The sequence below is a fragment of the Methanobrevibacter arboriphilus JCM 13429 = DSM 1125 genome (genome assembly GCF_002072215.1).
Classification (GTDB): domain Archaea; phylum Methanobacteriota; class Methanobacteria; order Methanobacteriales; family Methanobacteriaceae; genus Methanobinarius; species Methanobinarius arboriphilicus.
This window is the reverse complement of the sequence record NZ_JXMW01000010.1, coordinates 57,672-109,578: the sequence shown is the minus strand read 5'-3', so window position 1 is coordinate 109,578 and position 51,907 is coordinate 57,672. Positions and strand designations below refer to the sequence as shown.

General features: G+C 25.1%; 55 protein-coding genes (1 of these 55 running past the window's edge). 48 read left to right on the top strand and 7 right to left on the bottom strand.

The annotated features are described in order from the left end of the window. Both MBBAR_RS10280 and MBBAR_RS06325 read left to right on the top strand, forming a co-directional pair. Nucleotides 1-644: hypothetical protein (locus MBBAR_RS10280; RefSeq protein ID WP_158082549.1), on the top strand; the 644-nt coding region annotated here is incomplete at its 5' end. A 736-nt stretch (nt 645-1,380) separates the two neighbouring features. Continuing rightward, nucleotides 1,381-1,725 (top strand): hypothetical protein, encoded by a 345-nt coding sequence (locus tag MBBAR_RS06325; RefSeq protein ID WP_080460458.1) that lies wholly within the window; start codon nt 1,381-1,383, stop codon nt 1,723-1,725. Nucleotides 1,726-1,735: 10 nt separating this feature from the next. Here MBBAR_RS06325 and MBBAR_RS06320 read toward each other — a convergent pair whose 3' ends face one another. Together MBBAR_RS06320 and MBBAR_RS06315 are read right to left on the bottom strand one after the other, a co-directional pair. Next, the gene (locus tag MBBAR_RS06320; protein WP_080460457.1) at nt 1,736-2,923 is read right to left on the bottom strand and encodes a glycosyltransferase; all 1,188 of its coding nucleotides are present in this window, start codon (nt 2,921-2,923) and stop codon (nt 1,736-1,738) included. 72 nt (nt 2,924-2,995) lie between these two features. After that, the gene (locus tag MBBAR_RS06315) at nt 2,996-5,209 is read right to left on the bottom strand and encodes a glycosyltransferase family 39 protein (RefSeq protein WP_080460456.1); all 2,214 of its coding nucleotides are present in this window, start codon (nt 5,207-5,209) and stop codon (nt 2,996-2,998) included. A gap of 405 nt (nt 5,210-5,614) precedes the next feature. Between MBBAR_RS06315 and MBBAR_RS06310 the strand changes: the two genes are divergently transcribed. Further along, nucleotides 5,615-7,588, top strand: coding sequence for a glycosyltransferase family 39 protein (locus tag MBBAR_RS06310; RefSeq protein WP_080460455.1), 1,974 nt, complete (start codon nt 5,615-5,617; stop codon nt 7,586-7,588). A gap of 39 nt (nt 7,589-7,627) precedes the next feature. On the opposite strand, the gene MBBAR_RS06305 is transcribed toward MBBAR_RS06310, so the two are convergent. Both MBBAR_RS06305 and MBBAR_RS06300 read right to left on the bottom strand, forming a co-directional pair. Continuing rightward, nucleotides 7,628-8,482, bottom strand: coding sequence for a UbiA family prenyltransferase (locus tag MBBAR_RS06305; protein ID WP_080460454.1), 855 nt, complete (start codon nt 8,480-8,482; stop codon nt 7,628-7,630). 287 nt (nt 8,483-8,769) lie between these two features. Further along, nucleotides 8,770-10,227 carry a glycosyl transferase GT4 family protein gene (locus tag MBBAR_RS06300; RefSeq protein ID WP_211272919.1) on the bottom strand — a complete coding sequence of 486 codons (1,458 nt, stop codon included), beginning with the start codon at nt 10,225-10,227 and terminating at the stop codon, nt 8,770-8,772. An 826-nt stretch (nt 10,228-11,053) separates the two neighbouring features. Between MBBAR_RS06300 and MBBAR_RS06295 the strand changes: the two genes are divergently transcribed. The 20 genes from MBBAR_RS06295 to MBBAR_RS06200 all read left to right on the top strand — a co-directional run bounded on the left by MBBAR_RS06295 (nt 11,054) and on the right by MBBAR_RS06200 (nt 37,611). Then, complete coding sequence (locus MBBAR_RS06295) at nt 11,054-12,148, top strand: inositol-3-phosphate synthase (RefSeq protein WP_080460453.1); 1,095 nt, start codon at nt 11,054-11,056, stop codon at nt 12,146-12,148. Nucleotides 12,149-13,014: 866 nt separating this feature from the next. Beyond that, complete coding sequence (gene oadA, locus MBBAR_RS06290) at nt 13,015-14,733, top strand: sodium-extruding oxaloacetate decarboxylase subunit alpha (protein ID WP_080460452.1); 1,719 nt, start codon at nt 13,015-13,017, stop codon at nt 14,731-14,733. 626 nt (nt 14,734-15,359) lie between these two features. Continuing rightward, nucleotides 15,360-15,659 (top strand): translation initiation factor eIF-1A, encoded by a 300-nt coding sequence (gene eif1A / locus MBBAR_RS06285; RefSeq protein ID WP_042703145.1) that lies wholly within the window; start codon nt 15,360-15,362, stop codon nt 15,657-15,659. A gap of 250 nt (nt 15,660-15,909) precedes the next feature. Beyond that, complete coding sequence (locus MBBAR_RS06280) at nt 15,910-16,695, top strand: serine protein kinase RIO (RefSeq protein ID WP_080460460.1); 786 nt, start codon at nt 15,910-15,912, stop codon at nt 16,693-16,695. Between the two features lie 581 nt (nt 16,696-17,276). Further along, nucleotides 17,277-17,879 carry a KH domain-containing protein gene (locus MBBAR_RS06275; RefSeq protein ID WP_080460451.1) on the top strand — a complete coding sequence of 201 codons (603 nt, stop codon included), beginning with the start codon at nt 17,277-17,279 and terminating at the stop codon, nt 17,877-17,879. Between the two features lie 841 nt (nt 17,880-18,720). Then, on the top strand, nt 18,721-20,388 hold the full coding sequence (gene top6B, locus MBBAR_RS06270) for a DNA topoisomerase VI subunit B (RefSeq protein WP_080460450.1): 1,668 nt from the start codon (nt 18,721-18,723) through the stop codon (nt 20,386-20,388). 21 nt (nt 20,389-20,409) lie between these two features. Beyond that, nucleotides 20,410-21,492 (top strand): DNA topoisomerase IV subunit A, encoded by a 1,083-nt coding sequence (locus MBBAR_RS06265; protein WP_080460449.1) that lies wholly within the window; start codon nt 20,410-20,412, stop codon nt 21,490-21,492. Nucleotides 21,493-21,935: 443 nt separating this feature from the next. Next, nucleotides 21,936-22,454, top strand: a complete 519-nt coding sequence (locus MBBAR_RS06260) for a DUF2284 domain-containing protein (protein ID WP_080460448.1) — start codon at nt 21,936-21,938, stop codon at nt 22,452-22,454. 415 nt (nt 22,455-22,869) lie between these two features. Then, a complete protein-coding gene (locus MBBAR_RS06255) occupies nt 22,870-23,883 on the top strand; it encodes a phosphorylating glyceraldehyde-3-phosphate dehydrogenase (RefSeq protein ID WP_080460447.1) in 1,014 nt (337 codons plus the stop codon). Nucleotides 23,884-24,100: 217 nt separating this feature from the next. Further along, the gene (locus tag MBBAR_RS06250) at nt 24,101-24,937 is read left to right on the top strand and encodes a TIM barrel protein (RefSeq protein WP_080460446.1); all 837 of its coding nucleotides are present in this window, start codon (nt 24,101-24,103) and stop codon (nt 24,935-24,937) included. 621 nt (nt 24,938-25,558) lie between these two features. Beyond that, nucleotides 25,559-26,221, top strand: coding sequence for a peroxiredoxin (locus tag MBBAR_RS06245; protein ID WP_080460445.1), 663 nt, complete (start codon nt 25,559-25,561; stop codon nt 26,219-26,221). 848 nt (nt 26,222-27,069) lie between these two features. Further along, nucleotides 27,070-27,441 carry a DUF2283 domain-containing protein gene (locus MBBAR_RS06240; RefSeq protein WP_080460444.1) on the top strand — a complete coding sequence of 124 codons (372 nt, stop codon included), beginning with the start codon at nt 27,070-27,072 and terminating at the stop codon, nt 27,439-27,441. An 885-nt stretch (nt 27,442-28,326) separates the two neighbouring features. After that, the gene (locus MBBAR_RS06235) at nt 28,327-28,545 is read left to right on the top strand and encodes a histone family protein (protein ID WP_080460443.1); all 219 of its coding nucleotides are present in this window, start codon (nt 28,327-28,329) and stop codon (nt 28,543-28,545) included. Between the two features lie 504 nt (nt 28,546-29,049). Continuing rightward, nucleotides 29,050-30,174: an AAA family ATPase gene (locus MBBAR_RS06230; protein ID WP_080460442.1), complete on the top strand. Its 1,125-nt coding sequence runs from the start codon at nt 29,050-29,052 to the stop codon at nt 30,172-30,174. Between the two features lie 908 nt (nt 30,175-31,082). Then, nucleotides 31,083-32,363, top strand: a complete 1,281-nt coding sequence (locus MBBAR_RS06225; RefSeq protein WP_080460441.1) for a site-specific integrase — start codon at nt 31,083-31,085, stop codon at nt 32,361-32,363. Between the two features lie 197 nt (nt 32,364-32,560). After that, nucleotides 32,561-32,797 carry a hypothetical protein gene (locus MBBAR_RS06220; protein WP_080460440.1) on the top strand — a complete coding sequence of 79 codons (237 nt, stop codon included), beginning with the start codon at nt 32,561-32,563 and terminating at the stop codon, nt 32,795-32,797. 70 nt (nt 32,798-32,867) lie between these two features. Beyond that, entirely contained in the window at nt 32,868-33,407 is a 540-nt protein-coding gene (locus MBBAR_RS06215; protein WP_080460439.1) for a hypothetical protein, read from the top strand. Nucleotides 33,408-33,519: 112 nt separating this feature from the next. After that, on the top strand, nt 33,520-34,761 hold the full coding sequence (locus MBBAR_RS06210; protein WP_080460438.1) for an XRE family transcriptional regulator: 1,242 nt from the start codon (nt 33,520-33,522) through the stop codon (nt 34,759-34,761). Next, entirely contained in the window at nt 34,758-35,297 is a 540-nt protein-coding gene (locus MBBAR_RS06205; RefSeq protein WP_080460437.1) for a DUF4411 family protein, read from the top strand. The genes MBBAR_RS06210 and MBBAR_RS06205 overlap by 4 nt, the downstream gene beginning before the upstream one ends. 481 nt (nt 35,298-35,778) lie before the next feature. After that, nucleotides 35,779-37,611 (top strand): DUF4041 domain-containing protein, encoded by a 1,833-nt coding sequence (locus tag MBBAR_RS06200; RefSeq protein ID WP_080460436.1) that lies wholly within the window; start codon nt 35,779-35,781, stop codon nt 37,609-37,611. A 359-nt stretch (nt 37,612-37,970) separates the two neighbouring features. Here the strand turns inward: MBBAR_RS06200 and MBBAR_RS10080 are convergent, their stop codons facing one another. Next, entirely contained in the window at nt 37,971-38,156 is a 186-nt protein-coding gene (locus tag MBBAR_RS10080) for an AbrB/MazE/SpoVT family DNA-binding domain-containing protein (protein WP_158082548.1), read from the bottom strand. Nucleotides 38,157-38,333: 177 nt separating this feature from the next. On the opposite strand from MBBAR_RS10080, the gene MBBAR_RS06195 reads away from it, so the two are divergent. The 11 genes from MBBAR_RS06195 to MBBAR_RS06155 all read left to right on the top strand — a co-directional run bounded on the left by MBBAR_RS06195 (nt 38,334) and on the right by MBBAR_RS06155 (nt 43,523). Next, nucleotides 38,334-38,564, top strand: coding sequence for a hypothetical protein (locus tag MBBAR_RS06195; protein ID WP_080460435.1), 231 nt, complete (start codon nt 38,334-38,336; stop codon nt 38,562-38,564). Continuing rightward, entirely contained in the window at nt 38,564-38,725 is a 162-nt protein-coding gene (locus MBBAR_RS10275; RefSeq protein WP_158082547.1) for a hypothetical protein, read from the top strand. Before MBBAR_RS06195 ends, MBBAR_RS10275 begins: the two co-directional genes overlap by 1 nt. 162 nt (nt 38,726-38,887) lie before the next feature. Next, a complete protein-coding gene (locus MBBAR_RS06190; protein ID WP_080460434.1) occupies nt 38,888-39,133 on the top strand; it encodes a hypothetical protein in 246 nt (81 codons plus the stop codon). Then, the gene (locus MBBAR_RS06185; RefSeq protein ID WP_080460433.1) at nt 39,133-40,191 is read left to right on the top strand and encodes a hypothetical protein; all 1,059 of its coding nucleotides are present in this window, start codon (nt 39,133-39,135) and stop codon (nt 40,189-40,191) included. The genes MBBAR_RS06190 and MBBAR_RS06185 overlap by 1 nt, the downstream gene beginning before the upstream one ends. Continuing rightward, complete coding sequence (locus MBBAR_RS06180) at nt 40,188-40,448, top strand: SWIM zinc finger family protein (RefSeq protein ID WP_080460432.1); 261 nt, start codon at nt 40,188-40,190, stop codon at nt 40,446-40,448. Before MBBAR_RS06185 ends, MBBAR_RS06180 begins: the two co-directional genes overlap by 4 nt. Next, nucleotides 40,448-40,618 (top strand): hypothetical protein, encoded by a 171-nt coding sequence (locus tag MBBAR_RS10270; RefSeq protein WP_158082546.1) that lies wholly within the window; start codon nt 40,448-40,450, stop codon nt 40,616-40,618. The genes MBBAR_RS06180 and MBBAR_RS10270 overlap by 1 nt, the downstream gene beginning before the upstream one ends. Nucleotides 40,619-40,623: 5 nt before the next feature. Then, nucleotides 40,624-41,028, top strand: a complete 405-nt coding sequence (locus MBBAR_RS06175) for a hypothetical protein (RefSeq protein WP_080460431.1) — start codon at nt 40,624-40,626, stop codon at nt 41,026-41,028. Then, nucleotides 41,028-41,510 (top strand): hypothetical protein, encoded by a 483-nt coding sequence (locus MBBAR_RS06170; RefSeq protein ID WP_080460430.1) that lies wholly within the window; start codon nt 41,028-41,030, stop codon nt 41,508-41,510. Before MBBAR_RS06175 ends, MBBAR_RS06170 begins: the two co-directional genes overlap by 1 nt. Nucleotides 41,511-41,808: 298 nt before the next feature. Next, a complete protein-coding gene (locus MBBAR_RS06165) occupies nt 41,809-42,096 on the top strand; it encodes a hypothetical protein (protein WP_080460429.1) in 288 nt (95 codons plus the stop codon). A gap of 3 nt (nt 42,097-42,099) precedes the next feature. Then, nucleotides 42,100-42,819, top strand: coding sequence for a hypothetical protein (locus MBBAR_RS06160; protein WP_080460428.1), 720 nt, complete (start codon nt 42,100-42,102; stop codon nt 42,817-42,819). 125 nt (nt 42,820-42,944) lie between these two features. Then, nucleotides 42,945-43,523 carry a hypothetical protein gene (locus MBBAR_RS06155; protein ID WP_080460427.1) on the top strand — a complete coding sequence of 193 codons (579 nt, stop codon included), beginning with the start codon at nt 42,945-42,947 and terminating at the stop codon, nt 43,521-43,523. 198 nt (nt 43,524-43,721) lie between these two features. On the opposite strand, the gene MBBAR_RS06150 is transcribed toward MBBAR_RS06155, so the two are convergent. Continuing rightward, on the bottom strand, nt 43,722-43,928 hold the full coding sequence (locus tag MBBAR_RS06150) for a KTSC domain-containing protein (RefSeq protein WP_080460426.1): 207 nt from the start codon (nt 43,926-43,928) through the stop codon (nt 43,722-43,724). A gap of 146 nt (nt 43,929-44,074) precedes the next feature. On the opposite strand from MBBAR_RS06150, the gene MBBAR_RS10635 reads away from it, so the two are divergent. The 8 genes from MBBAR_RS10635 to MBBAR_RS06115 are packed head-to-tail and all read left to right on the top strand — an operon-like array spanning nt 44,075 to nt 46,467. Next, a complete protein-coding gene (locus MBBAR_RS10635) occupies nt 44,075-44,206 on the top strand; it encodes a hypothetical protein (RefSeq protein WP_263640793.1) in 132 nt (43 codons plus the stop codon). After that, nucleotides 44,206-44,736: a hypothetical protein gene (locus tag MBBAR_RS06145; RefSeq protein ID WP_080460425.1), complete on the top strand. Its 531-nt coding sequence runs from the start codon at nt 44,206-44,208 to the stop codon at nt 44,734-44,736. The genes MBBAR_RS10635 and MBBAR_RS06145 overlap by 1 nt, the downstream gene beginning before the upstream one ends. Further along, nucleotides 44,733-44,975, top strand: a complete 243-nt coding sequence (locus MBBAR_RS06140) for a hypothetical protein (protein WP_080460424.1) — start codon at nt 44,733-44,735, stop codon at nt 44,973-44,975. The genes MBBAR_RS06145 and MBBAR_RS06140 overlap by 4 nt, the downstream gene beginning before the upstream one ends. Further along, nucleotides 44,972-45,256: a hypothetical protein gene (locus MBBAR_RS06135; RefSeq protein WP_080460423.1), complete on the top strand. Its 285-nt coding sequence runs from the start codon at nt 44,972-44,974 to the stop codon at nt 45,254-45,256. Before MBBAR_RS06140 ends, MBBAR_RS06135 begins: the two co-directional genes overlap by 4 nt. A 2-nt stretch (nt 45,257-45,258) precedes the next feature. After that, a complete protein-coding gene (locus MBBAR_RS06130; RefSeq protein WP_080460422.1) occupies nt 45,259-45,471 on the top strand; it encodes a hypothetical protein in 213 nt (70 codons plus the stop codon). A 55-nt stretch (nt 45,472-45,526) separates the two neighbouring features. Beyond that, on the top strand, nt 45,527-45,796 hold the full coding sequence (locus tag MBBAR_RS06125) for a hypothetical protein (protein ID WP_080460421.1): 270 nt from the start codon (nt 45,527-45,529) through the stop codon (nt 45,794-45,796). Between the two features lie 14 nt (nt 45,797-45,810). Then, nucleotides 45,811-46,023: a hypothetical protein gene (locus MBBAR_RS06120; protein WP_080460420.1), complete on the top strand. Its 213-nt coding sequence runs from the start codon at nt 45,811-45,813 to the stop codon at nt 46,021-46,023. Between the two features lie 21 nt (nt 46,024-46,044). Then, entirely contained in the window at nt 46,045-46,467 is a 423-nt protein-coding gene (locus tag MBBAR_RS06115; RefSeq protein WP_143746148.1) for a hypothetical protein, read from the top strand. Here the strand turns inward: MBBAR_RS06115 and MBBAR_RS06110 are convergent. Next, nucleotides 46,457-47,062, bottom strand: a complete 606-nt coding sequence (locus tag MBBAR_RS06110) for a hypothetical protein (protein ID WP_080460418.1) — start codon at nt 47,060-47,062, stop codon at nt 46,457-46,459. The genes MBBAR_RS06115 and MBBAR_RS06110 overlap by 11 nt on opposite strands. Before the next feature lie 100 nt (nt 47,063-47,162). Between MBBAR_RS06110 and MBBAR_RS06105 the strand changes: the two genes are divergently transcribed. From MBBAR_RS06105 to MBBAR_RS06080, 6 genes are all read left to right on the top strand, one after another. Continuing rightward, the gene (locus MBBAR_RS06105; RefSeq protein WP_080460417.1) at nt 47,163-47,528 is read left to right on the top strand and encodes a hypothetical protein; all 366 of its coding nucleotides are present in this window, start codon (nt 47,163-47,165) and stop codon (nt 47,526-47,528) included. A 337-nt stretch (nt 47,529-47,865) separates the two neighbouring features. Next, nucleotides 47,866-48,147, top strand: coding sequence for a hypothetical protein (locus MBBAR_RS06100; protein ID WP_080460416.1), 282 nt, complete (start codon nt 47,866-47,868; stop codon nt 48,145-48,147). 15 nt (nt 48,148-48,162) lie between these two features. Then, nucleotides 48,163-48,603: a hypothetical protein gene (locus MBBAR_RS06095; RefSeq protein ID WP_080460415.1), complete on the top strand. Its 441-nt coding sequence runs from the start codon at nt 48,163-48,165 to the stop codon at nt 48,601-48,603. A gap of 316 nt (nt 48,604-48,919) precedes the next feature. Further along, entirely contained in the window at nt 48,920-49,438 is a 519-nt protein-coding gene (locus MBBAR_RS06090; protein ID WP_080460414.1) for a hypothetical protein, read from the top strand. Next, on the top strand, nt 49,383-50,762 hold the full coding sequence (locus MBBAR_RS06085) for a terminase large subunit domain-containing protein (RefSeq protein WP_080460413.1): 1,380 nt from the start codon (nt 49,383-49,385) through the stop codon (nt 50,760-50,762). The genes MBBAR_RS06090 and MBBAR_RS06085 overlap by 56 nt, the downstream gene beginning before the upstream one ends. A 6-nt stretch (nt 50,763-50,768) precedes the next feature. Beyond that, on the top strand, nt 50,769-51,907 hold the 5' portion of the coding sequence (locus MBBAR_RS06080) for a phage portal protein family protein (RefSeq protein ID WP_080460412.1). 187 nt of this gene lie beyond the right edge of the window; the window shows 1,139 of its 1,326 coding nt (coding positions 1-1,139); the start codon lies at nt 50,769-50,771; its stop codon lies beyond the right edge, outside the window.

Sequence of the window (51,907 nt, the reverse complement as noted above, 5' to 3'; positions counted from 1 at the left end):
AGGAAGATAATACAATAGCTGATAGTGAATTAGAAATCACTATTGATGGTAAAAAACATTTAGTGAAAACCAATTACAATGGTTACTGGTATTTAACTTATAAACCCAAAAGCATTGGAAAAATTACAGTTGTACTTAATTTCAATGGTGATGCTAAATATTTAGGTTTCACTAACAGCACTAGTTTTGATGTTAAAAAAGGTGAAAGCTTTGTTAATGTTACTGTTAATGAAAATAAGGATGGTTCTGTTGATTTGATTGTTAAAGTAGTTGATGAAGATGGTGATACCATACCAGATTATAAAGTTGACGTTGAATTAGATGGTAAATACATAGGATCTGTGATAACAGACTCTGATGGAGTTGGAATATTCCATATACCCAATTCTAAACTTAAAACTGGTAAACATAAGATTACAGCTTTATCAGATAATGAAAATTACTTTAGTAATCTAACATTTGCTGAATTTGAAACCAAAAACAACAATAACACCAACAACACTAATAATACTAATGGCAATGACAATAAAACAACTGATAATCCAGTAGCAATAGCTACTATGAAAAAAACAGGAATACCAATAATAGCTATTATACTAGTATTGATAAGTATATTTGGAATCAGCTTAAGAAGAAAACAATAATTAAACATTTTTTTTTAGGAGGGCTTATTTATTTTTTTCCTCCATATTTATATTTTATTATTTATATTTTAATTTTTATTATTATTTTTTATATTATTTTTGACTTTGTAGAAATCCTTTTTTTTTTAGCTTATTTGTGCTGATCTTTTTTAAACAGATTTTAGCATTAATTATAAGTATAAATAATGAAATTTATATGTTTATTTTCATTTAAGTCAGTGATGCATTGATTTTTAAATTTTTTAATATAATTTTTCAGGCTTTTCAAAGTTAAAATCCGAAAAGATTTAATTGTCTTGAAATTAAATCATTAAACTGAGAGTATGTATTTTTGCGTTTTATAATAATATATATTCTCATTATTAATATTTATATCTTTTTAATCCTTAAATTTCAAAATAACTAAATATAAACCAAAATATAAAAATTTAAAGAAAAAAAAGGATAGTTTATTTGAAAATTAAAGAATAAATTTTTCAAAAAAAAAATGAAACTTCAAATATAAAAAATTAGGATTTCTACAAAGCCTTATTATATAGAAATTTTTTTATAGTTTAAAAAATAATAAATAAAAGAACAAAAATCAAATATTCTTAATAATTATAAAAATTTTTATTTTTGTGAAATTAAGAAATCTTTGATTTTTTAATAATAATTAAAAATATTTAATAATATTCATATTCATAAGTGTAATAATACATATGTTAGATATAATAACCTATATAGGTGTAATACTATGTTTAAATATTTAATACTATTAGTTGTTATAATAGTTGTTTTAATTGTAGGAATTTTTGCTGCAAGCACTTTAATGTCTTATTTAAATCCTGCTCAAGAAACAATAGATTCAATCAACCAAACTAAAAACAATTTAACTTCATTATTAGATGAAAAGTCAAATCTAACCGAAGAATTAAAAAAATATGAACCTGGAAGTGCTGAATACACTAATATTCAAAATCAAATCAATTCCATTGATAAACAATTAGCTGAACTAAATAAAACAGCTGAAAACATCAAAACTGAGGTTGAAAATATAACAAATAATTCAAAGGATTTGATAGGGATTTTAAATAATTAGATAATTATTTTTATTCTATCAACTCTCTATAAATCAAATCTATTTTTTTTCCAATTGAATCCCAATTATAATTCTCTTTTATTTCTTTTAATCCATTTTTTCCAAATTTTTCCATTAACTTTTCATCAGCCAGTAATTTTTGGATTTTATCTGCAAGATCATTCTTATCATATTCCGCTGATAAACCAGCATTATTATCTACCCATGTGTGAATATGATTATTTTTAGTTAAAATTAATGGTTTCCCACAAGCCATAGCTTCTAAGCCACTTGTTGTAAATGATTCATACTGTGATGGCATAATAAATATATCACAGTCAACAATAGCCTCTATTTTATACTTATTAAATAAAGGGCCCGTTATAATTACATTTTCTTCTAGATCAAGATCAGTTATTACTTTTTTCAATTCAGCTAAAAAACCATTATCTGGACCAACAATAGCTAATTTTAGATTTTCAACACTTTTTTTCATATATTTTCTATTTAAAACATCAAGTGAGTTTACAAGTAGGTCTAATCCTTTTATTTTATGAATCCTACCAATAAATAAAAGTAACTTGTCATTTTCACCAATATTGTATTTTTCTCTAAAATTATCTTTTGGTGGTAATTTACTATATTCTTCAATATCAATACCTAATGGGATGATTTCTATTCTTTCTTCTTTTACTCCCATTTTTAAATATTGTTCCTTTTCAACATTGGTTAATGCAAAAACTTTAGAAGCATTTTTAAGAATTTTAAATCCCCATAATTTGTCAAAAATTTCTTTAAGCTTCTCTTTTTGGAAAAAAGGAAGTACTGATCCATGAGCTTGAATTACATAGGGTATATTATTTTTAGAAGCATAATAACTAGCTGCAATAGCTAAAGAATGTCTATGTTCATGTATATGGATGATATCATATTTTTTTATCTCTTTTCTTATTTTTAAAGGTAAAGAGTATGGAGTATCGATTAAAAACTTTGCTTTAAGTGAATTTGATAAATTTTTGAAATAATAAACTTTAACTCCTTTAACATCAACATTATATCTCTTATCAAGCTTCATACGTTCACTACAGCTATCAGTTGTAAAAACAGAAACATCATTTCCTTCTTCTGCTTGTTTTTTACTAAGTTTATAAACTGCATTAACTACTCCTCCAGCTTCTAAACAAGGATAATATGTTGGTACTATGTGTAAAATTTTCATTGTTTACCTATTATTTTTTACTATAACTTTTTTTTATTTTTTTTATCATAATCTATTATTTTTTGATTATAGTTATCTATTCCTTTTATAAAGATTAATATTATTGTATTTTTTGATTATAGTATAATTTTCAATTGTATAATTTTCTTTAGATATATTTCTAGAAATATAATAAGTCACGTTATTTTTCTCTAGTTTTGGGATATCCTTCTCATATGCTGCCCCTACATTCATCATCAAATACCATGTGTAATATCTTGTATTATAAGTCCAAATAACCTTGTTATCATAATTAGGGTCATAATTTTTAAGCCAATCTGAAATTATTATTGGGCCGTCAATATCTTTGTTTTTAGAAGGTATTATTCCAACACTAGAAAAAGCAGAAATAATAAAAACTAATATAAGTATAATAGCTATTAAACTTTGAACTAAATTTTTATCAATGTTATCATAATTATTATTAATACTATTGCTATTTTTATTACTATTATTATTAATATTACTATTATTAATATTAGTATTATTATTAATATTATTTTCAATATAGTTATTATTTTCAGAATTATTATTAATATTATTAATATTATTTTCCATACTGTTATTATTTTCAGAATTATTATCCTTATTATCTTTATTATCTTTATTATTTTTACTATTTTTAATAGAAAAAGCTTTTTGAAGTTGTTTTTTATTTTTATAGCTTTTTAAAAATTCAATAAACTTTGAACTTAAAAAATCAAGACAATATGCTCCAAAATATGCAATGACAGGCATCACTGTTATAAAATATCTGTCTACTTTAACATCACTAAAACTAAAAAATATTAGATATATAAAAAACCAAGATATCATTAATAAGTTGAAATTTAGACCTTTAATTGGCTTAATAAAATTATTTGAATCATTATAATTTTTTGAATTTGGATAATTTGGATAATTTAGATTATTTGGATTATTTGGATTATTAGAACTTGATATATAATTTAATATATTAAATATTAACAAAATATTAATCAAGAATAAAATTTCACTTATAATTGAAGAAACCTGTTTATATGTAAAAATTATTGTACTGGTAATAATAATAACTAATAAAACTTTCAAATAAATGGTTTTTTTAGGATATTTTTTGATTTCATTTTCATAATTATTTTTATTCTCATAATCCTTTCTATTTTTAGTATTGTTTTTATTTCTGTGATTTCTAATGCTTCTAAATATTAATTCTAGAATATATAGTAAAGCCCCTCCTGATATTAAAGCCAGTATGAAATAGGAGAGTATTCCTGGATTTTTAAGAACAGGGATTAAATCATGAAATTCTACACTACTTGATGATATAAAATTTCCTAAATTCTCTATATAAAAATAAGCATCAGGCTTAAAACCAGGATCAATAGAAGAACCTTTATCTCCAGAAACAACATTTTGTGTTTGGGTTATAAAGGTTAAATCTGTGCCTTTATTAGCTAAAAATACTAAAAACAAAGAAAATATAACTAATGATATTAAGATTCCAACTAAAAAATATTTAAAACTATTTGATTTAATTAGCTTTTTTAAAGAGGCTAAAATAGATTTTTTAAAATTTTTAAAGTTTTTATATCTTAAAACACTTAATTTCCCAATTGTATCGATTTCAAACAAGATATAAAGAAACATTAATGGTAATATGAATCCCACAGTATAACGTGTGAAAAAACCAATCACAAAAAGTGGGAATGCTAATAAAAAGTATTTTGGATTTTTATTAACTGCCAATATTGTGAAGTATATAATCCATATTGATATAGCTATTGCTGGTATATCCATTGTTCCATTGGCTGTCCATAGTATATTTAATGAAAAGCTTGAAAATAATATGGCTCCAAACAAACTAATAATTCTATTTAATTTTAATTTAAATAATAAATATGCTCCTATACTAGCTATTGGAAAAAATATACCAGTTACTGTGAATATAGCTACTTGGTCAATGTATCCTAATTTAAATATAAAAGAGGTTATGATACATATTACTGGAGATAAGTATAAGTTTGATGTTTTACCAAGTGGGTATCCTGCAATGTTTAATGAGTTTGTTAAGTAAATAAATACATCAGAACAATATATTCCGAGCTGATTGTTTGCATTTATTAATAAATAAACTAAAGATGATGTGAAAATAGCTATTATTAGTATAAACAGTATATCTATTTTATATTTATATATTTTATTTTTATATACCTTATTTTTATTTATTTTATTAATAATATTATTTTCAGAAATATTATTTTCAGACATTGTATATAAACTCCAATTTCAGAGAGAATTATTAAATTACTATAAGTAATAGAAAATGTTCTTTAATCAAATTGTTTTTTCATTGATTTAAATGTGCCTAATTTAACACAGTTTTTATATTATAAATTATTTATATTAATATCATTAGTAGTACTAATTTATTAAAATATCATTATTAGCACCATTGTTTAATATAAATATTAATATAACTAATATCCTAATATTGATAATAATTAAACATATATAATATTAGATATTCCACATAATACTGAATATTTAATATAATATTAGATATTCCAAATGGTACTGAATATTTAATATAATATTGGGTATATTGTATTTATATTTAAAATTATCTAAAATTAACCTATTAATGTATTCAGCTGCTGATATGGAGGAAATGATTTGAAAGTCACAAAAATTAATTCATTAATTAACTTTTTTAAATCAAATGAAATTAAACTTTCATTTTTATTTATACTACTCTTTTCTTCTATTATTACTATACTTTTAATATGGATAAACACTTCTCAAGAGATTTTAGGAACTTCATATAGAGATGTTTATTTTTACCTAATTGAGGCTCTTAGATTTTCAGGATATTCAATTGGAGGATATGAATATGTCAACTATTTATCTCCACTAATACCATTTTTAACTTCATTATTGTTTAAATTAGGATTTGTTAGTGAAACAAGCATATTTACAGTAACTGGAATTTTTTATATTTTAGGAGTATTGGGATTTTTTTCTCTTTTAAGATTAAGATTTAGAAATTTAATGGCAGTTTTAGGATCTATTATCTATGCAGGTCTTTCAATCAATATGTTGTGGGCAGCTAATGGGACTATTGATATTCCAAGTATTTCAATAACTATATTATCAATATATTTTTTTGTTTTAGGAATTGAAAAGAATCAAAAATATTTATATTTGGCATTTTCCTTAGCTGTATTGGGATTTTTTGCAAAATACACAGCAGGGTTAGCTATTCCCCTTATGGTATTATATATATTATCTAAACCGAATATTATTTCGAACATTAAAAAATATTGGAAAAATGGAGTTTTAGGGATATTTTTAGGGTTTATAACAACCATTCCTTTTTTAGCTTATTTTTTAATTAATAAGATACCTTTTGGGTTTTTAAATCAAGCTCAAAATATAGCTTTACAGACTACTGGTTCTAGTACTACTACTTCCACTTTAAAGATTGTCAATGATTTATTTTTCTATTTTACGAATATGCCAAGATTTATTTATAGTATAAACGAAATTTTAGCCTATGTTATAATAATAATTACTTTATTAGGTATCATTCTTGGGATTTATAAGTCAGCTAAATTTTTAAAAAGTAGATATGATGATTCTAATAGGTTTAGCAATGGGAAATTCGAATTTTTAAACATTAAAATTTCAAACAAAATTCTTTATATTCTCTTTATTGTTAATATAATAATCATTCTTCTTTCATTTTTAACAGCTAGTAAAATATCTTTTGTTTATAGTGAATTTATTTTCTTTATATTTGCATTCACTTTATCTTATATAGTAAATAAGATTATAAACATAAAAAACATAAAAAACATAAATTCAGAGCATGAATATGATAAATTTAGCTTTGATTTATTAATGTTTGCATGGTTTTTTTCATATTTAATATTCTTTTCAGCTCACCTTGTTAAAGCAGATAGGTATTTTACAACTATGGCTCCAGGATTTGTGTTTATATTTATTTTAGCTTTAGATTTAATATTAAATTCTTTTGATTCTATAAATATGCCCGACATAATAAATAAAATGAATTTTAATAGTAATACTAATAAAAATAATAAAAATAATAAAGACAATAAAGATAATAAGGATAATAATTCTGAAAATAATAACAGTATTGAAAATAATATTAATAATAAGAATAATAATTCTGAAAATAATAACAATATTGAAAATAATAGTACTAATAATAATATTAATGTCAATATTAATACTAATATTAGTGCTAATAAAAATCTAATAAAGAATTTAGTACCAATAGCTTTAATATTCCTCTTTATAATAGCTTCATTTACTTATTTAGACATGAATAAAAATGATCCTTTGGTTCATAATGAAAGAGAAACTGTGGAGTGGATTAAAATTCACAGTCCAGATTATCAAAATGAGATAATTTGGGCAGAAAGAGGTCCAATATTTACTTGGTATTTAAAACAAGAAGTTTTCTATGTTAATTGGAAATATTCTCCTAATAAACTGTCTGAGATGATGATTGGAAATAATACTACTTACTTCATATCAATAAGTCCAGAAACTAATATCCCTGGATTTTCACCAGTTAAAAAATTTGGTGAAGTTATTATTTATCAAAGAAATAGTAGATAAAGAAACAACTAGTGATTCTTATTTTAAAGAAAATTTCTATTAAAATGATCCTATTGCAAACGAGATAAATGCAATCATCATACCAATTTTAACTAATTTAGAAGCTTTTTTAGCATTTTTAGTTGATTGGTCTTTTAATATAGTATATGCTCCATAAAAAAAGGTTATTATGGCAAAAAATAGGACTAAGATATAATAAATACTAAAAATTCCATTGAAATATAAAATAGGGCTTAAAATACTAGCTAAAATCATTAAAAATCCAGCTAAATAGGAAGATTTTTTCATTCCATATAATATTGGAAATGTTCTTGCATTTTCTGCTTTATCTCCTTCAATATCTTCCATGTCTTTTGTAATCTCTCTTGCCATAGTCATAATAAACGCAAAAAATCCTAAATACAATGAAATTATAATTATATTTGTTGTCATTGTCTCTGAACCTATTATAAATCCTCCAAAGATAAAACAAAGGCCAGTTAAAATAGATATGCTCATATTTCCTATTATGGCAATTTTTTTCAAGGTATATGCATAATAATACATAAGCAATAATGATATTATTACAATAATTCCAGGTATTAAGCTATTTACAAGGTAACTTATTATAAATCCAATTATAATTGATAATAAAAACAATAGGTATGCGTATAGTTTAGCATTTTTAAGAGAAATCCTGCCTGAGGGAATTGGACGATTTGGTTTGTTAATAGCATCTATTTTATGATCAAAATAATCATTTATAACATTACCTCCTCCCATAGCTAGAAAAACAGCTATTCCTCCTAATATAATTGGGAGATTATAATTTTCTCCTATGATTGCCATTAAGACAACTGCTATTACTCCCATCACAGCATTTCCTGGGCGAATTATTTCGAGATATGCATTCATAAAACTACACCTATAATATAACCTGTATTTTTTATAATTTAAATTTATATTTCTTTATTTATTTTTTATTTTAATATTATTACTATTTTTATCTAATATTATTACTAATTAATATTATTATATTTATTAATGACATTAGTGATATTATTACTATTTATATTATTACTATTTCTATCTAATATTATTACTATTTATATTATTACTAACTTTATTAATATTATTATTTTTTATTTATTATTTAGTTTTATTATTTAATTTTATTATTTAGCTTTATTATTTGATCATTATTATTTAATTGAGTCTAATATACTTCCAAACTTTTGAGCTGTAGATATTATGGAATACTTATTTACTTCACTATTTCCATTATACCTTAAAACTTTATTTTCATTAAAATTATTGTAAAATTTCATAATACTATTTTTTGTTTCTTCTAATGTTGAAACATGATATCCAATCTCTGTTTTTTCAATTAAATCTTTAAGAGAGCCTTCTTTGTATCCAATTGATAAAACTGGTCTTTTCGCAGCTAAATATTCGTAAATTTTTCCAGGCAAAAACATTTCTTCTTTTTTGTTATTCCAAGATAATAAAAGCAATGCTTTTGATTCTTTTTGCTTTTTTAATACTTCTTCATGGGGTATTGTTCCATGGATATTCACTAAATCTTCAATTCCATATTCTGTAGCTGTTTCTTTAAGCCCAAAGTTATCTCCATAAAAATCTAGGGATAATAACAATGGATTAATCTTATTTTCATGTATAAGTTCACTTATTCCTTTAAATAATAGTTTTGGATCTCTTTTACCACCATAAAGAGAACCAGCATAGGTAAAATTTAATTTTTCCTGATTTTTGGGTGTATTATTGTTAGTAATGTCTTCAATATCATATCCACTCATAACAGTGCAAATCTTTTTTTGAGGGTGTAATTCTTTAAGTTTTTTTGAAGCTAATTCTGTTGTTGTGGTTAAAACATCTGCATATTCAAATGTTCTAATCTCTAATTTTTTCTCAAAATAATTTCTTATAAATGTATGTTTAATATAAGGGTTTAAATTCCATAAATCTCTTAAATCAGCAATCCACTTAAGATTATATTCTTTTTTTAGGTCTTTAGCTATTATATGGGAAGTCACTGGCCATGAGGAACTGATTATTGCTTCAACATTATTAATTTCGATTGTTTCTTTTGAAACTTCTATAGCAGGTTCATACCAGTATTTCATTCCATCTGGATATGCAAATATTTCACCTGCAATTGAAATAACTTTTGAAATAGTTTTTGAAATAGTTTTTGAGGTAGTTTTTGAGGTAGTTTCTGAAGTAGTTTTTGAGGTAGTTTCTGAAGTAGTTTTTGAGGTAGTTTCTGAATTATTTTTTGAAATAATTTTATTTTGATTATTAAAATTATCTTTGTTAAATTCTTTTATTTCATTTTTTGATTTGATTGCTGTATCTTTTTTTGTTTTATTAGTTTTATTTTTAAATTTATTAACCCATCTATCAGTCATATATTCATAATCGGTTTCAATAACTTTAAAATTTGAATTTTTAAAAGAATTTTTAAGATGACTTTCAAAGGAGTTTTCAAAAGAATTTTCATATTCAAGATTTGATTTAGGTACTATCACTATAGGTTCCCATCCAAATTGTGGTAGGTACTTTGCTAAACCTCTTAAACGTTTTGATGCAATTTCATTAGTTTGATTGAAATAGAAGGCTATTAAAAGAACCTTTTTCATTTATACACCTGATAATTTAATTTTAGAATAAAGCTTATTAATAATATAATTTAAAATATAAAGATTTAATATCAATAAATATTCGATAAAATATTAAAGATTCAATAAATAAGTAATTATTTAGCTAATTAGAATTATATAATTAATTATTAATATTTTCTGTATGATTATACTAGTTGTTATAATTATATTATTTTTGTTATAATTACTATTTATAGTTAGTAAATGCTAATTTTAGTAAAACATTTATAATTTAGTCTTATATATTAAACCAATATGATAATAAAACCAATTAAAACCAATTATATGATAATATTATATAATAATATAGTTTTATGATATAATATAATCTAATAAAATATGATTATATAATAATATAAGATATTGAATATTAGGTTAATATATTTTTTAAGAATGTATGAAAGATATATGAAAATATATTCTATCAATTATATTTAAATGATATAAAAGACAGATAATAATATGATTATAAGATTAGACAATAGTAATATTATTCATGATGTGGAGTATTATTCATAAGTAGGATATTATTTATATAGAATATTATTTATAATTTTATTATGTATAATTTGGCATAATTTATAAAATTTAATTTTATAAACTTACAATTTTGGATGGATAATAATTTCTATTATTATTACATTGTATTTCTATTACTATGTTTTAATTTTTTAATAATTCTTATAATAAATTTATAATACTTATATGTTGATTTACAAAATTTACTATAAATGTTAATTAAAGTTAATTAAACACTAAATATTCAAAATATTTATACAAAAAGGGTTACAAAAGGGTGTTCGATTTGGATAAAATAAAAATAGCTATTGTAGGTATGGGAAATTGTGCTAGTTCTCTTATTCAAGGAATTCATTATTATAAAAATAAAGATGAAAAAGATGCTATTGGTTTGATGCATTGGAAAATTGGGGATTATGAACCATCAGATATTGAAGTTGTAGCTGCATTTGATGTAGATAAGAGGAAAGTAGGAAAAACAATTGATGAAGCTATTTTCGCAAAACCAAACTGTACTACTATATTTCAAGAGAATATTCCTAAAAGTAGTGTAAAAGTATCTATGGGAAATGTTTTAGATGGTGTAGCTCCACACATGGAAGATTTTGAAGATGAATACACATTCATTGTTTCTGCTGAAGAATCTTCAGATATTGTAGAGGTTTTGAAAGATTCTGGTGCAGAAATTCTTTTGAACTATCTTCCTGTAGGTTCAGAAAAAGCAGCTAGGTTTTATGCTCAATGTGCTTTAGATGCAGGTGTTGCTTTTATTAATTGTATGCCTGTTTTTATTGTAAGTGATAATGAATGGGAAGCTAAATTCAGAGAAAAAGGAATTCCTGCTGTTGGTGATGATATAAAAGCTCAGATAGGAGCAACTATTACTCACAGAACTTTAGCTAATCTCTTTGAAGAAAGAGGAGTAAAATTAGATCATACATATCAGATTAATACTGGTGGAAATACTGATTTTATCAATATGCTTAGTAGAGAAAGGTTAGATTCTAAAAAAGAATCAAAAACAGAGGCTGTTCAGTCAGTACTTGCTGATAGGATGGATCCTCATGATATACATATTGGTCCAAGTGATTATGTTCCTTGGCAAAAAGATAATAAACTTTGTTTCCTTAGAATGGAAGGAAAAACCTTTGGTGATGTTCCAATGAACATTGAATTAAGGTTAAGTGTTGAAGATTCTCCAAATTCTGCAGGCTGTGTAATTGATGCAATTAGATGTTGTAAACTAGCTATTGGTCGAGGAATTGGAGGTAAACTCACTTCTATATCTTCTTATACAATGAAACATCCTCCAGAACAGTTTACTGATGATGAAGCTTATAAAAAGGTCAATGATTTTATTGATGGGACATTAGAAAGATAAAATATCTTTTTTACTTTTTTACCTTTTTTTCAATGTTTCTAATATTTATAATATTTTCAAATATTCATAAGCATTTTTAATATTTATAAATGTTTATAAGTATTTATAAATATTATTAATACTCATAATATTCTTAGATATTTCTAAATATCACTAGATACTCAGATATTCACAATATTTCTAGATATTTCTAGATATTTTTAGGTATTTCTAGTTATTTCTAAATATTTTAAATATTCTTTTATTATTTTTTCATTATCTTATTTTTATCATTTTCAATTAATTTATTACTATTATTCTCATTAGTATAGTAATATTCTAATATGTATAATACTATCTGGATTATATATTACTATTCTAATTATTATTCACTTTACTATTTTAATGATTATTCCTCTTAATATTCTAATTATTATTCATCCTAATATTCTAAATTATTATGTTAATATTTGATTAAATAGTATTATTTCAAATTATTTTTTAAATTATTATTACTTTTATTAAATATTAGTCTTGTAGTAAATAGCTAGTAAATTCTTTTACTAAATATTAGTAAATAATATAAAATTTAATAAATAATATAAAAATAAAAAATAGATAAATATTATTAGTACTTTTAACAATATATTATTATATTATAAAAATTATCTATGAAAATTACTTTTGATTTTCATACTTATTATTCATTGATAAATTTTACAGTTTAAATAAAATTCACTGTTTTATCTAAATTTTATGCTTTAAAATAAAATTTTGTTGTTTTATTGGAATTTTATGTTTAAATGAAATTTTGCTGTTTAAAAATGAAAATTATTGTTTAAATTATCTTTAATGGTATAAAACTGATTGTAAGGAAGGTAAATATTATGAAAACTACAAAAATTACAGAAACTGCCCTAAGAGATGCGCATCAGTCTCTGTTAGCTACTCGGATGAGGACTAGGGATATGGTTCCAATTGCTGAAGAAATGGATAAAGTGGGTTTTTTCTCAATTGAAGCATGGGGAGGAGCTACTTTTGATACCTGTATTCGTTATTTAAATGAAGATCCTTGGGAACGTCTTAGATTACTTAAAGAAAAGATCACTAAGACACCTATTCAAATGTTGATTAGAGGTCAAAATTTAGTAGGTTATAAACATTATCCAGATGATATTGTAGAAAAATTTGTAGAAAAGGCTTATGCAAATGGTGTTGATGTTTTTCGTGTTTTCGATGCTCTTAATGATATAGAAAATATGGAAACAGCAATTAAAACAGCTAAAAAACAGGGAGCTCATGTTCAAGGAACTTTAAGCTATACTACAAGTCCAGTACATACTCTTGATAATTTTGTAGATCTTGCAAAAGATTTAGAAGCATTAGAATGTGATTCAATAGCTATAAAAGATATGGCTGGATTGATAAGTCCAAAAAATATTCATGAACTTGTGACTAGGCTGAAAGAGGAAACTGATCTTTTGGTTAACTTACACTGTCATTGTACTAGTGGAATGACTCCAATCAGTTATTATGTTGCTTGTGAGGCTGGAGTGGATATATTAGATACTGCTATCTCTCCTTTATCTTGGGGAACATCCCAACCTCCAACTGAAAGTATTGTTGCAGCATTACAAGATACTGAATATGATTCTAAACTGGATCTTAAGAGATTGAATCATATTAAAAGGTATTTTGAAAATATTAAAGAGAAATATGCTTCTCTTCTTGATCCAATTACTGAAAAAATCGACACTGATGTTCTTATTTATCAGATACCTGGAGGTATGCTTTCTAACTTAGTTTCACAGCTAAAAGAACAGAATGCATTAGATAGATATCAAGATGTACTTGATGAAATGCCAAGAGTTAGAAAAGATATGGGTTATCCTCCTCTTGTTACTCCAACTAGTCAGATTGTAGGTATACAAGCGGTTATGAATGTTCTTGGTGGTAAAAGATATAAACTAGTCTCTAATGAAGTTAAAGAGTATATGAGGGGAAAATATGGTCAACCTCCTGCTCCAGTTAATCCTAAAATAGCTAAAAAGATAATTGGGGATGAAAAACCTATAACACATCGTCCAGCTGATGATCTTGAACCACAATATGATTATTACAAACAAGAAGGAGAAAAAGAGGGTTTAATTAAAAAAGAAGAAGATGTTTTAACTTTAGCACTTTATCCTCAAGTAGCTACTAAATTTTTAAGAGGAGAAGCTGAAGAGGAAAAAATTGAACCTAAAACAATACAAAACATGGAAGAATCAGAATTTGCTATCCCTACTGAATATAATGTTGAAGTAGATGGAGATGTTTTTGATGTTAGGATAATGCCAACTGGTTTTATGGAAATTGGTGAAGTAGATCCTTCAACTCTTTCTAGTCCTGTTGAAGGAGGCTTAACTTCTACAATGCAAGGAATGATTCTAAAGCTTAAAGTTAATGAAGGGGATAAAGTCAAAAAAGGAGATATTTTGGCAGTTATTGAAGCTATGAAAATGGAAAATGATATCCAAGCAGAGGAAGATGGTATTGTTGAAGAGATATTTGTAGCTGAGGGTGATGCTGTAAATGCTGGAGATACTTTAATGATAATTAGTTAATTGTTTTCATATTTTATCTTCAATTTTTTACTATTAGTTTTTTATTTCTATTTTATGAGTATTTTTATAATTTTCATATTTTGAATTTTATTTTTTTATTTTATTGATGTTTTTATTTGATGTTTTTAAAGTTATATTATTTATAAAAATTTTTTATTTTTATAAATTTAAAAATGAAGTTTTTATTGTTTATAAAAGTTTTTTATTTTTATAAGTTTAAAAATGAAGTTTTTATTATTTATAAAGTATTATATATGAAAAAATATAAAGTATAATATTATAATTTGTAACATACTAAAAATAATTAGTAAAATACTAAATATTAAGGTATTGTAAAATTTCTATTTTGAATTTTAGATATTATTTATAGTATAACTCATAATATATTCTTAAATTTATTATTGAATAGTATTATAAGCACTATTATTTAGAAAAATATTTTTAAGAGGTATTTTTTATATTTTATAATGTGTATTTTAATATAATTTAGATATAATTTAAGTATAGGAATATAATTTAATTATATAAATATAATTTAAATATATAATTATTATATTGTAATTATAATATATTGTAATCATGATCTTATTAGAGGATATAAGTTAGATTAATTTGGAGGAGAGTTTTTGGCAAGACAAGAACAAACACAAGAATTTAGAAGAGTAAGAACCCCAAGAAAAGGAGAAATTCCTGGTATTGTAGAACAAATCATGGGTCATGGAAAGTTAAAGGTTCGATGTGCAGATGGACATGTGAGAATGACAAGAATCCCTGGAAAAATGAAGAAAAGGATATGGATTAGAGAAGGAGACGTTGTTCTTGTAAAACCATGGGATTTCCAATCAGATGAAAAAGCTGATGTTATATGGAGATATACTAGAACTGAGTCCAATTGGCTTGAAAGAAAAGGATTTTTAAAAATGTAATTTTTATTATTTATTTTCATCTTATTTTTTTCATTATTATGTAATTAACATATATTTGATACTTTTATAATAATATTTAATACAATCCTATAAATTATTACAATTTTTAGACTTATTTATTGTCGTGTTAATTGGTTAGGGTCTTATCCATTTTTTGATTTCTAAATTAGATATTTTAATTAATATTGATAGAATTGTGGTTATTGTTATTATTATTTTATTTTCATTTTTATTTTTTGAGGTTTTTATATTGGATCCTAAAATAGCTAAAGCTGATGAAGAAGTTCAGAAACTTATCTCTAAAAAGAGAAAAAAAAGTGTTGAAGATAGAAGGGTGGGTAGTGAAATTTTTGATAAACAAACACTTGAAACCCTTTATAAATTAGCTAACCAAGGACATTTAGATGTTTTAAATGGAGCTATTAGCACTGGAAAAGAAGCTAATGTTTTAAAAGGAGTGATAAATAGTTCTTATATTGCTGTTAAAATTTATAGAATAGCCACTTCTGATTTTAAAAAAATGCAGTATTATATTCAAGGTGATCCAAGATTCAATATTCGTTCTAGTAATAAACGTCAACTTATTACTAATTGGGTTAATAAAGAATTTAGAAATCTTGCAAGAGCTTATGAAGCAAAGGTTAGTGTTCCAAAACCGATTATTGCATTAAATAATGTACTTATTTTAGAGTTTATTGGTTCTGATGATGGAGATCCTGCCCAAACTGTCAAAAACCAAAAACCAAAAGATGTTGATGATTTTTTAAATAAGCTGTTATTAGAAATAAAAAAATTTGTTAATAATGCTAATTTGGTCCATGGGGATTTATCAACATTTAATATTTTAAATAAAGATGAATATCCTGTAATCATCGATGTTTCTCAATCAGTAGTTAGAGATCATCCCATAGCTAATGAATTATTGGTTAGAGACATAAAAAATATTTATAAAGAGTTTAAAAAAATGGGATCTTCATATTCATTAGAAGATATTCTTAATAAATTAGAATTTGATATTAATTTAGATATAGATTAAACATTTTTCAAGCCTTACTTTTCTTCATTTTAGTCTTTATTAATTTTTATATTTTTAATTTTTATTAGGTTTTATTTTTATTAGGTTTTATTTTTCTTAAGTTTTATCTCTCTTCCTTTTTTATATTATTTTTGTAATGTTATTTTAGTATATTACTTATCAGTTGCTCTTAGATTTACTTTATATATTAGATTTTGCTAATTATAGTTAGTTGTATAATATAATAGTCTAATATATTTAATAATAAAATAAACATGGAATAGAAATAAATAAGTATAAGTTAGATACTAGATATAAAGATATTATATTAATTATATTAAATTATAGTTAAATTATTATATAAATTATATTAAATTAGTAAAAATTAGTAATAATCAATGTTTATCAAACTAAATCATTGGTTACTAATAATAAATTCTTATTAGGTTATTATTAAGCAGGTTATTATTAAGCTGTATTATTAAATTTTAGATTTTAATATTAGTTTTTAGAGTTAGTATTAAATTTTAGATTTTAATAATTTAATTGTTATTTGTTTATGAATTAAAATTATTTATGAATTAGAGATTAGAGGTGAAAATTTGCCAACAACAGAATATCTTAAGATCCCACAGGATAGAATAGGGGTTTTAATAGGAACAAATGGTGAAACTAAACAAAAAATTGAAAAAACTACTCATACATGGTTAGATATAGATGGGGAGGAAGGAACTGTAATTGTTTCTCCAAGTGAGGAAATGGAAGATCCTCTTGGAGTTTGGAAAACTAATCATGTAGTTAAAGCTATTGGGAGAGGTTTTAACCCAGAAATAGCTTTAAAACTAAATGAAGATGATATTTATCTAGAAATAATAAAACTAACCTTATATGTAGGTAAGTCTAAAAAAGCATTAGCTAGACAAAAAGGACGTATTATTGGTAAAGATGGTAGAACTAGAGAGATTATAATCAGTATGGCGGAAGTGGACATGGCGATTTATGGTAAAACTGTTGCCTTTATTGGTGAACTTGAAAATGTCATGGTGGCAAAAGAAGCTGTTGAAATGATTCTTAATGGTTCACAACATAAATCTGTTTATGGTTTTTTAGAATCTAAACAAAGTGATAGAAAAATGAAGGAATTTAAATCGATGGTTGGAATTGAAAATGATAAAATAGAATTTCGAGACGATTTAGATGATTGATAATTAGATTTATGCTACTTTTTAATCAATTCATTTAATTTTTTAAATCATTTAATTTTTTAAAAATTTTTATATTCTATTATTATTTATAAAGATATTATTAATTTATAAAGATTCATACATTATTAGGATTCATATCCTTCATTAATTTATAAATATTTGTACTATTTTATAAGATTTTATGGTTATATAAAAAATTCAATAAATTAAATATTATAAAAAATATCTTCATATAGTTTAATTTATCTTTATCTATAAAATTTGATGATATACTACAAAAACCTTATATAGGTTACAAGCCATATAGATATATAGGTAAAAATATTACAAATTTGTAATCGCATTATTAAATTCTACCATATGTATTTATTTATATGATATTTTGACAATATGTTTTTAATTATTACTTTCAGTTAAACATTTTTACTTCAGTTAAAATATTTTTATTTAATTATGTACTGGTTTATGATTTTATTATTAATAATGATTATTAAATAATTAGTAATAATAATTTATATAATCAATAATATGTTTATAATTAATAATATTGCTTATTAATAAAAATCATTTAAATGTTATGTTTATGGTTATTTATTATATTTTTAAGTTTATTTATTATATTTCTAAATATTTTAAGAATATAAATAATCCTAAGAATTTAAATAATTAATTAAAAGTTTTAACAACTAATTTAAATTGAATTTAGCTAAATATTAAATTTATTAATATTATTTAATGAATTATTAAATATCATTTAAAATTATTAAATATTATTTAATAAATCATTAAGATTATTTAATAAAAAATTAAATTTAAAAGTTTTTATAATAGGAGGTTTAATTTGTCACAACAAGCATCAGAACTCTTTGACAATTTTCAAGAATTGACACCTTCAGAGTTCTTTAGAAAAAATAAGCAAATGTTAGGTTTCACTGGGAAAATAAGGTCTTTAACAATCGTTTTCCACGAACTCATAACTAATAGTTTTGACGCAGCTGAAGAAGCAGGTATTCTTCCTGAAATTAAAATTGATCTTAAAAGAGTTGATAAAGATCATTATATTCTTAGGCATTCTGATAATGGTCCTGGAATCCCTGAAGACTATATAATGAAAGTTTATTGTACTATGTTTGCAGGTTCTAAGTTTAGAAACATTCAGTCAAGAGGTCAACAAGGTTTAGGATGTAGTGGTTGTGTTCTATTATCTCAAATGACTACTGGTGAACCAGCAAGAGTAAAATCTGCTTGGGAAGTTGATGGGGAACTTAAAGGAGCAGATCTTGAATTTAAGATGGATGTTAAGAAAAATAAAGGAATGCTTTTAAATCGTAAAAGTTATGATCCAAAACATACTGGTGTTTGTATAGAACTTGAGTTTAAAGATGTTTCTTATTCTTTAGCTGAACAAGGAGCATTTGAATACATTAGGAGAACTATGATTGGTAATCCTCATGCAAAAATAATATTTAGGGATCCAACCAGTCATAAGTACATATTTAATAGGGCTGCTGATATGGTTCCTGTGCTTCCTAAAGAAGTATTACCTCATCCAAGGGGAGTAACTGCTGATGATTTAATCTTCATGGCTAAGCACACTGATAAAAGGAGATTTAGGAGTCTTCTTACAAGCTCTCTTTCAAGAATGTCAAATAAGAGAATTGCTGAAATTGAAGAATTAACTGGAATTGATTTGAATAAACGACCAAAAGATATGAAGTGGGAAGAAGCTGAAGCAATTGTTGATGCTTTCTCTAAAATGGACTTTATGGCACCTCCAACTTCTGGCCTTATTCCTATTGGTGATGATCAGATTGAAGATGGTATGAAAGAGATTCTTAAACCAGAGTTTATTGCAGCTACTACAAGAAAACCTGTTACTTACAGGGGAGGTGTAGCTTTTATCATTGAAGCAGGAATTGCTTATGGTGGAGATGCTGGAAGACTTGTAAATGATCAAAGAAAATCTGAAATTATGAGATTTGCAAATAGGGTTCCTCTGTCTTTTGATCAAGGTAGCTGTGCTATTACAGAAGCCTTAAAAAGTATTGATTGGAAAAGATATGGTTTAAGAGATTTAGAAAATACTCCTATCACTGTATTTGTTAATATGATTTCTACACAAGTTCCTTATCTATCAACTGGTAAACAAAGTATAGCTCCAGAACCAGAAATCATTCATGAAGTAAGACAAGCTACAATGAAAGTAGCTAGGAAGCTTCAAAAATATTTAAGAGCTAAAAAAGCAGCTAAAGAAGAAGCAATGAGGTCTAAAATATTTGAAGATTATGTTCCTGTTATCATTAGAGAATCTGCTAAACTTGCTGAAACTGATGTTCCTGAATTTCAAGAGGTTTTAGCTAAAGTAACAAGAAGATCACTTGCAGAACTCTTGGGTGAAAATCCTGATAAGGCTGAAGAAGAAGTTGAAGGGGAATTTGCATCTGATCTTGATGATACTATTGAAAATGATGATAATAAATCAGAAGAAACATTAGAAAATATGGAATAATTTTAAGGTAAGGTATTATTTATGTCTGAAGTTAAAGATAATAAAAATTTATCAAGAAAAGAAGTTTCTTATAATAAGCTTAAAGGATTAGGTGAAGAGATTATTGAAGATGTTATTAAAAAAGATATTCCTTCTTTAAAAGTTCCATCTCGTGGTACATCTAATATTGTTTATGATGATGCTAAGCGTTATTTTGTTTTAGGGGATAGATATGGTAAAAGATCTCTTGGAAACGTGAAACAAATTAAAAAAATCGGGCAAATGGTTCAAGTAGCTAATTTCTGTAAAGATCTTGTTCAAAGAGAAAAAACAGCTACGTTAAGGGAGATGTATTATGTTAGTGAAGGTTGGGATATTGGTTTTGATAACCAGCAAGAATCTAACATTGTTGGGGAAGACATTGAAGTAACTTTAGGAATGAGCCGTGAAGACTTAGGTTTAATGCCAGAAGAAGATGGAGCATCTGTTTATGGAAATATTATTCTTAAAGAAGGTGATGTTGAGATTGATGCTTTAAAATCAGGTAAATCTGGCTATACAATTTCTCCTACTATTGATGAAGTAGAATTTCTTGATCATGATGTTGAAAGAGTTATTGCTGTTGAGACTATGGGGATGTTTCATAGGATGGTTCAAGAGGAAGCTTATAAAAAATTCAATACTCTGATTGTTGGGCTTAAAGGACAAGCTGCAAGAGCTACAAGAAGATTTTTAAAGAGAGTTAATGAAGAATTAAATCTTCCAGTTTATATTTGTAACGACGGAGACCCTTGGGGTTTTCACATAGCTATGGTTATTATATCTGGAAGTGCTAAACTTGCACATGTTAATCATGATTTAGCTACTCCTAATGCTAAATTTTTGGGAGTTACAGCTAGTGACATTGTTAACTATGAACTTCCAACCGATCCTTTAAAGGATATTGATGTTTTAAGATTGAAAGAGTTATCTAATGATCCAAGGTACAGAGATCCAACTTGGCAAACTGAAATTAAAAAAATGCTTAAAATTGGTAAAAAAGCAGAACAGCAATCATTTTCTAAGTATGGGCTTGAATATGTTGTAGATACATATTTCCCTGAGAAATTGGAGTTATTAAGTTAATTTAACTTTTAATTAATTTAATTTTTTGTTCTTTTTTCTCATTTTTATTTTATTTTTCTTTATTCTTTTTATTCTTCTTTATTCTTATTCATTCTTCTTTATTCTTTTTTTATTTTATTCTTTTTTATTTTTATTTATTTTTATTCATTCTTTTTTTTATTATAATTATATTATTATTTTATCCATATTTTTACTATCATACTTTTACTATTATTTCTATTATCTCTATTATTTTTATTATCTCATTTATTTCTATTATTTCTTAGTTTCTCATTTTTTGTATATTAAAAATATTAATATTTACATTGTGTTTATTGTATTTTTAAAAAATTATTAATATTTTAAAATAATAAATATTATATTAATAATGAATATTATATTAATAATGAATACTATTATACTAAATATCCTGTGTACAGGAGATTATATAAAAATGGGATTTTATGGATAATATAGATAAAGTTTGGGATAAATTACTAAAAATCACAAACAACCTTGAGAATATGGAAGCAAAGATAATCAATATTGGGACTGTTGAAACTGGAATGTGGACTTTGTTGAAATGTAAATATGGTTGTAGTAACTATGGTAAATCTCTTGGTTGTCCACCTTACACTCCAACAGCTGATGAAATGGAGAAAGTTTTAAGATGTTATGATGTTGGAATTCTTCTTCGAACAAAAGATGATATGGGGACTATAAATAAAGTTGTTGTTGATTTAGAATATTTTGCATTGGACATTGAGTTTTTTAAAGCTTTTGCTTTAGGTGCTGGAAGATGTAAAATATGTGAAAGATGTAACTTAAGTCAATGTATTCACCCTAAACTTCATAGGCCTTCAATGGAAGCTTGTGGAATTGATGTCCAAACTACAGCTAAAAATAATGGATATAATCAGATGATTGGTGTTGAAAATGGTGAAAAATTTTATTATGATTATGGTTTATTATTGATCGACTAAATTTAATTTTTTATTAATTTTTATTAATATTTTATAATAAATGTTAATGGTCATTATTTATTATCATTATATTCTTAATTTTGATATAATGGTTTATTTATCCAATTATCATTTTTTAATTTAATTGTTGATTATATTTATTAATGGGATATATATTAATTAGTTCATAATAAGTAGTTTTAAATAGTTATGTATTTATAGGTAATATTAATAGATAAGGTAATATTGATAGATAATATTATCTAAAATCTAATCTGATAATTTATAATTTTACTATTTAATACTAAATTGTATATTATTCTAAATTGTATATTATTAAAAACATTATTAAAGTAATTATAATAATTATAATCATTGAAATAATAAATACTATGAGTTTTTATAACTCTTTTAATATATAATGGAGACTGTTGTAATGAAATCGGTAGTTATAAATGGATATGGAACAATAGGAAAAAGAGTAGCTGATGCTGTTTCAGTTCAAGATGATATGAAAGTTATTGGTGTTAGTAAAACTAAACCTGATTTTGAAGCTAGAATGGCAGTTCAAAAAGGTTATGATTTATATATAGCTATACCTGAAAGAGAAAAACTTTTTGATAAAGCAGGAATTGAAATAGCTGGAACTGTTGATGAAATGATATCTGATGCAGATATAGTTGTTGACTGTACTCCTGGAAATATTGGTCCTCAAAATCTTGAAAAATATAAAAAAGCTGGTGTAAAAGCTATATATCAAGGTGGAGAAGACCATGACTTAACTGGACTATCTTTTAATTCATTTTCAAATTATGATGATTCTTATGGTGCAGATTACTCTCGTGTAGTTTCATGTAATACTACAGGTCTTACACGTAGTTTAAAACCTATCGATGATCTTTGCGGAGTAAAAAAAATTAGAGCTGTAATGGTAAGACGTGGGGGAGATCCTTCTCAAGTTAATAAAGGCCCTATAAATGCTGTTGTTCCTAATCCTCCAACTGTTCCTTCTCATCATGGACCTGATTTGAAAACTGTAATGTATGGGGCAAATATTACTACAGTTGCACTTCTTGTTCCAACCACTTTAATGCATCAACATAATTTAATGGTTGAATTAGAAAATGATGTTGCCTTAGATGAGGTTATAGATGTTCTTGAAAACAGGTCAAGAGTTCTGTTACTTGAAGCAAAAGAAGGATTAGGCTCTACTGCTGAGTTCATGGAATATGCAAAAGAACTTGGAAGAAGTAGAAATGATTTATTTGAAATTCCAATCTGGAAAGAATCTCTAAATATCGTGGATGGAGAACTTTTCTATATGCAAGCTGTTCACCAGGAATCCGATGTTGTACCAGAAAATGTTGATGCAATAAGAGCTATGCTTGAATTAGAATCTGATAATGAGAAATCAATAGCTAAAACTAATAAAGCAATGGGAATTTTATAATTTTCAATTTATTAGAATTCATTTCTTGTTTAAATCCTCTATTTTAAATTCTATATTTTAAATTTTTCATTTTAAATTTTTCATTCATGATTTTTTATTATTTAATAATTATTTTTTAATAATTATTTTTTAATAGTTATTTCAAGAATTTTTTAGAAATTATTTTACTGTTAATTTTTAGCTTATTCCTAATGTTATTTTATTTAATGTGATAAATATGAAACCTAATATTATTTTTGGACCTGCTGGAAGACCTATTGATTATAAAGGAGCTGCTTATGAAGCTTGTAGCTACATAACTAAGGAAGGTTTGAGGGCTTATGAATATCAAGCAGGTCGTGGACTTAGAATTGGTCAAAAATCTGCTAATATATTAAAAGAAGAATCAATTAAAGAGGATATTTTAGTATCTATTCATGCTCCATATTATATTAATTTATCTGCCGTTGATGAAAAAAAGCTTGATATGTCTATTGAAACTTTAATGAAAACTGCTCAAGTAGCTGATTGGATGGGAGCTTATAGAATTGTATTTCATCCTGGTTATTACTTAAAAAACAATCCTTCTGATGCATTAGCTATTGCAAAAAATGCATTAAATAGGGTCATTTCTAAGCTTGATGATGAAGGTATTTATGATTATACCTTTGCACCTGAGACCACTGGTAAAAGATCTCAACTTGGAAATATTGATGAGATAATCGAGCTTTGTTCAAGTTTTGATTGTGTTAAACCAACGATTGATTTTGCACATATTCATGCTAGAGGAAGAGGATATATTCAGAAAAAAGATGATTATAATTGTGTTTTATCAAAATTAGAGAATAATCTTGAAATTGATAGATTACATTGTCATTTTACTAGAATTGAATATACAAAATCTGGTGAAAGAAGACATCATACTTTTGATGAAATAGAATATGGTCCTGAATTGAAATGGCTTCTTGAATCTTTTATAGAGAATGATTGGAAAGCTACGATAATTTGTGAGACTCCTTTACTTGATAAAGATGCTTTAAAAATGAAAGAACTTTATGAAAGTTTGCTTATATGATTTTTATAGCTCCTTTATCTTTTTATAACTTTTTTGACTTCTTCGATTCTTTTGCTATAGTATGATTTATATATTTTATCCTGTATTGGTCTTTATTTTTTGTATTCTTTTTTAGCTATTTTATCGGCTTCTTTTTTGCTAATGTTTCCTTTATTTCTTAATATCTTAAAGTCATTGAGATTTATTTAATCATCCAATAATTCTGACCAATCTTTTAATAATATAGGTTTTTCTCTTTTTCTATTATTCATTTTTTGAATTATATATTTTTTAGATTCTTTAAAATATATTAGTATTATAAGTTACATTAGATTTTTCTTAGAGCTATTGAAGAGTATTATAATTATTCAAAAAAATATTAATAAGATATTTTTACATCTGTATTTCCTTTTAAATCTTGATTTTTGTTCTAATAGCTAGCTGTTCTGTCTAAGAAGTTTTTTAACACTAGTAATGATGAGATGAGTGTTTATTTTTCATATATCTTTTTTATTTTATTTAATGAAATTTTTTATAATATTTATATTTAGTTTAACCTAAAATTTATATATTAGTATATTCTAAGTTATTAGCAATGATAAAAATTTTATGATAAAAATTTTTATAAAAAAGGTGATAAAAATGAATACAGAAGAAAAATCTCTTCCTCTTTTAGGAGATGATTTTCCAGAATTGAATGTACAAACAACTCAAGGAATGATGAAACTTCCTGATGCATTTAAAGATAAATGGTTTATTTTATTTAGCCATCCATCAGACTTTACACCAGTTTGTACTACAGAGTTTGTATCTTTTCAAAAAAACTATGAAAAGTTTAAAAAACTTAACTGTGAATTAATTGGTCTTAGTGTTGATCAAGTATTTTCACATATAAAATGGATTGAATGGATAAAAGACAACCTTGATGTTGGGATAGAGTTTCCAATAATTGCAGACACTGGTGCTGTAGCTAGTTCTTTAGGAATAATTCATCCTGGAAAAGGAACTACAACTGTCAGATCAGTTTTTATTGTAGATAACAATGGTAAAATTAGAACTATATTACATTATCCTCAAGAAATGGGAAGGAATATAGAAGAAATTCTCAGAATCGTTAAAGGTTTACAGACTGGTGATAAAAATAAAGTAGCTATGCCTGCTAATTGGCCTGAAAATGAAATTGTTTCTGATGAAGTTATTATCCCACCTGTACCAACTATGGATGCAATAAAAAAAAGAAATAAACAAAGGGAATCTGGTGAGATTAGTGGCTATGACTGGTGGTTCTGCCATAAAAAGTTGTAAATAATAATTTTATTTAATTTTTTATTTTTAATATTATTAGCTTATTCTTTTTATTTTAGAAAATCAAAGATTTTTTAGGTTAATAAATTTTTTGAATTTCCTTAGCTTTGTTGAAATCTTTATTAAAAGTTATTATTTTCATTTTATTATGGTTCTATTATTGTATTTGTTTTGTTTAAGCATTTAAGTATTACTTTTTTATGGTTTGTATTAAAAGGATTTTTCATAATATAATATTAATCTCCTATCCAAAAAACAAACCTAAATCATAAATTATTAAAAACGGACTTGAAAGAATTTGAAACCCTCTATCTTTAGATTAGTTTCCTTAATGATTTTTTAATCCAATTTTAACTTTTATTACATATTTTTAATTTGAAATAATGGCTTTTGACTTTATACAATTTATTTAAGATGTTGCATTGACTTGAAATTATTTTTTATAAAAAATATAATTAATGCAATAATCTAAAATTATTTATAATAAATAAACTATAATATTAAGTATTATAAAAAAAGTTTGAGAGGTTATTTATATTACAGAGTATTCAGTTAAGAATATGGAGAATATTTTAACAAGATTAAGAAGAATAAAGGTGTAACTATCACTGAATCTTCTCACTACATAAAACGAGTGAAAAGAGATTATTGTGGTTCTGAATTAAGTTATAATATTCTTAAAAAAAGCATTCCATTGTATATAAAACCTCCTATAAATAACAAATTCAGAGTAACTTACTCACATCCAGATACAAGTAAATATAATCTTGTGATTGTGATATTTATAATATAAAATTAATAACCACTTTTCCAGAATCTAAATCTAAAATTGAAGGAGGATATGAATAATGTTTAAAGAACATAAAATATTAAATCATGAATATGACTGCGAAGCTGATGCATTATACATCAAAGTTAAAGATTATCCAAATCCAGAAGCTGCTCCGTTAACTGATAATATTATATTAGATTTTACTAAAGAAGGGGAAATCGTAGGTTTAGAAATAATAAACACATCTCGTGTATTAAATACTACTGTTAAAAGTCTTGAAAATATTAATAGTATAGATTTAATAGTTAAAGTTACTAAATACCAAATACTTGTTAATGCTATTTTCACATTACCTATTAAAGACCATGATGAGTTTAAAATAGCTAATGCTACTGTTGTTAATGATAGTAATATACCATTTATGGATGAAAAATTAGCAACAGCTTAATTATTATTTTTTAATAACATAAATATATTTATTATTACTTATATTACAAAAATTAGTGAGATAATATAATACTAAGATTAGGAATATTTAGTTTTTTTATAATATTTAGTTTATATTTCAGTGTATAACAATTATAATTTTTAATAGTATGAAGTTAACTATTAGAATAATTTGGTGTTTATTCCTTTAAATTAGAGTATATTGTTAATTAATTATTTTTTGTTTCTTATTTTACATGGTTTTTGTTTGAAAGATTTTTGTGTTTTTCCTTTTTTGTGTTTGTTGTAGCTTGCTTTATGTCTCCAGATAAACACCAAGTGATGTTTTTGTGATGTCGTTTGCTTTGCTTATATGTGATATCATTGCTGCTGTCTGCATACATATAAAAACCATCATAGTATGTTCTGTGATGTTGTTGAGTTAATTTTTTTGTGGTTTTTAGTATATTTTTTCTTTTTTGGGGTTTTATTTTTCTTTGTTTTGTTATTGGAAGTTGTTTTAATATAATTTTTTTTTAATTAGTTTAATTAGTTTTTTTTTTTATTATTATTATTATTATTATTTTAAATGATAACTAGAAATTCATTTTAATAAATTATTATTAACTTTTACTTGTTTTTAAAATTTTTTATTCAATAAAAATAATATTTTTAATAAATCTGATAAATTTTATATTCTATTAATTTCAGAAATATGGCATGAAATTATTTACACTTATTTTTGAGATTAATTTTTCTAATTAAAACAAAAAACAATTCAAATTTTTGCTTGTTTTTTCATTATTTCAGCGATATATTTATATATTATGAATTAGAGAATATTAGACTATAATAGGCTTAAGTCTATTATGAAAATTAAATATATAAATGTGGAGATTTGATTAATATGAAAAAAACTGAATTACCAATTGCACCAGTTGCAAGAATAGTAAAAAACGCAGGCGCAGACAGAATTAGTGAAGATGCAAAAGAAGCATTAGCTGAAGCTTTAGAAGAATGTGCAACTACTGTTGCTCAAAAAGCTGTTTCCTATGCAAAACATGCTGGTCGTAAGACTGTTAAAGCTGAAGATGTAAAATTAGCTGTTAGCTCTTCCAAATGCTAAGTTTTATAGCTTAAGAAAAGTTAAATAGATTATTATTTAGCCTTTCTTTCATTTTTTATTTTTAATTATTATTACAAAATTTCATTAAATAATTTATATTATATTCTATTTATCTAAATTCAATAACTTTTTTAATTATTTATATAAAAATCTTTTTCATAGATACTTATTTTAAATTAGAACTATTTTAAATAAATTTCATCATATCAAACATATCAATATATATTAAAATATATAAAATATATTGAAATATTATATATTAAAATGTTTAAAAATATTAAAAAATAATGATAATGATTAAGTTCTTATAGTTGTAATATCAATATATATTATTATTTAATTATTATTATTTTATTTAATTATTATTGAAAAATATAAAATAATAAGTTTAATAATTTTAACTTAATAATACAATTTTAACTTAATAATTTTAATTTAATAATACAATTTTAATTTAATAATTTTAATTATATAATTTAATTATATAATTTAATAGGTGAATACTTGAAATCTGATAATAAAAAACATGAGTCCCAAGTAATATATAACAAATCAAACACTAATAAATCAGAATCTAAAGAAGAAGCTAAAAAGATTGTAATTCAGAGTGTTGGATATCCTTTTAATTTTCCTCTTATGGATGTTCATAATTTAGAAATTTCAGATGAAAAATTATTTGAACATTATTCTAAAGAACAATGGATGGGTTGTGATGTTAATAAAGGCTCCTATCTATTTGATCAAAAAATCCTTCCTGATTATGGGTTTAAAGTTTTGGAAGCATCTCCTGATAATTCAATAATTGGAGAAAACACTTCTATTATATTAAAAACAGAAGAAACTATTTCTAAAGATATTAAAACTATTTCTACTAATTTAATGCTTGAAGATGTTATAGGTCAAGAAAAAGCAAAAAGTAAGTGTAAAATAGTAATGAAATATTTAGAAAATCCTGAAAATTTTGGAGAATGGGCTCCTAAGAATATTTTATTTTATGGTGTTCCAGGTACTGGTAAAACTATGTTAGCTAAGTCATTAGCTAATGAGCTTAATGTTCCCTTATATTTAGTTAAAGCAACTTCATTAATTGGTGATCATGTTGGTGATGGTGCACGTCAAATACATGATCTTTTTGAAATGGCTAACAAAACATCTCCTTCTGTAATTTTCATCGATGAAATGGATGCTATTGCTTTACATAGAAAATTCCAATCAATAAGAGGAGATGTGTCTGAAATTGTAAATGCTCTTTTAACTGAAATGGATGGAATCAGTAATCATGAGGGAGTTGTTACTATAGCTGCAACTAATAACCCTGAACACCTTGATTATGCTATAAGAAGTCGATTTGAGGATGAATTTGAATTTGTAATGCCTTCATTTGAAGAAAGAATTATCATGATTGAAAATTTCATTGAAACTATGCCTTTTGAAGTCGAAGTTTCATCTAAAAAACTTGCTCAAATGTCTAAAGGTATGTCTGGAAGAGATATAAAAGAAAAATTATTAAAATCCGCACTTCATAGAGCTTTATATGATGATAAAGAAAAAATAGAATTAAAACACTTTGAAGAAGGGTTAAATAGCTATAAATCTAAAAATGATAATAGTAAGAATATGTTTGTATAATTCTATTTATTAAATAAATTTATTCTTTCTAATTCTTTACTATTTTTAATATATTTCTATTTTTAATACTTCTTGCTTATTTTATTTTTAATATTTTTTATTTAGATATTCTATTTTCATATTTCTATAGGTATATTCTATTTTAATATTTTTTATTTAGATATTCTATTTTGATATTTTTTATTTATAGTTAAATTTATATACTATGAATTACATAAAGAGCATTCGGTATTATAAAAAAAGAAAAATCTATATGTTCACTTTTAAGAATGTATTTTAAAAAATTATACATATATTTTTCTTTTAAAAATGATATTGTATTCCATTCATTTTGAAAATTTTCATTATTTTCTTTTATGATTGGATTTTTAGAATTAATTAAAATAGCGAATGATTACTAAATGAAATATATAAAATTTAGTTTTATCATTGATGTTTTAATTTTCCAGAATTTCTTATTTATTCAAAATAAGAGCTATTGAAATAGGAAACAATAATCAAAATGGATTATTTATAAAATTAGGGACTAATATAACCATATTAAATGGATAAATTTAAATAATTAAATAATTTAAGCATAGTTAATAGTACTATTAATTGATATACATTTAAACAATTAATTGTATCATTAATTATTTTTTAAACAAGATAAAAAGAATTAAATTATAAAATAGCTAATTAGAAAAAGTTTAAGTATAAAATAGCTAATTTATGAATTGAACATTCTTTTTTTATTAGGAAAGGGATTATATAGAAAATGGACAATGAGAGAATGTTACTTGTGTACTACTTTTTTTTATCTTAATAATTTTTTTTCTAATTCACCCCCTGAATGAATAGAAATTTATTACCTTTATTACTTTTCACAAACTAGGAAAAGTGAAAAATAAAAAAGGTTGTAAATATACATGAACATGAAAAGACAAGATGAAAACATATTATATGTTATGAATAAAAATAGAAAATGGGCTAAAAACACTTATTCATCATACAGACAATCATTAATAGACTACACACAAACACAGAATAAAACAATGACCGAATTACTAAGAGAAGCTAATAAAGAAAATAAAAAAGTTCACTGGAAAGATACAAAACTAAGAAAAAGACTAGCAAAGTATAATAATTATTTATATGAAAACTATAATTTAAACACAGCAAATATGAGATTAAGCAGGATCCAAACAATCTATGGACATTTTGGTATAGATATGGATGATTTGCCATATATAAGTAAGAAAGGAGTTAAAATTAATCCTCCATTAAAATTTAAACACTTACCCACAAAAGATATATTAAAACAAGCAATTGATATAAGTCCTCCTTTAATGTCAGCCATAATATTTTTTATGAGTAGCTCAGGCTGTGCTAGAAATGAAACATTAAGATTAACAATACAGGATTTTATAAATGCTACTCAAGAGTGTCATAATGAAACCAGTATAAATGATACTATGAGTGCTCTAATCACTCAAAAAGAAGTTGTACCTACATTTGAAATTCTAAGAGAAAAAACTAACAAATACTATGATACTTTTTGTAGTGATGAGGCCGTGAAAGGGATTTTAAATTATCTTTTAACTAGAGAAGATAAATTAGAAATGGATACAAGATTATTTAAAATAAGTGTGAAACATTTTGATTATAGATTTAGAAGAATAAACACAATCCTGAAGCTTGGTAAAGTTGGAGGTAGAAACCGTTTTATAAGCCATATGCTCCGTAAGTATCATGCAAGCCGTTTAGCTATGAGTTATGAAGATCCTAAAACAGGAATTATGATTCCTGGAATGAATATTAATGATATTGATGCTTTACAAGGTAGGGGTAAAGGCACTACTCGTGATAGTTATTTTTTTGATGATTTTGAAAGTATAAAAAAACAATATATTCAAGCTTTACCTCGTTTATTAATTAATGATACTAAAAAGGATACTTATCGTAGTAAAGAATATCTTGAATTAGAAAGAAAGATGAATGATGAATTAAATGAGAAAAATAAGATAATAACTAATATTTCTAGTGATAATATTAATCTTAAAAAGACAAATGAAATTTTAACTGAACAACAAATAAAGAATGAAGAGAGACTTACTAGTGTGGAAGATAGTGTTAATTCTTTAATGGATGTTGATGATAGGATAGCTTTTCTTGACTTTATTAAAAACAGAAGTAAAAAAGAACAATAGTATTACATATTCAGCTCATTTAGTATTACTTTAAAAAGTATTTTATTTATTATTTTATTATATTTATGATTTATTTAGGAATTTTTTAGTCTATATTTCTTAATTAAATTTTACTTTTTTTTTATTAGTTTTCATATGCTCATGGATTAATCCTATTTTTATAATATTATATACTTTATCATGTAGGTGATGATATTATGAAAACTGTTGAAAATATATTTGATGTAGTAATCCAACAAGAAGGTACATTATTTAAACAACCAGAAGTATTTACATTAGAATATTTACCAGAAATATTAAATTTTCGTGAAAAACAATTAAGAGCTATGATAAATCATAGTAGACAATTAAACAGTGGCCATGCTCCAACCAATATGGAAATTACAGGTCCTTATGGAACAGGCAAAACAACAGCTGTGAAAAAAATATTTTGAATTAGTAGAAAATAAATTCAACGTAGCAACTGTTTATATTAATTGTGAATTTGATAAAACAGAAAATCAAATGCTAACAAAAATTTATAATAAATTATATAAAAAAAGTGTTAAAACCGGGGTAACAACTAATATTCTTAAAAATAAGATAGTTAACTATCTTGGCAAAACAGAAAAAGTATTAGTGGTTTGTTTAGATGATTATGGATCAAATAAGATAACAAGTGAAGATATTGATCAGATAAACAAAGTCATGTACACTTTACTCAGAGCTCATGAAGTAAATCATAAAGCTAAAATTAGTCTTATAACAGTTACTAATCGCAGATATATTAATTTTGTATTGTCTCAAAGTGTTGAAACAATTTTCAGACCAGCTAATGTTAATTTTGATGCATATACTTTAAGTGAAATTAATAGTATTTTGAGTGATAGGTGTAAAATGGGTTTTGCTCGTGGTGTGATTAGTGAAGAAGTTATTTATATGGTGGCTGAGCATGCTTATCGTGAAGGAGATTTACGGATAGGTATAAGATGTTTATATGATGCAGGTCGTAATGCAGAACTTGTGGGTAGTAGTACTATTGAAAGAGAACATTTAGATTTTTAATTTTTTAGTTTTGGTTTTAAATTAAATAGAAATATTTAATATTATATTAAAATATAATATATTATAATTTAATATAAAATTAATATTGAATAATTTATTTAGGTATGATAAAATGAGCTCAGCAAAATTAAAAACAAATGGGAAATGGTTAGTCTGGGCTAGGGAAATGTCAAATTTTAAAAGAAAAGATATAGCTAAAAAAATGGGTGTGGATTCTGAGGAAATTAGACAATGGGAACAAACAGGAGATATAGGTCAAAATGAACTTAAAAAATTGGCAGATTATTATCGTCGGCCCCCTATGATGTTTTTTAATAATAATTCTCCTTCTTACAATGAAGACAAAATAGTAGATTTTAGAACAAAAGGAAGTAAACAGAAAAAAAAAGTATCTCCTCAAATTCTCAGAGAACTTGAAAGTGCTCAAAATAAACGAGAAAATTTAATATTATTAGAAGAAGAATCAGAAGAGGAAATTATACCTAATTTCACATTATCAATGAAAAATGAAGTTTCAGATGTAAAAATAATCTCAGAATATATAAGGGAAAAAATCAATATGACTAAACTTCAAATTGATGTACTTAATAATAGCGAAAATGCTTTAAGTCATTGGATAAATAAGGTTGAAGGATTAGGAGTTTTGGTTTTTCAATTTTACGATATTGAACCTAAAGATATGAGAGGTTATGCAATATATAATGAAAAATTACCGATTATAGGGATTAATAAGAAAGAACATGTTAATGGTAGGAAATTTACTCTGTTTCACGAGTTGGCTCATTTAATAATTAACAATGAAGGAATTATTATTAGTAATTTCAATAAGTTTGCTATAAATTATAATACTGAGGAATTGTGCAATAAAATAGCTGCTGAAATATTAGTTCCTAGAGAAACATTTGAAATAAAAATCAATGACTATGATAATAATAATGAGTGGAAGGATAATCAGATTAAATCATTATCAAAGTATTTTAAAGTTAGCAACGAAGTGATTTTAAGAAGATTATTAACATTAGATAAAATTTCTAATGATTTTTATAAATCTAAAAAACATGAATGGGAAAAAAATTATTTTGCTTTTAAAAATAGAAGTTCAAATAAAAAAAATAAAAATTCTAAAAAAAACACTAAACCGAAAATAACTAAAGAAAAAACTCCAAATAATACTAAAAATATCCGAAAAGCAACTGAAGCTTTAAGAAAGAATGGGGAGTTATACACTAAGATGGTGTTAGAAGCATATGATTCACAACTAATAACAAATAGTACTATGGCAGATTATTTGGGGGTAAGCTTACAAGTTATTGTTGAAATAAGGAAAAAATTATCAAAGGAGCTATTTGAATGAAATATGTTGTTGATACATCAGCTATTTTAGCTGGATCTCAATATGATTTCTATGAAAAGAAGTATTTTCAAACACATTGGAAAAACTTTGATAATTTAATAAATAATGGAACAATAGTATCGACTGAATCAGTATATAAAGAGTTAATTGCTAAAGACGATTCAATGGCAGATTGGGCAAAAGATAAGAAATATATGTTCCAAAAAATTGATAATGATGTTCTTGAAATGGGAAATTATTTTTCAAGAGAATTTTCCAATTGGTATAAAAAAGGAACCACTTCTAAAGAAAATTGGGCAGATCCAGAGGTAATTGCATATGCCAAAATTAATGAATTGATATTGGTAACTCAAGAAGGTTGGAACATGAACGCAAAATCAGATTTAAAATTTAAGATTCCAACAATTTGTTCTAGAATGGGAGCTTATTGTCATATTAGGGATAAATATGATGAAGGCATAAAAGATCATGTTGGTTTTCAATGCATAGATTTTCTTGAATTAATAAAAAGAGAAAACTTACATCTACATTTTTAATCTGAATAACTTATTTTTTATTTTTATTAATATTATTTTTGATTTAATTTTTGTATTAAAAATAGCTATGTTAAACATTTATTATTTTTTTTATTTTTAGTTATTACTTTTTTATCATTTTATCATATTAACCTATATTACAATTATTAAACTTATTTTTTACACTTGAAATAGTACCTTTTTTCTCTTATTTTTAGATAATAATGTTTTATTATTCTTTTTTTCTTTTTCTAAGAGTTTTTTACACTTGAAATATTACTTAGACCTCACGCGGAAGTTTATATATTATGTTTTACAATAAATATTAATTGGGGGGATTTAACATTGAGGTTAAGAATAATTCTTCTTAGCCTCACCCTTTTTAGAATTATAAAATAGTATGAAAATCATTTATAAAATATTATATACCTAATATTACAAACAAAAAATATAGAACCATCATTATTAATAATGAAAGTTTACTAAAAAATGAGGTGAAAAAATGGTGGAAGATAAAGCTCCTAAATTTTGTTTTAATTGTGGAAATCCTTTAGATGAAAATTCCAAATTTTGTAAAAAATGTGGAACTCCAATTTCTAAAACAGAAAATGAAGAAAATAAGAATAATGAAAATAAAGAAAAAGAACAAATTGTAAATGAAACAGAAAAAAATCAAGAAAAAACATCTACATTGAATATTAAAGAAAATAAAGGACTTATCATAATAATAATAGGTATATTATTCTCAATAACATTATATGGTATTTTTATAGGGATTCCATTAATAATAATAGGTGTGTATTATTTAAACAAAAAGGTAAATGAAAAAGAAAAACAAATGGATAATAAATTAAAGGAAAAACAAGACCAAATAGCTAATATTGATATCAAGTTAAATGAACTGGAAAAAGCTAAAGAAAAAGAAATAAATGAAAAATTGAATGATAAAAAAGAAGAATTAGCTAATATTGATATTAAATTAGAAAAGATGGAAAATGATAAAGAAAAGGAAATAAATGAAAAATTAGCTGATAAAAAAGATGAGCTGGCCAATATTGATATTAAGTTAGATGAAATAGAAAAAGAAAAAACAAAAGAAATAAACATTAAATTAGAACAAAAAGAAAATGATTTAGCTAATATTGATGCTCAACTGGAAGAAAAAGCAAAAGCAAAACAAGAAGAAATAGATAATAACTTAGAAGCTAAAGCAAAACAATTAAATAATATCATTAACGAGTTAAAAGAAAAACAAAAAGAACTAATATTTGTCGAAGAAGAACTTGAATGGCAAGAAATAGGATTATATGAACCTAAATATAATTTTTCAACAGCAGTACTATATAAAGAAAGACTGGATGAAATTAGAAAGAAACAAAAAGATATGATAAAAAACAAAACTGCTGTAATAGGTGGAGATAATTGGACTGTTGATGGAAGTAAACGAAAAGGACAAGCAATGAATAATGCTAATAAAAAATTATTAATAAAAAATTTTAATTTAGAATGTGACACAATAATAAGTAAAGTAAAACTTTCAAATATGGAAAATTCTGTTAAAAGAATAAATAAAGCATTTGAAACATTAAATAGGTTGAATGAAAGAAATCTTATAAATATTACTTCAAGATATTTAAATCTTAAATTGGAAGAACTGAATGTAGCTATTGAATATGAATTGAAAAAACAAGAAGAAAAAGAAATATTAAGAGAAACAAGAGAAAGAGAAAGAGAAGAAAGGAAAATACAAAAACAATTAGATGCCCAACTTAAAAGTGTTAATAAACATAAACTGCAATTGGAAACAGAAATGGAAGCAACTAATAATTTATTACAAAAAAGTGAATCTGATGAAGAAATAGAATTATTAAAAAACAAACTCAAAGAGTTAGAATTAGCTATTGAAAAAAGTAATAATGATGAAAAAGATATAGCTGAGAAACGAAAACGAACTGGTGCAGGTTATGTATATATTTTATCTAATGTAGGTTCTTTTGGAGAGAATATTTATAAGATAGGGGTAACTAGAAGAGATGATCCTTATGGTAGGATAACTGAATTGTCTGATGCTTCAGTTCCATTCAGATTTGATCATCATGTGTTTATTTTTAGTGAAGAGGCTTTTGAACTAGAAAAAGAATTGCATAATAGGTTTGATCATAAAAGGGTAAATAAAGTAAATAGGAGGAAGGAATTTTTCCATATTACCATTGATGATGTTAAGCGGATTGTTGATGAGAATAAGGATTTGGTGCATAGTTTTAGTGTTAAACCTGAAGCTCAAGAGTATTATGATACTTTAAAAATTGAAAAAAGTAATAATAAATTATTATGATAATAATTTATTATTTTTATTTTTTAAAAAATAGAAAGAGAATAACTAATATTAAATAATAGTAAAAATAAACTTAAAAATGGTAATCGTGAGATTTATCAGTAGGGAAAGGTTCAAACGGTACGGCAATACCTCACCAATCTCTACTGAATGGTTACCAAATCTCATTACTCTGTAGGAGACAATAAAATTAGAGCAACCAATATTAAATATGATTGCTATGATATAAATAGCTTACCATTCTCCCTTATAAACCTATTTATGATAGGATTAAGGTTAGCTTTGGCTATAAACAATTTTAATTTAATAAATAGTAAAAATAATTTTCTTTTTGTAAAATATATATTTGAAAAAATAATTCAATCTTCTCTTTCTTTTTGTAGTGATACAAATAATTCGTTATTTTCAGCATTAACCACATATTCAACAGTATCTCCATCTTCAACATTTAATATTTCTGCAATTTTTACAGGTAATGTTATTCGTAAAGATTTCGAAACATTGTTTGCAGGGTTTGCTTTTACTTTAAATCTCATTACTTCCATACCTCCATATATATATTTCATAGTATATAATTATACTTTTATGTTATATAAATATATCCTATAATTATTATAAAAATAGGTAACATTTATATACTATAAAAAACAATTTAATATTAAGAAAAATTGAGAACGGCAATTCTCAATATTTTTCTAAAACTCTGTAGGAGACAAAACTAAATGAATAATGGTGAAAATAGTAATGGGATATTGACCCAATCCCAAAAAACAAGTGAGGGTCGTAACATAAATATTGACGACTTAACAGTCCGTGAAGCAAAAGAATTAGGATATGAACTCCTAAGCCCGAAAGAATCTCGATATGTGGATATTCTTTCAGAATTTGCTCATGAAAATATAGAAAATACTAATTTTGAAGATAAAAACAATCCTAAAGAGGTTGATGCTTAATGAATTGTAAAGCATGCAACCATTACAAAACTGGGATATGTGAACCTACAGAACTTATTGAAGACCCTACTCTTTATTGTGAATTAGATACTAACAATAAAAGAGGAATTCCTCATAAGTATCGTGCAGGTAATTATGGCACAAAATGGGGTTTTAGATAATGAATCCTCAATCTTTACATAAGAAAGATACTAGATCTTTCACTGAAAAACACACAAAACTTATTCTTTTTTTATTATGTGTTTTTGTAATTATTTCTGTATTCTTAGTAGCGTACGCTATCGCTGAACAGTCAGTTTTCACAGCATTAGGAGGATTATAATATGAGTGAAACTATTGAGAAGCTAAAAGAAAAATGGGACACTCTAGTTGAAATTGGTTGGGTTGAATCAATATCAAAAGATGGAGATGTTAAGTTAAATCCTTCTGCAAGTATGAAAGCTGACAATGGTGAATACATTAACAGGAAAACTTTAGAACAAATGTTCAAGGAAGTTTTCCTTTTTATAGGGGATTATATGCTCAAAACCTATAATGATAGTTTTTATTCTCATAGGGGGTATTTTTAATGAATCAAATAACCACTACTAATAATGGATTATCTGAGTTAAATTCTAAAGGAATTGTAACTATTGATACTATTCTCTTTCCCAAGTCTATTGATGATGAAATTCATAATAATGAATTATTAGCTAATGTTTTTGCTAAAGTAATTGAGAATAATAGTTACTTTAGTGAAATACCTGTTAAACACAAAGACAAAAAAACAGGGAAATACATTAAAGAAATTAAAAAATGGGTTAATATTAGTGGTTGGAGTTTCATAGACCGTGTCTTGAAAATCACACCACATATCATTAAGATTGAGAGGAAAATTGTAAAAAAAGGGAAACAAGAAATAATTCAGCATTGTAGTACTTGTGAACTCAGAACATTAAAAGGGCAAGTAATAGCTACTGGAATAGGGAAAGCCAGTTCTAATGAAAAATTTAAAGATGGTTGGTCTGAATCAAAATTAGAAAGTTTATCACAATCAAGAAGCATCAGCAAAACTCACAGATTATACTTCCAAGACATTCTAGAAAAACTAAATTTAAATAATGATTTTATTATAGAAGCTGACTTTGTTGAAAAATCACCAAAAGACCCTGAAAATGCTACTGAACTAATTGATAAACACTCTGAAATGATGAAAAAACACTCTTTCAAATCAGATGAGGAAATTGATAAAAACACTGAAAAATTAAAAAATGAACTTGAAAAATCTAGAGAAGAAGCAAAAAAGAAAGAAAACCGTAAAGGGCCAGTAATAACAGGTAGCTTCACTAAAAAAGAAGATGAAAAGACAATAGCTGAGAAGGCCATAGAAGACAGTGAAAAAAGAAAAAAAGAAAAGGAATCTTCTGATTTTAAGAAAGTTAATGAAGTTGAGAAAACCAATGACTTAGTCGATGACCCTGGTGCAAGACAATTCATAAAAGACATTATTCTAGATATTGGTTCTAACAGTGAAGCAATGATTAAAAAAGAAATAGCTGACATGGTTAAAAACCCTGACAGTGGCGTTACAATGAAAGAAGCCACAAGAGCCATTAAAGAATTAGAAAGACATGGGGTACCCGTATGATTTCTAGAATTGAAAAAGCTACCCTTATTCATTCTGAAGATATTCATGAATCTTATTTAGATTCTGAATATTTATTTTATGAGGTAAAAGGCTCCGATGGATCAGGCTATTATCTTGTAGCTTGTAATCATGATAAATTGTGGAGATGTACTTGTGAAGATTTCTCAGGCAGAGGTATTAATAAAGAAGAAGGTAGTTTTCTTTGTAAACACATCATAGCTGTTTTATTACATATTGCTAAAAATGGTGATTTTTAATGAGTTGTAAAAAAGCTTTTAAATTACTTTTCAAAATCTATGAAGACAAAGGCCGTATAGGAGCTAATCAAGTGGAAAAGATAGCTGAAAAATATCATATTAGTTTTTATAAGCTTGAACATGCTGTGTTAGAAAAAGGTCTTGAATTTACAGCTTATTGTAGTTGGTGATTCTTTTGTCAAAAGATTGTTTAAAAATTGATAAAGAATTAATCTCATTAGTGGAATACAAAATAGGCCTTCCAGCTGAAGATGTAATTGAGGGCTATCTCAAATCTTTGATTTATTATGATGATGAAGAATCACGAGTAATTAAGGATTTTGTTAAAACAAGTCAGAAATTAGATAAGCTTAAACTTAAACTTGTAGAGCAAATTAAAGAAAATAATCTTAATTATGATGATAAATTGTTAGAAAAGCCTTTAGATGCTTTAGAACGTATTCATGAAAGTTTAGGTTATGTCGGTCGTAATCAGATTAGTAGCATTGCTAAGGTTAATCATGTGAAGGCCAGTTTGTTGGAAGCTATTTGTATTGAGAAGGGTATGGAAATTCTCAGTCATGGTGCAGGTGTTAAATGATGAAGTATAACAAACAAGCTATTGCCCGGGTTGATGATGAAACTAATTTCAAGATTAAGAAAATTAAACAATATAAGGGCCGTGTTTTGAGGGAGATTATAGATTTAGGTATTGAAAAGTATGAAAAGGATAATCCTGCTTTTGCTAAGAAGGTTAAATTGGAATGGATTGATCATCAGTTAGGTTTGGTTAAAAATAAGCAGTTAGATGATGATTATGAAATTGAAAAGTTGATGAAGGAACATTATAAAATTATTATGTCTTTTGATAAATTTAGGAAAGCTATTGAGGATTATTATATTGATAATTTGGATGATTTTATTAATGCTTTTTATGAAGTTAAGCAGTTAGTTGATCGTGAAGGTGATTTAAATAGTGTTAGTAATTCGGATTTGATTCCTATTTCTAATACTTTTGAAATTCCTTTTAATGATTTGGTTGGTGCTAGTAAAGAGCTGTTGGAGGCTTTAAATGAGGAATAATGATAAATTTGTATATACAATTTTTGTATATGATATACAGCTATACAAGTCTGCGAGGGTCTTGTAGGAATTTTTAATTTATGATATTTTTAGTTGTATAATTTTAGGCATTTATAGAATTGGCTGTTTGTATATACAGCTATACAATTTTTGTATATACAATTTTAGGTTATTCTCAGTCTAAAGATTATTATTATTATTAATATTATTATTAATATTATAATAATTTTTATTTATTATTTTATTACACTTGAAATGTACGACTAAAAACATGAATAGTAAATAAAAAAGGTGCAATATGATAGCTAAGTTAAATTTTTATAATAAAGATAAACTTTTTGCTAGTGATTACACAGAAGACTTCCAGACAGAAACCAGTTTAAGGGAATATTTCAACAAGATAAAGTCTTTCATTGTTAAAGATAGTGTTTTAAATTTAGAACATTATGAAATAAGAGAAGTAAATGATAATTCTAGCTGTGATGTTGATGTAGATATATATTGCAATATCCTTGCTGAAGTGAAAAGTGAAAAAATAAGTAATAATCAAAAGAAATTATTTGATTTTAAAAATAAGGAGTGTTGAAAAATGTTAATGTGTGAATTACATAATCCCGGAACATTTAAAAACTTATTCAAAGGGTTTTATTCAATGTTTGATGATGTTCAAATAAAATGTAACAATAAAGGAATGAATCTAGAAGTATTGAATAGAAGCAGGACTGTTTTATGTATTTTGAATATTGGAAAAAATTTTTTTAATATGTATTCTTGTGAAAAAGAAATTATATTAAATGTTGATATTGAAGAATTATTTAAAAGTTTAGACAGCTTGTATGATGATGATAGGTTAATTATAAAAACACAAAAAGGTCAATTAGAGCTTATTTTTGAAGGAATAGCAAAAAGAACTTTTAAATTAAAATTAGAAGACAAAAATTATAAACCTATCAAAATGCCGAATATTGAAAATGATCGTGAAAAATGTGAGTTACCTTTTGGGTTATTAAATGATGGGATAATTGATGCAGATAAATTACATCAGACTGTGAAATTGAGTTTAGACTCTAATTATTTTAAATTAGATAGCAAAGGAGGATTCCTACACATGAATGTTGCTTATTTGCATGGTGAAAAAATAGAAGGAAAATATAGCTCTTGTTTTTTAACAAGTTATATAATAGATTGTTTGAAATCAAATATTTCAGATATTGTGGGTTTGAAAATAGGGAAGGATGCTCCATTAAGTATATTTTTTAATAGTAAACATCTTTCTTTGGAATTTATGATAGCTCCTAGACTAGGATAAGTTGAAAGGGAGGTATTAAATGAATAATAATGAGTATAGGGAAAAACAAAGGAAAGAAGCTGAAAAATTAATTAAAGAATGTCATGAATTGTATGATGAAATAATGGCCATATGAGAGTGATTAAGTGATTGTTGAAGAAACTGGGGAAGTTTGTACTATATATGCAGATAATGACTGTAGTTATATTAGTGATGAGGAATATTTAGAAATGAAACAAAATTTTATTAAAAAAGCTCTTAGATGCCAATCTTTAATAAAAAGGCCTAATGGTGAAGATATAATTGATTTAATTAATTATACCTTTGGTGATATGGAATCTTGCATAGTCTGCAAATCTAAAGCTTATATTGATGAAGAAAATAAGCAATTATATTTTAAAGTCTATGGTCGTGGTGAAAATTATTATCATGATGTATGGGATAGTATGCTCAATTATGCAATAGAAAGAAATGAAAAATTGAAAAGAATAGCTAAAAAAATGGGTAAATTAGATTATGAAGTTAAGAAAACTGATCTTATTCTAACTAAAAAAGGAGAAATATATTATTATCCTAATGAATTTTCTCACGGTGGAGAAGAAGATTATAATGAAGAGAATATGATTTTTAGCATAACTTTTAATTATAATCATTTCAGAGAATGGTTAAAAAAACAATGGGATGAATGGTTAAAATTAGCTTTAAGTTCAATTGAGGAGTATTAAGATGATACTTAGTGATTTTATAAGTGAAACAGAATTCAATGAATTAACAGCTGATGGTGTGATTGTTGGTTGTTATGCGAAAGCAAAAGAATACCAGACAAAGGAGAGTGTTGTTATCTAATTGATAATTGATTACTAAAAGAAGTTATTTGAAAATGAGAATTAAGGTATTAAAAAAGAAAAAGTAATGAAAAGTGTTTAAAGTAATTTTCTTCCAGGATATTTATTTTCTATGTTTTCATGGAAATAATTTTCTTTGGAACTAGCATTCATTAAACCAGCATGGATTTCCTGTGGGACGCCAGTATATTCATATATGCCTCCCCTATAGAATTTAATATGTAATTTTTGGACACTACTTCTATATCCTACAGATTCTAAATCACTTGATATGACTTTTTGCATTTTAATACTTTCACCCCCTAACCTTGATATTAGTAGGTATATAATATTTTATGCTTATTTGTTAATAAAATTTGTGTAAAAATAAAATTGAGTTTTTATGATTTGGTATAACATTAATAAAATAAGAGAAAAAAGAGGTGTAGATAATGGATTGTGAGGTTTGTGGTAAAACAATAACTAATCAGAATATAACTGGATTAACATATCAATCAGTTTATCATGGATTCTGTAGTGAAAAATGTAGAAAAGAATATATAAAAAAGGAGAAGTGTTTTTAATGTCATCACCCAATCGAGTGAATTATGAAGAAAACCATGTTGAAATTTTACTAAAACCACCCAAAGAATACACAAGTAATGAAGAATTATGGGCTTTGGTGGATAGGAATGATTTTAAAAAAATTGTTAATTATTATTGGAAAGCAGAATATCAAAATGGTTTAATTGTTGCAGTTACAAGAATCAAAGGGAAAATGGTTCTAATGACTGAAATATTATTCCCTAAACTCAAAAGATTACATAGAGTGAACCGTCAAAAAAGTTTAGATAATCGTAGAACTAATATTAAAGCTTGTGTTAATCTAAAAAAACAAAATAAAACTATAAAACCTAAAAATAAAGCACAATCAAAATTACCTAAAAGTATTAATAAAATTCCTGTTAATTCTTTAGTTTATGATAAATTTTCTAATGCTAAAAAAGAGTTAGGTTTTCAAAATGATAATGATTTTTTAAATTACCTGATCTCTGAGAATAAATTAAGTTTTTTTGAAAGAATTAAAAATAGAATATTAGGGCTAAGATTATGACAAGTAAATCAGGAAGAAACTTGAATCGTAGGGAAATAATTAAAGCAATAGTTCATACTTATCTAAAATTCAATCAAAAAGCTACAGCTAATGAACTAGCATTGTTTATTAATGAAAATAGTTTATTGCAAGGCACTGTTACAAATGAATATATTAGTAATATTCTTGGTCGTGCTACTTTTAAATGCTATCCTAAAAGATTTAAGAGTGATAATGGTGTCTGGAGATTAAACGTATGATGGAGGATGTAATTATTGATGAAAGCTACAAGTCATATTTTGGCATGTTTGGAGCAACTAAACTAATAAATCATATTTGTAGTAACTCTTATTTTTATAATAATTTATTTAACTATGAAGATAATTATGTTAGCTTAAAAAACACTCTTAAATTACTTAAAAGGATAATTAAATATTTAATTAAAATTCATTACTGGAAATACTCTTATAAAGTGTTGAATTTTAAGTGTAAGCTTTTTAAGAAAATTAAAAGAATTGAAGAATTAGAAGAGGAGGAATAATTATGAAAAATAAAGAACAAATAGATAATAAAATTAATGAATTAAAGGATGATATCCCTAAACTTGAAAAAGATTATGATTACTGGAAAGATATTAGAGATAATACTGATAGTATAAAAGAAAAAAAAGAAGCTAAAAGTAAAATGGAATCAGCTGATAGAATGATAAATAATAACTTTGCTATGACTAGCATTTTACACTGGGTGAAACAATGAAAAAGATAAATGTCATGCCAAATGAAGAAATATTTCATAGGAAAGGGTGCAAAAAATGAATAAAAAAGAGATAATTAAAATATGTAAAGAAAATGGATTTGAAAAAATAGAAGATGATGTCAGCATAGGAGAAGTTTATCATATACCTTATGAAACTGGAATAGTTATAAACAAAATGAATATAGCTAGTAATTATATTGATATTTCAAAAAGAATATGGTTTTATTTTAAAAGAGGAGAATCAGCTCCCTACTGCACAGGTCATATAAATTTAAATGAAATAGAAACATTTGATATTGAAGTTGATAGTGAGAATCCAACATAAAAATAGTGTTTATCATGATTATTAGTGTAACTGATAGTATTTATATTCATATTGGGAAAGAACCTAAACTAGAAGAAAAAGATTTTGAAGTAGAGGGAAAAACTGTTTATTATGATGATGAATGTCTGTCTGCTAATGTGGAGGATATTTTGAATTCTTTGAATAATGAAACAGTTATTTTTTGTATTGCTATAATGAATTATTTTATTGGGATATATAAAGATTAAATTTTTATAGTGGTGTTTTTATTGTTGGCCAATACTAAAAATGAAAGGAATATTGAATTTTTAATAAATAAGTATAAAACTAAACAGCCTGGTGAAAAATGGGATAAAAAAAGAGAAAAGGAAAATGGAAAAGGTGCTTGGAATATGAAACAAAAAATAAGGATTGCACAAATAATGATGGGTAGATTAAATATAAAAGGAAAAGATAAAGAAAGAGTCATTCGTATTATTAAAGATATAGATGACTTTAAGCAAATATGTGCTAATTGTAGTAATGAAAAGATTATTGCTGTAATATGTTTTTATATAATGAAAATTAATAATACTAGTATAAAAATAGAGGATTATAAAGTTTTTATAGAAAATAAATTAAATGAAAAATCATGTTTGACAATAATTACAAAGATATGTAATTATTATCAAACTAAAACAATTATTCTGTGATAATTTCTTCGAATATTTCAATATCAATTGTTAGTGTTTCTGTGGAAGGATAGTTTAATTCTATTTCTCTCTGGATAGGACTATCTAAATTTAAATTGCTTATATCATTTTTATCATAGTTTAAACTATTCAGATCTTCTTCCATTATGCTATGGTTGATATGGGTTTCAAAATCTTCTTTTTGGAGGTTATCTAGTGAAGATTTTTTGATTTTTAATAACCTCTGTTTTTTATTATCATCATTGACTTTATAAGATAATTTTTTCACTTCTTGGCTCAAGATAAATCCTGTTTCTTCAAATATTTCAAAAGATCTTATATCATATTCTTTGTCAAAATCTTTAAAATTTGCAAGCCTTTCAATAAATTCTATTTCATCATAAATATATTCAAAATATATATTTCCTATTTCTTCTATTGATATTTTATTTAAATTTTTTTGAATTAATTCAGATTCATTGTTCATTTCGTCTAAATATTTTTGATATTTTTTTTCATTTTTGGCTTCATTTAAACCTCTTTTTATGTTTATGTTAATTATTTTCACACTATCTTCTATTTCTGATACTAAAATTTTTATTTTTTTGTCATTCATAATAACACTCCAGTTATATCATTATTGTTTTAGAATTTATATTATTTATTTCTTTTTACCCCGCCACTGGTACATGTATATATGGTGTGAGGAAATAATAATGTTAATTAAATTCACACATGGAAAAAATTATATTAAAAAACCTTCAAGTTTTGCAAGAGATTCCTCTGATGAAATAAATTATGATGAGAGATTAGCTCTAGGAACTACATTAAAGTTTAACAATCCTAATATATCGATTAAAGGTATAAAATTTTGTCATGAATGTCATAATGATAAAATAAGGCATGTTCGACATTTAGATATAGTTTACTGTGAAAAATGTGGTCTTGTTCTAAGACAAGGTTTAGAAGATTATACTCCATTAGAATCTGCTAGTTTTCCTGTTACAAGTATTGAACATAAGAATTGGAAAGCTAAGTTGTTAAATGATAGGATTAGTGTTTCGATGGATAAAAATTTTTAATTATTAATAATTGGGTCATCTTCAGCTAATAGTATTTAGATTAAAAAATAAGGTTTATAGTAAATAAACTATTTTCACCCCCTATTTTTTTGTACAAAAGTTGTTTTTATTATTATAATTTTTTTTTATCCATCGAATGACTAATTTTTATTCTTATTTTATGTTTAATATTTACAAAGTATTACTTTTCAGCTCACCTGGAAAAATGATCACAGCAGTATTTTTTGAGTTTCTTTATAAAGGAAGTGCAAAATATATGATTTTTAGTAATACTTTTTAATATTTTAGATATTTTTAATATTTTTTTTATAATTTTATTTTTTTGGAGGGGGATTTAATGGATTTATTAATTTTTTTAGCTATATTAATAGCTATTGTAATTAGAATTTGGATTGAAAAAGGTTATTTTTTACTACCTAAAGTTTACACAAAAAGTGGTAAGACATATTTCCAGCTAAATATTATAGGAACTATTTGTACGGCCTTGATAACTGTTCTTATATTGTATCAGGCACAACCTGAATTGTTCCGTACTTTTATTGGTGCTTTGATCACTGCTTATACTATTCCTCATTTATTTGATAATGTTGTTAGTAAAGCTATACCTAATGAAGAATAGTAAAAGGTGGTAATATTGGTAGGTCGTGATGATGATTATCAAGATTCCGCTATAATCTCAGAGAATAATCCTATTGTCAATTTTTTACAAACTCAGATAAATGAATTAAAAGAGAAAGTTAATTATTTTGATGACTATTGTAAGAAAAAAGAGTATAATAATGGTAAAAGGCAGGCTAAAATTGATCAGATTATAGAAGATATGGATGATCTTGACCGTAATCAGAAAGAAGCATTGAAAACTTTGCTAGCTGATTCGGAATGTCGTGACGATACTTTACAATGTAAAATCGATTATCATGATAAAGAAATTAATAACATTAAAGTTTCTATTGCTGAAATGCCTAATAAAATCACCAAACAAATAGCTATTCTTTTATCAATATTTGGTGGAGCAATGACGGTCTTATTATATTTAAATGATATCATAATATTTTTAATATCAATAGCACATTAAAATTTTAATATATTAAATATAATAAATATTTTATTTTTTTAGATTCCTAAAAAAAGTTTAATCAATGTTTCATGACAATAATAAGTAGGCTGTTTTACCAAAGAGATAGATACTTCTGAGGGATGTTGCAGTCTTTTATTTTTCTCCAAAAAACTAAATCTTATCATATTGTCATGAAACATTGATTAAACAAAATATTCATTCTCATTTTAAATAAAATTACTATTATCAAATATCATGACAAATCGTGATAAATATATCAGAAAAATATCAATCAAATATCAATTTTCATTATTAAGTTTCTTTGGTGGTTAAAATGACATCTACTGACAATGGTTATGAAAATGTTGATAGTGTCATTGATGATATTAGGCAAGAGTTTCTTTTTGGTACTGTTGATGATGAGGGTGTTAAGCAGTTTTTAACTATTACTCAGTTAGCTGAGAAGTATAATGTTAGTTATAATACTTTGAGGCAGAAGTATTCTGCTCCTGAGAAGTGGAGAGAGGAAAGAGAGGATCTTAAAAAGAAGATTCAAGAGAAGGTTAATGATAAGAAGACTGATCATGAAGCTGAAAAGATTGTTCAGATTGATAGTGTTTATGAAAATGCTTTTTCAAAGCTTAGAAAATTAACTGTTAATTCTATTGATTCTAAGATAGCTGAGAAGGTTCAGAGTTATGAGTTGATTAATTTTGCTAATACTTTGATTACTTGTTATGAGGGTGAGAAGGTAGCTCATGGTGAATCATTAGATCAAGATAATAGTAGTGGATGGGATGCTCTTGCGAAAGCGTTTGAAGAACCTCCAGACTCGGAGAATGAAAAAGAGTAAAACCTTTGAACTTAAACCCTTTGGAAAATTAAGTAGAGGTTACTTACACCATTCAACTTATTTTATAAATATTCAGCACGGAGCTATAAGATCATCTAAAACTATTTCTAGTATTGTCAGATGGTTGAAGTTTATTAAAACTCACCATTATGATAATTTTCTAATGACTGGGAATACTCAGACTAGTCTGTATCGTAATGTCTTAAAGCCAATGATGGCTATTTTAGATGGCTTAGGTATAAGTTATGATTTTAGAGAAAATAAGTATATAGAGATTGAAGGAAATATTTGTTGGCTCATGGGTTTTAACCATGAAGGTATGGCTGGGCGTATTCCTGGTGTTACTCTTGGTGGTTGGTATGCTGATGAAGTCAATACATACCCTAAGACTCTTGTTGATTTAGCTCTTGATAGATTAAGTGAAGAAAATTCTCAGGCATTTTGGACTCTTAATCCTGATAATCCTTATCATTATATTTATTCTGAATATATTGAAAATGAAGAGAAAAAATCCAATGAAATGGTTAAAGTTTGGAATTATACTATTTGGGATAATCCGAATTTATCTGAACAATATATTGAAAGAACAATAGCTAGATATCCCAAAGGTACTCTTAATTATAAAAGAAAAATTTTGGGCCTTGCAGCTGTAGCTGAAGGAGTTATTTATTCAAAATTCACTGAAGGTCTAAATACTTTTGATCATACTTGTCCAGAATATGAAGATATTAAATATGATAAATATGTTTTGTCCACTGATTATGGTCCTGCCAGTGTTTCAGTTGTTGGATTGTTTGGAATAATCAAGAAACTTGATGGTAATGAATATCATTTATTAGCTGAATTTTATTATGATGTTAATGATCCTAAAAATAATGGAGTGCAGCTATCTGATAAAGAACTTGTTGATGGAGCAATCAAATTACTAACCTATCATGGTAAAATATTAAAATTAGCTAAATGGTATACTCCTCACGATGCAGCTAGTTTAAGAGCTGAAATTAAGAAACATAAATATCGTGGAAAACCAATTCCACAAAAACCATATACTCCTGATGTTCTTAATGATATTCAAGAAATTCATACTCTATTTGCTAATTCAAGATTTAAAATAAGTAAAGAATGTGTTAATAGTATAGCTCAAGCTCAGACTTATGCATGGGATGAAAAAGCCAGAAATCAAGGTGAAGAAAAACCATTGAAAACTAAGAATAATGATCATTGTCCTGATATGTGGAGAGCAGCCATACTTGGAACTAGAAGCATTGTAGATAATCCATTTACAGAATCAGAAGATACTTACGAATCATACCAAATGGAGTAAAAAAATATGGGAATAAAAACTACTATTAAAGCAGCTGCAGGAAACATTAACAATGCTTTATTTAAAAAACAATCAAAAGACACATACACCAAGGAACAAGGCGAACTTGATTTTCTGTATGATGAAGATTATAATAAAAAAAGATCCTATAAAGATTATCGTAAGATGCTGAAAGACCCCCAAATTAAGACAGGAATTAATATATTAACTTTCTTTTTACTTTCTCGTGAGATGAAAATAATTGCTTTTTCAGATACTCCAGAAGATAAAGCAGCAGCTGATTTTATTAAATATGCCTTAAAAAGCATGAAAACTAACACAAGGCAACTAAGGAAAAATCTGTATTCTGCTATAAAATATGGTTTTAGTGCTAATGAAATAGTTTATACAACTAATCAAGATAAACAGATAATTATTCATGGAATTTATCCTATTGATCGAGGTACGCTGGAACATGAAGAAAGATTTAAATTTAACAAATCAACTGGTGATTTAGAAGCTATTATTCAAAAAGAAGATGAGGATAAGAAGATCACTATCCCTATTGATAAAGTTTTAATGTATAGTTTTGATGCCGAATTTAATGATCCCAACGGTGAATCAATACTAGATGCTTTATACGATAGCCATTATGTTAAAAAAAGGTTTGAAAAATGGTTAGCTATTTTCATTGAAAAACATGCCAGCCCTACATTGATTGGTAAAATTTCAGAAGCCAGTCAAGCATGGAAAGATACTCTTAAAAAACAATTAGACGAAATCCGGCAAGGCAGAACCAATATGACTATTGGTGAAGCTGATGATGTTGTTGTATTGGAATCTCAGAATAAAGGTGAAGCTTTCTTTAAAGCATTGGAAAGATTAGATGATACAATATTTAGAAGTTTATTCATAGGAAATCTTTTATTAGGTCAAACTAGTACTGGTTCTTATGCACAATCTCAGACACAATTAACTGTTACCAAGTTAATCTTAGATGGCATTCATGAAGAAGTAGGTATTGAATTTCAGGGATTATTTGATAAATTAATAGGGTTTAATTTTGAAAATGCTAACAGTCCTAAATGTGTTTTTGAGAAATTTGAAGATAAAGATTTAACTGCACTTTTAGAAGCTATAAAACCTTTCAGTGATGATGGAACACT

Coding starts and splice junctions, on each gene's coding strand:
- MBBAR_RS06325 (WP_080460458.1), top strand. CDS start 1,381: ATGTTTAAATATTTAATACTATTAGTTGTTATAATAGTTGTTTTAATT.
- MBBAR_RS06320 (WP_080460457.1), bottom strand. CDS start 2,923: ATGAAAATTTTACACATAGTACCAACATATTATCCTTGTTTAGAAGCT.
- MBBAR_RS06315 (WP_080460456.1), bottom strand. CDS start 5,209: ATGTCTGAAAATAATATTTCTGAAAATAATATTATTAATAAAATAAAT.
- MBBAR_RS06305 (WP_080460454.1), bottom strand. CDS start 8,482: ATGAATGCATATCTCGAAATAATTCGCCCAGGAAATGCTGTGATGGGA.
- MBBAR_RS06300 (WP_211272919.1), bottom strand. CDS start 10,227: ATGAAAAAGGTTCTTTTAATAGCCTTCTATTTCAATCAAACTAATGAA.
- oadA (WP_080460452.1), top strand. CDS start 13,015: ATGAAAACTACAAAAATTACAGAAACTGCCCTAAGAGATGCGCATCAG.
- MBBAR_RS06265 (WP_080460449.1), top strand. CDS start 20,410: ATGTCTGAAGTTAAAGATAATAAAAATTTATCAAGAAAAGAAGTTTCT.
- MBBAR_RS06260 (WP_080460448.1), top strand. CDS start 21,936: ATGGATAATATAGATAAAGTTTGGGATAAATTACTAAAAATCACAAAC.
- MBBAR_RS06255 (WP_080460447.1), top strand. CDS start 22,870: ATGAAATCGGTAGTTATAAATGGATATGGAACAATAGGAAAAAGAGTA.
- MBBAR_RS06250 (WP_080460446.1), top strand. CDS start 24,101: ATGAAACCTAATATTATTTTTGGACCTGCTGGAAGACCTATTGATTAT.
- MBBAR_RS06245 (WP_080460445.1), top strand. CDS start 25,559: ATGAATACAGAAGAAAAATCTCTTCCTCTTTTAGGAGATGATTTTCCA.
- MBBAR_RS06240 (WP_080460444.1), top strand. CDS start 27,070: ATGTTTAAAGAACATAAAATATTAAATCATGAATATGACTGCGAAGCT.
- MBBAR_RS06235 (WP_080460443.1), top strand. CDS start 28,327: ATGAAAAAAACTGAATTACCAATTGCACCAGTTGCAAGAATAGTAAAA.
- MBBAR_RS06225 (WP_080460441.1), top strand. CDS start 31,083: ATGAACATGAAAAGACAAGATGAAAACATATTATATGTTATGAATAAA.
- MBBAR_RS06220 (WP_080460440.1), top strand. CDS start 32,561: ATGAAAACTGTTGAAAATATATTTGATGTAGTAATCCAACAAGAAGGT.
- MBBAR_RS06215 (WP_080460439.1), top strand. CDS start 32,868: ATGCTAACAAAAATTTATAATAAATTATATAAAAAAAGTGTTAAAACC.
- MBBAR_RS06210 (WP_080460438.1), top strand. CDS start 33,520: ATGAGCTCAGCAAAATTAAAAACAAATGGGAAATGGTTAGTCTGGGCT.
- MBBAR_RS06205 (WP_080460437.1), top strand. CDS start 34,758: ATGAAATATGTTGTTGATACATCAGCTATTTTAGCTGGATCTCAATAT.
- MBBAR_RS06200 (WP_080460436.1), top strand. CDS start 35,779: ATGGTGGAAGATAAAGCTCCTAAATTTTGTTTTAATTGTGGAAATCCT.
- MBBAR_RS10080 (WP_158082548.1), bottom strand. CDS start 38,156: ATGGAAGTAATGAGATTTAAAGTAAAAGCAAACCCTGCAAACAATGTT.
- MBBAR_RS06195 (WP_080460435.1), top strand. CDS start 38,334: ATGAATAATGGTGAAAATAGTAATGGGATATTGACCCAATCCCAAAAA.
- MBBAR_RS10275 (WP_158082547.1), top strand. CDS start 38,564: ATGAATTGTAAAGCATGCAACCATTACAAAACTGGGATATGTGAACCT.
- MBBAR_RS06190 (WP_080460434.1), top strand. CDS start 38,888: ATGAGTGAAACTATTGAGAAGCTAAAAGAAAAATGGGACACTCTAGTT.
- MBBAR_RS06185 (WP_080460433.1), top strand. CDS start 39,133: ATGAATCAAATAACCACTACTAATAATGGATTATCTGAGTTAAATTCT.
- MBBAR_RS06180 (WP_080460432.1), top strand. CDS start 40,188: ATGATTTCTAGAATTGAAAAAGCTACCCTTATTCATTCTGAAGATATT.
- MBBAR_RS10270 (WP_158082546.1), top strand. CDS start 40,448: ATGAGTTGTAAAAAAGCTTTTAAATTACTTTTCAAAATCTATGAAGAC.
- MBBAR_RS06170 (WP_080460430.1), top strand. CDS start 41,028: ATGAAGTATAACAAACAAGCTATTGCCCGGGTTGATGATGAAACTAAT.
- MBBAR_RS06165 (WP_080460429.1), top strand. CDS start 41,809: ATGATAGCTAAGTTAAATTTTTATAATAAAGATAAACTTTTTGCTAGT.
- MBBAR_RS06160 (WP_080460428.1), top strand. CDS start 42,100: ATGTTAATGTGTGAATTACATAATCCCGGAACATTTAAAAACTTATTC.
- MBBAR_RS06150 (WP_080460426.1), bottom strand. CDS start 43,928: ATGCAAAAAGTCATATCAAGTGATTTAGAATCTGTAGGATATAGAAGT.
- MBBAR_RS10635 (WP_263640793.1), top strand. CDS start 44,075: ATGGATTGTGAGGTTTGTGGTAAAACAATAACTAATCAGAATATAACT.
- MBBAR_RS06145 (WP_080460425.1), top strand. CDS start 44,206: ATGTCATCACCCAATCGAGTGAATTATGAAGAAAACCATGTTGAAATT.
- MBBAR_RS06140 (WP_080460424.1), top strand. CDS start 44,733: ATGACAAGTAAATCAGGAAGAAACTTGAATCGTAGGGAAATAATTAAA.
- MBBAR_RS06135 (WP_080460423.1), top strand. CDS start 44,972: ATGATGGAGGATGTAATTATTGATGAAAGCTACAAGTCATATTTTGGC.
- MBBAR_RS06130 (WP_080460422.1), top strand. CDS start 45,259: ATGAAAAATAAAGAACAAATAGATAATAAAATTAATGAATTAAAGGAT.
- MBBAR_RS06125 (WP_080460421.1), top strand. CDS start 45,527: ATGAATAAAAAAGAGATAATTAAAATATGTAAAGAAAATGGATTTGAA.
- MBBAR_RS06120 (WP_080460420.1), top strand. CDS start 45,811: ATGATTATTAGTGTAACTGATAGTATTTATATTCATATTGGGAAAGAA.
- MBBAR_RS06110 (WP_080460418.1), bottom strand. CDS start 47,062: ATGAATGACAAAAAAATAAAAATTTTAGTATCAGAAATAGAAGATAGT.
- MBBAR_RS06105 (WP_080460417.1), top strand. CDS start 47,163: ATGTTAATTAAATTCACACATGGAAAAAATTATATTAAAAAACCTTCA.
- MBBAR_RS06100 (WP_080460416.1), top strand. CDS start 47,866: ATGGATTTATTAATTTTTTTAGCTATATTAATAGCTATTGTAATTAGA.
- MBBAR_RS06090 (WP_080460414.1), top strand. CDS start 48,920: ATGACATCTACTGACAATGGTTATGAAAATGTTGATAGTGTCATTGAT.
- MBBAR_RS06085 (WP_080460413.1), top strand. CDS start 49,383: ATGCTCTTGCGAAAGCGTTTGAAGAACCTCCAGACTCGGAGAATGAAA.